This window comes from Hydrogenophaga sp. (assembly GCF_030656115.1).
In the GTDB taxonomy this organism is placed as follows: domain Bacteria; phylum Pseudomonadota; class Gammaproteobacteria; order Burkholderiales; family Burkholderiaceae_C; genus Hydrogenophaga.
In genome coordinates this window covers 1-56,183 of sequence record NZ_JAUSOO010000034.1, presented here as the reverse complement: position 1 = coordinate 56,183, position 56,183 = coordinate 1, and the positions used below count along the sequence as shown (strand labels likewise).

At 65.2% G+C, this 56,183-nt stretch carries 51 protein-coding genes; 17 read left to right on the top strand and 34 right to left on the bottom strand.

The window, feature by feature from the left end; translation table 11 throughout:
* Positions 1-14 precede the first annotated feature (14 nt).
* Together Q7J58_RS04120 and Q7J58_RS04115 are read right to left on the bottom strand one after the other, a co-directional pair.
* Positions 15-1,403, bottom strand: coding sequence for an ATP-binding protein (locus tag Q7J58_RS04120; protein ID WP_304823818.1), 1,389 nt, complete (start codon positions 1,401-1,403; stop codon positions 15-17).
* A 53-nt stretch (positions 1,404-1,456) separates the two neighbouring features.
* Positions 1,457-3,808, bottom strand: a complete 2,352-nt coding sequence (locus Q7J58_RS04115) for an ATP-dependent DNA helicase (RefSeq protein ID WP_304823815.1) — start codon at positions 3,806-3,808, stop codon at positions 1,457-1,459.
* Positions 3,809-3,857: 49 nt separating this feature from the next.
* On the opposite strand from Q7J58_RS04115, the gene Q7J58_RS04110 reads away from it, so the two are divergent.
* The 5 genes from Q7J58_RS04110 (at position 3,858) to Q7J58_RS04090 (ending at position 9,817) form a co-directional block, all read left to right on the top strand.
* On the top strand, positions 3,858-4,676 hold the full coding sequence (locus Q7J58_RS04110) for a hypothetical protein (RefSeq protein WP_304823812.1): 819 nt from the start codon (positions 3,858-3,860) through the stop codon (positions 4,674-4,676).
* Positions 4,677-4,862: 186 nt separating this feature from the next.
* Positions 4,863-6,119: an extracellular solute-binding protein gene (locus tag Q7J58_RS04105; RefSeq protein WP_304823810.1), complete on the top strand. Its 1,257-nt coding sequence runs from the start codon at positions 4,863-4,865 to the stop codon at positions 6,117-6,119.
* Between the two features lie 397 nt (positions 6,120-6,516).
* Entirely contained in the window at positions 6,517-7,410 is an 894-nt protein-coding gene (locus Q7J58_RS04100) for an MBL fold metallo-hydrolase (protein WP_304823807.1), read from the top strand.
* A gap of 48 nt (positions 7,411-7,458) precedes the next feature.
* Positions 7,459-9,189 (top strand): sulfate permease, encoded by a 1,731-nt coding sequence (gene sulP, locus Q7J58_RS04095; protein ID WP_304823804.1) that lies wholly within the window; start codon positions 7,459-7,461, stop codon positions 9,187-9,189.
* A gap of 214 nt (positions 9,190-9,403) precedes the next feature.
* On the top strand, positions 9,404-9,817 hold the full coding sequence (locus tag Q7J58_RS04090; protein WP_304823801.1) for a hypothetical protein: 414 nt from the start codon (positions 9,404-9,406) through the stop codon (positions 9,815-9,817).
* A 147-nt stretch (positions 9,818-9,964) separates the two neighbouring features.
* On the opposite strand, the gene Q7J58_RS04085 is transcribed toward Q7J58_RS04090, so the two are convergent.
* From Q7J58_RS04085 to Q7J58_RS04070, 4 genes are all read right to left on the bottom strand, one after another.
* The gene (locus Q7J58_RS04085; RefSeq protein WP_304823798.1) at positions 9,965-10,615 is read right to left on the bottom strand and encodes a Crp/Fnr family transcriptional regulator; all 651 of its coding nucleotides are present in this window, start codon (positions 10,613-10,615) and stop codon (positions 9,965-9,967) included.
* A 6-nt stretch (positions 10,616-10,621) separates the two neighbouring features.
* Positions 10,622-11,317, bottom strand: coding sequence for a LuxR family transcriptional regulator (locus Q7J58_RS04080; RefSeq protein WP_304823795.1), 696 nt, complete (start codon positions 11,315-11,317; stop codon positions 10,622-10,624).
* A 141-nt stretch (positions 11,318-11,458) separates the two neighbouring features.
* On the bottom strand, positions 11,459-13,165 hold the full coding sequence (locus Q7J58_RS04075) for a thiamine pyrophosphate-binding protein (RefSeq protein ID WP_304823792.1): 1,707 nt from the start codon (positions 13,163-13,165) through the stop codon (positions 11,459-11,461).
* A 27-nt stretch (positions 13,166-13,192) separates the two neighbouring features.
* On the bottom strand, positions 13,193-14,422 hold the full coding sequence (locus tag Q7J58_RS04070; protein WP_304823789.1) for an MFS transporter: 1,230 nt from the start codon (positions 14,420-14,422) through the stop codon (positions 13,193-13,195).
* A gap of 94 nt (positions 14,423-14,516) precedes the next feature.
* On the opposite strand from Q7J58_RS04070, the gene Q7J58_RS04065 reads away from it, so the two are divergent.
* On the top strand, positions 14,517-15,374 hold the full coding sequence (locus Q7J58_RS04065; RefSeq protein ID WP_304823786.1) for a helix-turn-helix transcriptional regulator: 858 nt from the start codon (positions 14,517-14,519) through the stop codon (positions 15,372-15,374).
* A 15-nt stretch (positions 15,375-15,389) separates the two neighbouring features.
* Here the strand turns inward: Q7J58_RS04065 and chrA are convergent, their stop codons facing one another.
* From chrA to petA, 7 genes are all read right to left on the bottom strand, one after another.
* Complete coding sequence (gene chrA, locus Q7J58_RS04060) at positions 15,390-16,652, bottom strand: chromate efflux transporter (protein WP_304823783.1); 1,263 nt, start codon at positions 16,650-16,652, stop codon at positions 15,390-15,392.
* 203 nt (positions 16,653-16,855) lie between these two features.
* Positions 16,856-17,320 carry a PaaI family thioesterase gene (locus Q7J58_RS04055; protein ID WP_304823780.1) on the bottom strand — a complete coding sequence of 155 codons (465 nt, stop codon included), beginning with the start codon at positions 17,318-17,320 and terminating at the stop codon, positions 16,856-16,858.
* A gap of 60 nt (positions 17,321-17,380) precedes the next feature.
* Positions 17,381-17,884, bottom strand: a complete 504-nt coding sequence (locus Q7J58_RS04050; RefSeq protein WP_304823777.1) for a hypothetical protein — start codon at positions 17,882-17,884, stop codon at positions 17,381-17,383.
* A gap of 18 nt (positions 17,885-17,902) precedes the next feature.
* Positions 17,903-18,340 carry a group II truncated hemoglobin gene (locus Q7J58_RS04045; RefSeq protein ID WP_304823774.1) on the bottom strand — a complete coding sequence of 146 codons (438 nt, stop codon included), beginning with the start codon at positions 18,338-18,340 and terminating at the stop codon, positions 17,903-17,905.
* Positions 18,337-19,473 (bottom strand): FAD-dependent oxidoreductase, encoded by a 1,137-nt coding sequence (locus tag Q7J58_RS04040; RefSeq protein WP_304823771.1) that lies wholly within the window; start codon positions 19,471-19,473, stop codon positions 18,337-18,339. The genes Q7J58_RS04045 and Q7J58_RS04040 overlap by 4 nt, the downstream gene beginning before the upstream one ends.
* Positions 19,474-19,486: 13 nt before the next feature.
* Positions 19,487-20,116 carry a hypothetical protein gene (locus Q7J58_RS04035; protein WP_304823768.1) on the bottom strand — a complete coding sequence of 210 codons (630 nt, stop codon included), beginning with the start codon at positions 20,114-20,116 and terminating at the stop codon, positions 19,487-19,489.
* Between the two features lie 19 nt (positions 20,117-20,135).
* Complete coding sequence (petA, locus tag Q7J58_RS04030; RefSeq protein ID WP_304823765.1) at positions 20,136-20,768, bottom strand: ubiquinol-cytochrome c reductase iron-sulfur subunit; 633 nt, start codon at positions 20,766-20,768, stop codon at positions 20,136-20,138.
* 220 nt (positions 20,769-20,988) lie between these two features.
* On the opposite strand from petA, the gene Q7J58_RS04025 reads away from it, so the two are divergent.
* Positions 20,989-22,329 carry a sigma 54-interacting transcriptional regulator gene (locus Q7J58_RS04025; RefSeq protein WP_304823762.1) on the top strand — a complete coding sequence of 447 codons (1,341 nt, stop codon included), beginning with the start codon at positions 20,989-20,991 and terminating at the stop codon, positions 22,327-22,329.
* Between the two features lie 247 nt (positions 22,330-22,576).
* On the opposite strand, the gene Q7J58_RS04020 is transcribed toward Q7J58_RS04025, so the two are convergent.
* The 10 genes from Q7J58_RS04020 to Q7J58_RS03975 all read right to left on the bottom strand — a co-directional run bounded on the left by Q7J58_RS04020 (position 22,577) and on the right by Q7J58_RS03975 (position 32,082).
* Positions 22,577-23,176, bottom strand: a complete 600-nt coding sequence (locus Q7J58_RS04020) for a class I SAM-dependent methyltransferase (protein ID WP_304823759.1) — start codon at positions 23,174-23,176, stop codon at positions 22,577-22,579.
* Positions 23,177-23,186: 10 nt separating this feature from the next.
* Positions 23,187-23,993, bottom strand: coding sequence for a c-type cytochrome (locus Q7J58_RS04015; protein WP_304823756.1), 807 nt, complete (start codon positions 23,991-23,993; stop codon positions 23,187-23,189).
* A gap of 146 nt (positions 23,994-24,139) precedes the next feature.
* A complete protein-coding gene (locus Q7J58_RS04010) occupies positions 24,140-25,495 on the bottom strand; it encodes an NAD(P)/FAD-dependent oxidoreductase (RefSeq protein ID WP_304823753.1) in 1,356 nt (451 codons plus the stop codon).
* Positions 25,495-25,962 (bottom strand): cytochrome c class I, encoded by a 468-nt coding sequence (locus Q7J58_RS04005; protein ID WP_304823751.1) that lies wholly within the window; start codon positions 25,960-25,962, stop codon positions 25,495-25,497. Before Q7J58_RS04005 ends, Q7J58_RS04010 begins: the two co-directional genes overlap by 1 nt.
* A 2-nt stretch (positions 25,963-25,964) precedes the next feature.
* Positions 25,965-27,188 (bottom strand): hypothetical protein, encoded by a 1,224-nt coding sequence (locus Q7J58_RS04000; RefSeq protein ID WP_304823748.1) that lies wholly within the window; start codon positions 27,186-27,188, stop codon positions 25,965-25,967.
* 4 nt (positions 27,189-27,192) lie between these two features.
* Positions 27,193-28,578, bottom strand: a complete 1,386-nt coding sequence (locus Q7J58_RS03995; protein WP_304823745.1) for a cytochrome c — start codon at positions 28,576-28,578, stop codon at positions 27,193-27,195.
* A 339-nt stretch (positions 28,579-28,917) separates the two neighbouring features.
* Complete coding sequence (locus Q7J58_RS03990) at positions 28,918-29,094, bottom strand: hypothetical protein (RefSeq protein WP_304823742.1); 177 nt, start codon at positions 29,092-29,094, stop codon at positions 28,918-28,920.
* A gap of 3 nt (positions 29,095-29,097) precedes the next feature.
* Positions 29,098-30,015 (bottom strand): DMT family transporter, encoded by a 918-nt coding sequence (locus tag Q7J58_RS03985; RefSeq protein WP_304823740.1) that lies wholly within the window; start codon positions 30,013-30,015, stop codon positions 29,098-29,100.
* 10 nt (positions 30,016-30,025) lie between these two features.
* Positions 30,026-30,538, bottom strand: coding sequence for a methylated-DNA--[protein]-cysteine S-methyltransferase (locus Q7J58_RS03980; RefSeq protein WP_304823737.1), 513 nt, complete (start codon positions 30,536-30,538; stop codon positions 30,026-30,028).
* Positions 30,535-32,082, bottom strand: coding sequence for an AlkA N-terminal domain-containing protein (locus Q7J58_RS03975; RefSeq protein ID WP_304823734.1), 1,548 nt, complete (start codon positions 32,080-32,082; stop codon positions 30,535-30,537). Before Q7J58_RS03975 ends, Q7J58_RS03980 begins: the two co-directional genes overlap by 4 nt.
* A 133-nt stretch (positions 32,083-32,215) precedes the next feature.
* Between Q7J58_RS03975 and Q7J58_RS03970 the strand changes: the two genes are divergently transcribed.
* Positions 32,216-33,598, top strand: a complete 1,383-nt coding sequence (locus Q7J58_RS03970) for a phosphomannomutase/phosphoglucomutase (RefSeq protein WP_304823732.1) — start codon at positions 32,216-32,218, stop codon at positions 33,596-33,598.
* A 94-nt stretch (positions 33,599-33,692) separates the two neighbouring features.
* On the opposite strand, the gene Q7J58_RS03965 is transcribed toward Q7J58_RS03970, so the two are convergent.
* Positions 33,693-34,946 carry a glycosyltransferase N-terminal domain-containing protein gene (locus tag Q7J58_RS03965; protein WP_304823730.1) on the bottom strand — a complete coding sequence of 418 codons (1,254 nt, stop codon included), beginning with the start codon at positions 34,944-34,946 and terminating at the stop codon, positions 33,693-33,695.
* A complete protein-coding gene (locus Q7J58_RS03960) occupies positions 34,943-36,337 on the bottom strand; it encodes a glycosyltransferase N-terminal domain-containing protein (protein WP_304823727.1) in 1,395 nt (464 codons plus the stop codon). Before Q7J58_RS03960 ends, Q7J58_RS03965 begins: the two co-directional genes overlap by 4 nt.
* A 96-nt stretch (positions 36,338-36,433) precedes the next feature.
* Here Q7J58_RS03960 and Q7J58_RS03955 point away from each other — a divergent pair, with 96 nt between their 5' ends.
* The 9 genes from Q7J58_RS03955 to Q7J58_RS03915 all read left to right on the top strand — a co-directional run bounded on the left by Q7J58_RS03955 (position 36,434) and on the right by Q7J58_RS03915 (position 44,482).
* Positions 36,434-37,411, top strand: a complete 978-nt coding sequence (locus Q7J58_RS03955) for a Gfo/Idh/MocA family oxidoreductase (protein ID WP_304823725.1) — start codon at positions 36,434-36,436, stop codon at positions 37,409-37,411.
* Positions 37,412-37,445: 34 nt separating this feature from the next.
* The gene (locus tag Q7J58_RS03950) at positions 37,446-38,144 is read left to right on the top strand and encodes an acylneuraminate cytidylyltransferase family protein (RefSeq protein WP_304823722.1); all 699 of its coding nucleotides are present in this window, start codon (positions 37,446-37,448) and stop codon (positions 38,142-38,144) included.
* 90 nt (positions 38,145-38,234) lie between these two features.
* Complete coding sequence (locus tag Q7J58_RS03945; protein WP_304823719.1) at positions 38,235-39,038, top strand: SDR family oxidoreductase; 804 nt, start codon at positions 38,235-38,237, stop codon at positions 39,036-39,038.
* Between the two features lie 15 nt (positions 39,039-39,053).
* Complete coding sequence (locus tag Q7J58_RS03940; protein ID WP_304823716.1) at positions 39,054-40,097, top strand: N-acetylneuraminate synthase family protein; 1,044 nt, start codon at positions 39,054-39,056, stop codon at positions 40,095-40,097.
* Between the two features lie 3 nt (positions 40,098-40,100).
* A complete protein-coding gene (neuC, locus tag Q7J58_RS03935; RefSeq protein WP_304823713.1) occupies positions 40,101-41,216 on the top strand; it encodes a UDP-N-acetylglucosamine 2-epimerase in 1,116 nt (371 codons plus the stop codon).
* A complete protein-coding gene (locus tag Q7J58_RS03930) occupies positions 41,213-42,004 on the top strand; it encodes a glycosyltransferase family 25 protein (protein ID WP_304823710.1) in 792 nt (263 codons plus the stop codon). Before neuC ends, Q7J58_RS03930 begins: the two co-directional genes overlap by 4 nt.
* 5 nt (positions 42,005-42,009) lie before the next feature.
* Positions 42,010-42,774, top strand: coding sequence for a glycosyltransferase (locus Q7J58_RS03925; protein WP_304823707.1), 765 nt, complete (start codon positions 42,010-42,012; stop codon positions 42,772-42,774).
* On the top strand, positions 42,771-43,580 hold the full coding sequence (locus Q7J58_RS03920; protein ID WP_304823705.1) for a hypothetical protein: 810 nt from the start codon (positions 42,771-42,773) through the stop codon (positions 43,578-43,580). Before Q7J58_RS03925 ends, Q7J58_RS03920 begins: the two co-directional genes overlap by 4 nt.
* On the top strand, positions 43,580-44,482 hold the full coding sequence (locus Q7J58_RS03915; RefSeq protein WP_304823702.1) for a glycosyltransferase family 2 protein: 903 nt from the start codon (positions 43,580-43,582) through the stop codon (positions 44,480-44,482). Before Q7J58_RS03920 ends, Q7J58_RS03915 begins: the two co-directional genes overlap by 1 nt.
* 49 nt (positions 44,483-44,531) lie before the next feature.
* Here the strand turns inward: Q7J58_RS03915 and Q7J58_RS03910 are convergent, their stop codons facing one another.
* The 9 genes from Q7J58_RS03910 to Q7J58_RS03870 all read right to left on the bottom strand — a co-directional run.
* Entirely contained in the window at positions 44,532-45,767 is a 1,236-nt protein-coding gene (locus Q7J58_RS03910) for an O-antigen ligase family protein (protein ID WP_304823700.1), read from the bottom strand.
* Between the two features lie 167 nt (positions 45,768-45,934).
* Complete coding sequence (locus tag Q7J58_RS03905; protein WP_304823698.1) at positions 45,935-47,290, bottom strand: TolC family outer membrane protein; 1,356 nt, start codon at positions 47,288-47,290, stop codon at positions 45,935-45,937.
* A 47-nt stretch (positions 47,291-47,337) separates the two neighbouring features.
* A complete protein-coding gene (locus tag Q7J58_RS03900) occupies positions 47,338-47,688 on the bottom strand; it encodes a rhodanese-like domain-containing protein (protein ID WP_304823695.1) in 351 nt (116 codons plus the stop codon).
* A gap of 10 nt (positions 47,689-47,698) precedes the next feature.
* Positions 47,699-48,376: a protein-L-isoaspartate O-methyltransferase gene (locus Q7J58_RS03895; RefSeq protein ID WP_304823827.1), complete on the bottom strand. Its 678-nt coding sequence runs from the start codon at positions 48,374-48,376 to the stop codon at positions 47,699-47,701.
* A gap of 75 nt (positions 48,377-48,451) precedes the next feature.
* Entirely contained in the window at positions 48,452-51,649 is a 3,198-nt protein-coding gene (locus Q7J58_RS03890) for an efflux RND transporter permease subunit (RefSeq protein ID WP_304823692.1), read from the bottom strand.
* A 10-nt stretch (positions 51,650-51,659) separates the two neighbouring features.
* Entirely contained in the window at positions 51,660-52,865 is a 1,206-nt protein-coding gene (locus Q7J58_RS03885) for an efflux RND transporter periplasmic adaptor subunit (RefSeq protein WP_304823690.1), read from the bottom strand.
* Between the two features lie 62 nt (positions 52,866-52,927).
* On the bottom strand, positions 52,928-53,608 hold the full coding sequence (locus tag Q7J58_RS03880) for a TetR/AcrR family transcriptional regulator (RefSeq protein WP_304823687.1): 681 nt from the start codon (positions 53,606-53,608) through the stop codon (positions 52,928-52,930).
* Positions 53,609-53,686: 78 nt separating this feature from the next.
* On the bottom strand, positions 53,687-55,165 hold the full coding sequence (locus Q7J58_RS03875; RefSeq protein ID WP_304823685.1) for a potassium/proton antiporter: 1,479 nt from the start codon (positions 55,163-55,165) through the stop codon (positions 53,687-53,689).
* A 451-nt stretch (positions 55,166-55,616) separates the two neighbouring features.
* Positions 55,617-56,183: sigma-70 family RNA polymerase sigma factor (locus Q7J58_RS03870; RefSeq protein ID WP_304823682.1), on the bottom strand; the 567-nt coding region annotated here is incomplete at its 5' end.

Genomic DNA, 56,183 nt, shown 5'->3' with positions numbered 1-56,183 from the left:
ATGCGGGGCGGTGCTTACTGAGATGGCGGCAACTGCATGGCTTTTCGTTGTCGCCAGGCTTGCCGAACAAACGGGTCTGCCACCGCATAAACGCCATGCGACTGGCGGTGCATGACGTTGGCGGTGATCATGCGGTCGACCATGTTTTGCACCTGGGGTGTGTCCACCGTGGTGCCGATCTGCTCTGCGTAACTGTTGATGGCATCCGCAGAGAACAGGCCTGACTCGCCTTGTTCGTTGCCATGCACCACGCGATCAAAGATGGCTGAAGCCAGCGTGCCCAACGTCTCAATGGTTGCGATTTCCACTTCTGCCGCCGCCGACGCCAGGCTTGAGCAAATGATGGGAAAGGCGACGTTGGCATCTTCAGGGCGCGACTGGAGCAGCACCAGTGCGTTTTGCAGTTCTTCGGGGCGCTGACCAAGCGCCAGAAATCCTTGGTACATCACATCGTGCGAAGGCAGTTTGATCCCTTTGATTTGTTTCAGTTGTGCTTCTTTCCAGCTCACGAAATCTGAGCCCAGAGGCTCATAGCCCGTGGATACGGCACCGGCGAATGGCTGCGACCGCCGAGTGGCCATGTCCGCAACCAGCGACTTGTGCGAGCCCGTGCCCAAGAAGAGCAAGTAGCCGGGTGTGCCAGGGCGGGTGTTGACGGCGTCTCGCGCAGCCTTCAAGGCAAACAGCAGATGGCCGCCCTCTTCGGTGCCCAAGGCCTGCTGTACCTCGTCAATGATGAGCACGACATCGGTCTTCACCTGGTCAACCAGTTCGGTAAACACAGCCGCCAACGTGGCGCCACCCGGCTTGCCCACGGCGTCGACCTGGAAGCCGAAAGAAAATCCGGCAGCACCCACATTCAAGCCTTTGAACCGGCTCAGCAGCTGGGTACCAGGAGCCGCCAAGGCGGACAGCGTGGCCTTGACTGCTTCGTGCACGAGCGAAGCCGGGCTTTTGCTGCGATCGGCCCAAAGGTCCACGTAGATCACCAGGGTGCCCATGGATTCCAGAGCCGGTACCAGGTCTTGCCGAAGAAAGGTGGTTTTTCCGATGCGGCGGATGCCAGACAGAAACACGCCCGAGCGCACCTGCACCTGCAACGCAGTGGGCTTCAACAGCTGTTGCGCCAGGTCAGCGGCGTACTGGGGGCGGTGGAAAACGGGTTTGGCTTGCATTGGGGTATCCGTATTTATCTGTTGCTGATAATTATCAGCAACAGATAATTTTATGTAAACACAGACAGGTTGAACAAGATGCTTCAAAGCTACCGTCGTCTGCGGTGTCCAGACCCCAACCACCAAACGGGTGCAGCGCGCCGAGTTTCGTCGCATGCGTCCGAGTTCGCGGGTCTGCGATGTCCCGCTTTGGTTGGGTGTCTGCATCGTCTTCGTGGTGGCGAACATGGTGCGCCAAGTGGGACGTGACCAAACACCCGGGGACCCGTTGCGCGTTGGCACTACACACCCGTGACACCCGGTGTTGCGCTCGGCGTGGTCCACCAACGGGGCAGCAGGCGCTGCACACCGGGCTGTGCAAAGCGGTCGTCCAGCAGCCACACGGTGCCATGGTCTTGCTCGGTGCGGATCACCCGGCCGGCGGCTTGCACCACTTTTTGCAGGCCGGGGTAGAGGTAGGCGTAGTCGTAACCCCGGCCAAACAGGGCTTGCAGGCGCGCGCGCATTTGCTCGTTCACCGGGTTCACCTGCGGCAGGCCCAGCGTGGCAATGAAGGCGCCAATGAGGCGCCGGCCGGGCAGGTCGATGCCTTCACCAAACGCGCCGCCCAGCACCGCAAAGCCAATGCCCTGGCCGCCTTCGGTGAAGCGGGCCACAAAGGCGTCGCGCTCGGGCTCGCCCATGCCGCGCGACTGCGCCCACACCGGCAGCTGCGGGTGGTGTTGCTGCAGCCGGTCCAGCGCTTGCTGCAGGTAGTCGAAGCTGCTGAAAAAGGCCAGGTAGTTGCCGGGCTCGGCGGCGTATTGCGCCGCCATCACCTCGGCCATGGGCGTGAGCGAGGCCTGGCGGTCGCTCCAGCGGGTGGAAATGTGGGGCGCCACGCGCACGGCCAGTTGCTCGGGCGCAAAGGGCGAGGGCACATCGACCCGCAGCGTGTCGGTGGGCAGACCGAGCATGTGGGCCACAAAGTCCATGGGCGCGAGCGTGGCTGAAAACAGCGTGGCGCTGTGGGCTGTGGCCCAGCGCGGCGCCAGCAGCGGGCCGGGCACCACGTTGCGAATGGCGAGCACGGGGTGTTTCACCCGCCCGGTGCCGGTGTCGCGCGTGAGGTCGCACAGCGAGTGCTCGCCAAACCCTTCGGCCACGCGCAACACGTGCAGCGCGTCAAACCACCAGCGCTGCAGCGGGCCGTCCACCGCGTCTTGTGGGTGCTGCGCGAAGTGGTCGCCGATGTCGCTGCACAGCTGTTGCAGCGCGGTGATGAAGTCACCCGGCAGCTCGGGCAGCACGTCGTGGTCTTGGGTCTGCGTTTTGGCCAGCGCGCTCCAGCGGCGCTGCAGTTTGTCCAGCGGCTTTTTCAGGGCGGCGGGCGCGGCTTGGCGCAGCGCCTGAAAAGCGGCGGGCTCCAGCGTGGCGCTGTGCATGAGGCGGGCGCGCTCGATCAGGTTGTGCGCTTCGTCCACCAGCAGGCCCACACGCCAGCCGTTGGCTTCGGTCAGCGTGTGCCAGGCGGCGCCGTGGTCAAAGTAGTGGTTGAAGTCGCCCACGGCCACGTCGGCCCAGCGCAGCATTTCCTGCCCCAGGTAGTAAGGGCACACGCGGTGTTCCAGCGCCACGCTGCGCAGCGCGGTTTTGCTCAGCCAGCGGGCCTGCGCGGCGGCTTGGCGGGCAGCGGGCAGGCGGTCGTAAAAGCCCTGCGCCAGCGGGCAGCTGTCGCCGTGGCAGGCTTTGTCGGGGTGCTCGCAGGCGGTGTCGCGGGCCACGCGTTCCAGCACCCGCAGCGGGATGGCTTGCGGGGTGTCGGCCTGGCTGAGCGTGTCCAGTGCGTCCAGCGCGAGCTGGCGGCCGGGGGTTTTGGCGGTGAGGTAAAACAGTTTGTCGGTGCCCGGGTCTTTCCCGTTGCCGGGCGCGGCTTTGAGCGCGGCAAACAGGGTGGCCATGGTTTTGCCAATGCCGGTGGGGGCTTGCGCCATCAGCACCCGGCCGTGGCGGTGGGTGCGGTAGACCGCCTCGGCCAGCGCGCGTTGCCCGGTGCGAAACGCCGGGAAGGGAAAAGCCAGCCCGCGCAAGGCCGCGTCGCGCGCCACGCGGTGCGCGCGCTCGGCCCGGGCCCACACCGCGTAGCGCGTGCACAGGGCTTCAAAGTGCGCGCGCAGTTCGGCCGCGCTGTGGTGTTGCACCAGCGGTGTTTCTTGGGCAGTGTCGATGTTGAAGTAAATGAGTGCCAGGTCCAGCCCGTCCAACGCCAGTTGCGTGCACAGCAGGTGGCCATACACGCGGGCCTGCGCCCAGTGCAGCGCGCGCTGGTTGGCGCCGATCAGGGCCGGGTCGCCGCGGTGGGTTTTGATCTCTTCCAGCCGCAGGGCCACGGTATCGAACCCATCGGCCCGGCCTTGCACGCGCAGCCCGCCCCACACCGCGCTCAGGGGCAGTTCGCGCTGGTAGCCCGCGCCCCGGCGTGCGGTGACTTCGCTGTGCCCGGCCACGCCTTCGCTGCCGCTGGGCGAGGGCGTGAAGCGCAGGTCCAGGTCGCCCGCGCGCGCCGCAAAGTCGCACAGCGCGCGCACCGCCACCACGCCCAATGGGGCGTCTTCAGCGGTTTCGGGTTCCAGGCGGGGTGGGGCGGTGTTCACGGTGTTCGGAGGTGGTTCGGTGGCATCGTACGGGACATATAGTCCGTTGATGAGTTCGTTTGTGCCCACCCTGACCCGCCGCCACCACCAGCGCCTGCGCGAGATTTACCGCTCGGCCGGCTGGCCCCGCCAAGATCTGTTGGAGGTGGAGCTGCTCGCTGCCGGTCAGGTGGAGCGGCGCGTGTCTGACCAAGGCCACGAGACGCTGCGGGTGACCGACGCCGGCATTGAAACCCTGGCGCGGGTGTTTGCCAGCAACAAGGCGGCGCGTTCCCCGCACGAGGCGCTGGTGGAACAGGTGGCGGTGGCCATGGGCCGCGCCGGGCGGCTGGCGTGGCGCGGCCTGGCGCTGCGCGTGCCCTTGCCGCGCACGCTGTTGCTGGGCGAACCGTTGGGGGATGGCTTGGCGCTTGCCGTGGCCGAACCGCCCGCGCAGTTGAGCGCGTTCGACGATGGCACCGATGCCGTGCCCGGCCAGCCCGAACACACCTGGTGCATGGCCTGCCCCGATGTGTTTTCCATTCGCCGCAGCTCGGTGGAGGCCTACCTGGAGCCGGTGGTGCACGAGATCAAGGTGAACCGCGCCGACCTGCTGGGTGACCTGAAAAAACCCGCCAAGCGCGCAGCTTACCTGGGGCTGGCCAGCGCCTGCTGGTATGTGCTGGGGCACGACGCCCGGGGCTGCCCGATTGGCGAGCCCGACGAGATTCCACCCGAATGCGGTGTGATGCTGGCCACGCCGCAGGGCCTGACGGTGGCCCGCGAGGCGCCGCGCCGCGCGCTGGAGCGGCTGCCGTTCCATGTGTGGATGGCGCTGGCCCAGGCCGGCCCGGTGGAGCGGGAAGAGCGGGTGCAGACGGGGTTCTGATACCGCTGGCCAGGACGGGTTGGGCGCGCAAGGCGGCCATGGATCTGGCATGGGGAATTCACCTAGAAGCAACGCCGGGCATCGGTCCTAAAATTTTATGAAATCGCTTTCAAGCCGAGAGCGTACAAAAAATTTTGCCAATTCATGCCAAAAACAAGCAAAAAGCGTCTCAAAGCGCACCGTTGGATGTGGTTGGGCATCGGTTTGCTGGTGGGGGTCTTTTCAGGTGCGAACGCACAGCAAACACTCACCATCGCCGCCTATCCGGCCGTGGACGAGATCGCCAAGGCCGCCATTCCCTTGTGGAAAAAGAAATATCCGTTGGTCGATATCCGCGTCGTGAGCCGCCCTTATGCGGACCACCACACGGCCATGGCCACGGCGCTGTCCAGCTCGACCGGGCTGCCCGATGTGATGGCCGTGGAATTTGGCCATCTCGGTCGTTTTGCCGAAGGGGGTGGGCTGGAGAACCTGGGCGATGAGCCTTACAGCATCCGGTCGCGCCAACTGCGTTTTGTCCCTTTCGCCTTTCGCCAGGCCGTCAACAGCTCGGGCGTCATTGTGGCGGTGCCCAGTGACATTGGCCCCGGCACCCTGTTGTACCGCGCGGACATTCTGAAAAAAGCCGGCGTGACAGAAGCGGAGTTGACCGAATCCTGGGATTCGTTCATTGCGGCAGGGGTCAAAATCAAGGCGCTCACCGGCGCCTACCTGATGGCCAATGCACGCGACATCAAAGACATCGTGATTCGGACCGACACCCGCTCGCCCGGCGCGGTTGCTTACTGGAAGCCCGGTGAGGGGCTGTACATCAGCAAAAGCGGCAAGATTCAGGTGGACAGCCCGCGTTTCGTGCGCGCCTTTGAACTGGCCAAAAAAGTGCGGGAGCTCAAGCTCGATGGGCAGATCAACACCTGGTCGCCCGAGTGGGTGGAGGGTTTCAAAAAGGGCACCGTGGCCACGCAGATGTCGGGCGCATGGCTGGCCGGGCACCTGAGCAACTGGATGGCGCCCGAAACCCGGGGTTTGTGGCGCGCCGCACAACTGCCCGAGAAGGCCTGGGGCTCCTGGGGCGGCAGCTTCTACGCCATTCCCCAAGGCGCCAAAAACAAGGCGATGGCCTGGGAGTTCATTCAGATGATGAGCCTGACCCCCGAGGTGCAGCTCGGCGCGTTCAAGTCGCACGATGCGTTTCCCGCCTTGGTGGCTGTGCACGACGATGCCTTCTTCAACCAGCCCATTGCGTTTCTGGGTGGACAACCGGCCCGGCTGTTGTGGCGCGAAGCGGCCAGCAAGGTCAGCCCGATCAATGTGCACAAGCTGGACACCGTGGCCGAGGAGATCGTCAACGCCGAGATGGATGCCGTTTTGAACAACGGCAAAAGCGTGGCGGCTGCGTTGGCGAACGCCAAAGAATTGCTCACGCAACGCGTGGGGCGCTGACCCAGACCTTCACACCGCGCAGGCAGGGTTGCGCAGGGGGCCCGCCCTGCGAGACACCCCCCCGCGTCCTTTGAGCGTGCTCTTCGGCCAGCGCTTGGCATGGGCGTTACTTGTCGCTTGCGTCCTTGAGCGCACGCCCGATATGGACGTTCCCGAGAAGCGCCCAGCCAAGGCTGTCCGTGCCCTGTCCGGTGCGTGGCGCACGCCTATCGGCTCGATGAACAAATGCAACCAGGCGGTTGATTTTTCTCAAACAGATAACTCCCCCGGGTATACATACTTTGTTCATGGATTGAAAAATTGTTTGATCCATGTTTTGGGTACCCAACCCAAAAGATCCGGATTGACGCCAAGCCGCAGGCCGTACGCAGGTACGGTAAGGCAAAACAACAACGCCATGAACACACCCCGTATGCACATCGAGTCGTCTTTTGACCCGGCCACATCCACGTTCAGCCACATCGTGTGGGACGCATCCACCGGGCAATGCGCCCTGATCGACAGCGTGCTCGACTACGACCCCAAGTCGGGTCGCACCGACACCGCCAGCGCGGACCGCCTGATCGCCCGGGTGGGCGAGCTGGCGCTGAGCGTGCAGTGGTTGCTGGAAACCCACGTACACGCCGACCACCTGTCAGCGGCCCCCTATTTGCAACAGCGTCTGGGTGGGCAAACCGCTATTGGTTCGCACATCACCACGGTGCAAAACGTCTTTGGCAAACTTTTCAATGCAGGCACCGAGTTCGCCCGCGACGGCAGCCAGTTTGACCGTCTGCTGGTCGATGGCGAAAGCTTCTCCATTGGCCACCTGCAGGCGCGAGCGCTGCACACACCCGGCCACACACCGGCTTGCATGACCTACGTGGTGCGAGACCACAGCGTGGACCCGATACGCACCGTGGCCTTTGTGGGCGACACGCTGTTCATGCCCGATTACGGCACCGCGCGCTGCGACTTCCCCGGCGGCAGTGCCAGCACGCTGTACCAATCGATCCAGAAGGTGCTCAGCCTGCCGAACGACACCGAGCTGTATTTGTGCCACGATTACCCGCCCACCGCGCGCGAACCGCAATGCCTGACCACCGTGGGTGCCCAGAAGGCGGCCAATGTGCACGTGCACCAAGGCGTGTCCGAGGCCGAGTTTGTGCAGATGCGCCAGCAGCGGGACGCCACCCTGGACATGCCGGTGCTGATCCTGCCGTCGGTGCAGGTCAATATGCGGGGCGGCCGGATGCCACCGGCGGAAGACAACGGCGTGACCTACCTGAAAATACCCATCAACGCGGTTTGAACGGGGCCACCCCGGCACGCAGCCAAGACCCCCATACCGACTCCATCCATGAAGCACCCCCTGGCCCATTGGTTCCCCATACTGCATTGGGGTCGAGGCTACAGCCGCGCGCATTTCAGCGCCGACGCGGTGGCGGCCGCCGTGGTCACGCTCATGCTGATTCCGCAGAGCCTGGCCTATGCCTTGCTCGCAGGTTTGCCGCCCGAAGCCGGGTTGTATGCCAGCATGGCACCGTTGGTGGTGTACGCTGTTTTGGGCACCAGCAGCACCCTGGCGGTGGGGCCGGCAGCGGTGACATCGCTCGTGACCGCTGCCGCGCTGGGCTCGGTGGCCGCAGCGGGCAGCCTGGGCTATGCCGCTGCTGCGGCCTTGCTGGCGCTGCTCAGCGGCTTCATGCTGTTGGCCATGGGTGTGCTGCGCCTGGGTTTTGTGGCCCATTTTTTGAGCCATCCGGTCATCTCGGGCTTTGTGTCGGCATCCGGCTTGCTGATTGCCGCCACGCAACTCAAACACCTCATGGGCGTTCCGTTGACCGGGCAGACCTTGCCCGAGCTCGTGCCCAGCCTGTGGCAGCACGCGGCGCAGGTGCACGTGCCCACGCTGGCCATTGGCTTGGGTGCGTTGGCCTTTCTGGTGTGGGTGCGCCGCTCGCTCAAGGCGCGTTTGCGTGCCTGGGGTCTGGGCCCGCTGGTGGCCGATGTGGTGACCAAAGCCGCGCCGGTGCTGGCGCTGGCGGTGACCACGCTGCTGGCCTGGGGCTTGCGGCTGGACGAAAGCGGCTTGCGGGTGGTGGGCACCGTGCCCGGGGGGCTGCCGCCGCTGACCATGCCGGCGCTGAACGCCGACCTGTGGCCACAGATCGAACAGCTGGCCCTGGCCGCGCTGCTGATCAGCCTGGTGGGTTTTGTGGAGTCGGTCTCGGTGGGGCAGTCGCTGGCGGCCAAACGGCGCGAGCGCATCGAACCCGACGCCGAACTGCGCGCCTTGGGTGCCAGCAACATCGCAGCCGGTCTTACTGGCGGTTTTCCGGTCACCGGGGGTTTTTCCCGCTCGGTGGTCAATTTTGATGCGGGTGCGCGCACGCCGGCTGCGGGTGTTTTTACCGCCTTCGCCTTGCTGCTGGCGGCCCTGTTGCTGACCCCCGCCCTGTATTACCTGCCGCAGGCCACGCTGGCCGCCACCATTGTGGTGGCCGTGCTCACGCTGGTCGATTTCGGTGCGTTCACCCGCACCTGGCGCTACGCCCGGGCCGACTTCACCGCCCTGGCCCTGACGTTTTCGCTCACGCTGCTGTGGGGCGTGGAAGCTGGGCTCACCGCGGGCGTGAGTGCGTCGCTGCTGCTGTACCTGTGGCGCACCAGCCGCCCGCACATTGCCACCGTGGGCCGGGTACCGGGCACCGAGCACTACCGCAACGTGTTGCGCCATGCGGTGCAGACGCATCCCCGCGTGCTCAGCTTGCGCGTGGACGAAAGCCTGTACTTTGCCAATGCGCGTTACCTGGAAGACCACATTGCCGCGCAGGTGGCCGCGCACCCCGCCATTGCCCATGTGGTGCTGCAGTGCACCGCCATCAACGCCATTGACGCCAGTGCACTGGAAAGCCTGGAGACCATCGTGCACCGGCTCAAGGATGCCGGCGTGCAGATGCACCTGAGCGAGGTCAAGGGCCCGGTGATGGACCGGCTGGAGCGCAGCGATTTTCTGCACCACCTGAGCGGGCGCGTGTTTCTCACGCACCACCAGGCTATTTCGGCCCTCACCGAAGAACAGCCGTGAAGCCGGCCGCCGTGGTGCAGCCGGTGCATGGGGGTCGCCTTGCTTTCGACGCCAACAGGCGGACGCCTGTTGGCGTTCATGACCCCGAAATTTGCAAGGACTTGCGATTTCTCATGGATACCCTGGTGAGTATGTGAAGAATGGGTCCTGCGCTGGCGATGGCCGGTGCACCGACCCGATTTCACGGTTATCCCTCATTTCAAGGAGTTTGCGCATGAAGAAGCTGATCACCCTGGGCGCCGCCGCCCTGTTGTTGTCCGGTGTGGCCCAGGCCCAGGAGCTGTTCGTCAATATTCACAGCGGCAACGCCATGGCACAGGGCGCAGGCTTGGTGCTTGCAGGCCAGGCGTTGGAGCAAAAGGCCAGTGTGCGCGTGCTGCTGTGCGACAAGGCGGGTGACATCGCTGTCGTGGGCCAAGAGCTGCCCAAGCTCAAGCCGCGCGACGTGACCACGCAGCAGATGCTTCAAGGTGTCATCAAGGCCGGTGCCAAAGTGGAGGTTTGCGCTCTGTACCTGCCCAATACCGGCCGCAAGCCGACCGACCTGATGGACGGCGTGACCCCGGCCAAGCCGGCCGATGTGGCGGCCCATTTGCTCAAGCCAGGCGTGAACACCTTGGCATTCTGATGGATTGGGGTTTGGCATGCAGCGCCCATTGCGGCGCTGCATGTGCGAAGGCGGCAAAACGGGCCTCGCTGGTGCCGATTTTCGCTCTCGGCGCTCCAAGTCCGCCGGGCGCCCAGGTCCGACGGTTTTGCGCAAGTCGTCTGGAAATCACCAGCGCGCAGGCAGCGGTTTGAGCAACCAGATCCAACGATCGCGTACCGCCACGTAGCCACCAGTTTCCAAATCTTTGAGCAGGCGGCTGACCATTTCGCGGGAGCAGGCCAAGTGCTGCGCCATGGCTTGGTGGGTGAGGCGTTCCTGTAAGACGCGTTCACCGTTGGCATTGCAATCACCCGCGATCTGGTTCAGCAAACGCACCAGACGACCGTACACATCGATCAGCGCAACACTGCGTGCGCTTTCGGTGGCCAGGCGCGCGCGTCGAATGACCCGAGCCAGGAGTTCCATCGAAAACTCGGGTTCGGCCGAGATGTAGGCCAACAGCGTGGCGCGGGAAACCACCGAGCACTGCGTGGCCTCAAGTGCTTCCACATTGGCGGAGCGGGGTCCACCGTCGAGCGACATTTCGCCCACGTAATCCAGTGGACCGTGCAGGCACAGCGTGAGTTCTTTGCCCGTGTTGTCGGCCAGAAACGAGCGCAAACGACCTCGTTGGACGATGAAGAGGTTGTCGCCAAAATCGCCTTCCTGGATCAGCAAAGTGCCTCGCCGGAAGTGGCGAGGTGTACCCAACGCCGCCAAGGCTTCGACATGGCGGCTGGGGAGAGGGGTATCCGGCGGGGCGGTATTGGGCGGCATCCAGTGTCACGGGTGGGCAAACTCCGTGGCATTGTGGCGCATGGGCTGGTTGATTCGCAAGGCAGGCACCACCGGTGGCAGGCTGCTGACTCTGCGCATGAGCTGGCGAACGCTGGTGGATGCGGTTTTTTCGCGCAGCGATTTCACCTGGCTGCGCACCGTGGAATGCGCAACCCCGTTGGACTGAGCGATTTCGGGCACCGAAAGACCAGCGCACAGACCGATCAGGACCGATTCCTCGCTGGAGCTGAGCCCGTGCGAGCGCGCAAACATGCGCACGGCCAGGTTGTCGCAGGTGTTTTGGCGCGACAGCAGCACCAACACCGTCGGCGAGTCGGTTTCCAGCGGGTGGCTCAGCGGTATGAACGCGGCGGACAGTTCGCGTCCTTCGATCGGGAGCAGCACCAGTCGCCGTTGCCCCCGGCAAGCGTGTGCAACCGCCAGTTCAATCTGTTCGGTGAGTTCCGTGGTGGCGCCCATCAGCATGCGCCCGTGCGAGAAGATGACGTTGCCGCTTGCCAGCTCGTGGCGGGCGAGGTGGTTGCTGTGCAGGATGTGGCCATCGGTGTTCACAACGAGGATGCCGTAGTCGATCTCGTCCAGCACCCGCAACAGGTGGCTCGAATTCAGTTCCGGTAAAAGGTGCTGGGACATGCTCGCCTGAGCACTGCTGTTCCATTCGATGGGGTTGACTGGCCACATGATCATCTCTCCTTCAAGGTGGATGTCAGTTTAGGCAGTAGGGCTGGCGAAAAGATGTGTCCGGGTGCCGCCAGGTTTGTGACTTATTGACCAACAAACTTTAGACAAGGGCTGAGAGGCGGAGAGGGGCGAGAGGGCCGATCAGGCCCGAGCTTGGAGCGCGTTGTCGCGAATGGCGCTCAGTGTGCCGCGGGTGGTGATGACCTCCGGGTCGAGCTGCACTTCAATGAGCGTGCCGGTGGGAGCGGCCAGAGCCCGCAGCAGGGCGGGTTCAAATTCGGCGCTGTGGGTGACGCACTCGGCCGCGTAGCCGTAGGCGCGCGCCAGGGCGCAAAAGTCGGGGTTGCGCAGGTGGGATCCGCTCACGTGCGTGGGGTATTCGCGTTCCTGGTGCATGCGGATGGTGCCGTAGCTGCCGTTGTTCAGCAGCAGGATGATGGTCTTGGCACCGTGCTGCACGGCGGTGGCCAGCTCCTGGCCGTTCATCAAAAAATCGCCGTCGCCGGTGATGGTGAAGGCGGTGCGGCCGGTGAGGATGGCTGCCGCAATGCCGGCCGGCACGCCGTAGCCCATGGCGCCGTTGGTGGGTGCCAGTTGGGTTTTCAGCCCTTTGGCCATGCCGTGGTATTTGAAGAACCGGTGCAGCCAGCTGGCGAAGTTGCCTGCGCCGTTGGTGAGCACCGCATCAAGGGGCAAATGGCGTTGCAGCGTGTGGATGAGGGCGGGCATGTCGATGGTGCCGGGCAGCACGGTGCCGCCGTTGGCCACGTCCACATTGGCCTCGTAGTCGGCATGGCAGGCCTGTGTCCACTGGCCCCAGGCCACGCCAGGTGGTGCGGTGAGCACTTCCAGGCTGCGCGCAGCCGCGTTCATGGTGGCGTTGATGGCCAGCGTGGCCTGGTACACGCGGTTCAGCTCCTCGGCGCTGGCGTGGATATGCACCAGCTTTTGCCTGGGGCAGGGCGCTTCGATCAGCGTGTAGCCAGCGGTGGTGGCTTCGCCCAAGCGTGGGCCGATGGCGATCAGCAGGTCGCTCTGGCGCACACGTGCGGCCAGCGCCGGGTTGATGCCCAGGCCCACATCGCCCGCGTACTGGGCGTGGTGGTTGTCAAAGCAGTCTTGAAAGCGAAACGTGTTGGCCACTGGCAGTTGCCAGTTTTCAGCAAAGCGCTGCAAGGCCGCCGCCGCCTGCGGTGTCCAGCCGCCACCGCCGGCCAATACCAGCGGACGCTCGGCCTGCAGCAGCAGTGCGCGCAGGGTGCGCAGCGCCCCCGGGTCGCTCCAGGCTTGCACCGGCTCTGCGCGCGGCAGCGGCGTGGCGTCCACAGTTTGGGTCAGCATGTCTTCGGGCAGCACCAGCACCACCGGGCCGGGCCGGCCGTTCAGGGCGGTGGCAAAGGCGCGGGCCACGTATTCCGGAATACGGCGGGCGTCGTCGATGCGTTCCACCCGCTTGGCCATGCCTTTGGTGCTGGGGCCGAAAAAGCTCAGGTAGTCCACCTCCTGAAAGGCCTCGCGGTCGCGCGCGTCGCTGGCCACGTCGCCCACAAACAGCACCAGGGGTGTGCTGTCTTGAAAGGCGGTGTGCAGGCCGATGGAGGCGTTGGTGGCACCCGGCCCTCGGGTCACGAAACACACGCCGGGGCGGCCGGTGAGTTTGCCCTGGGCTTCGGCCATGAAGGCTGCGCCACCTTCTTGCCGGTTGGTCACGAAACGGATGCGGTCGGTGTGCGCGTGAAAGCCGTCAAGCACGGCCAGGTAGCTTTCACCCGGCACGCCAAAAGCGTGGGTCACGCCTTGGGCGATCAGGCATTCAACGAGCAGGTGGCCAGCGGGTTTTTGTGTCATGGCTGCCATTGTGCAGCGGTACGGTCATCAGTTGGTTCTGCGCCCGACGCCCACGGCAGCGTAAACAGAAATGGCCAGCACCAGCGCTGCCCCGGCCAGGGTGAGCGCGTACCAACCCCGGTCCATGAAACCGCCGAACACCAGCGGCGAAATGGCAAAGCCCACGTCCAGCCCCGAATACACGGTGCCGTAGACGCGGCCGGTGGCGCCTTTGGGGGTGGCCTTCTTGATCATCATGTCGCGGCTGGGGCCGCCCACGCCCACCGCAAAGCCGGTGGCGGCAAGCGCCACCATGGTGCCCACGGCGCCCAGCCAGCCGGTGGCGCACAACAGCAGCAAGAGCGCGCCGATGGACATGGACACAGCCACCACGCGGTCGCTGGACCAGCGCAGGCTCTGTCCATAAGCGGCGACAAAACCCCCCACCAGCATGCCCACGGCACCGCACAGCATGTAAGCGCTGATGGTGAAGGTGGCCGCCTCCATGCTCACGCCGTGCACGGCTTTCAGGATGGAAGGGGCAAAACTCTGCACCACCGCCAGCGTCATGGTGGACAGCAGAAAAAACGCAAAGCACCACCACACCACGGGCAGCTTCAGGTAGGCCAGCTCAGCGCCTTTGGGCGCGTCGGCATGGCGCACCGCCACCTCGGTGCGCAGCTTGTCGCGCTGCCAATACAGCAGGCCCAGCACGCCCGCATACAGCAGCGCTGCCGCGTAATAGGCCACCCGCCAGTCGGCCAGTGCGGTGATGCCCACCAGAAACACCGGCGCCAGCGCCCAGCCCAGGTTGCCGGTGAGGCCGTGCGCGCTGAAGGCGTGACCCAGGCGCGCGGCTGAGACGCGCTGGTTCAGGATGGTGAAGTCGGCCGGATGAAACGGTGCGTTGCCCAGGCCCGCCAGTATGGCCACCAGCACCAGGCCGCCGTACCCAGTGGCCTGAGAGGCCGCCAGCGCCGCCAGCAGGAACAGGCCGACGGCCGAAAAGAGCACCGGACGGGCACCCAAGCGGTCCACCACAAAGCCGGCCATGGCCTGGCCCGAGCCCGAGATCACGAAAAAGATGCTCATGAGCAGACCCACATCGGAAAAGCTCAGCCCGAAGTCGCGCATGAACACGGGAAACAGCGGCGCCAGCAGCAGGTGGGAGAAGTGCGAGGTGCCGTGGGCCAAGCCCACCAGGCCAATGATGGCGGCGTCTTGTTTCAAGGGCACGGGATGGATGGGCACAGCGGCGTTCAGGGTGGCGGAGGTCATGCGGGCATGTTACGGGTGGTGCAGCGGGCTGAAATGCGCTAAAAAGACAAGCATTGTTGAATTTCAGCCAAACCCACGCCCTGGAGACGCCACCATGCAACGCCGACCGCCCCGCCGCGCCGTTCCCCTGGGCGACTCGAAGCACTTTCAGCCCAGCCCAGCGCAGCCGGTGCGCTGCCGCCCGCGTCTGCTGGAAAGCGAAAACCAGCTCGAACCCCACCACCACCCCTGGGGCCAGTTGGCCTACTGCGCCAGCGGCTTGCTGCGGGTCACCGTGCTGGCCAACGGCGCGGTGGGCACCGACCAGCACAGCCCGGAAACCACCACCATCGTGCCGCCTTCGCGCGCGCTGTGGATTCCCCCCGGCGCTGAGCATGCGGTGACCATCGTGGAGGCCGCCCAGTTGCTCACGCTCTATGTGGACGCCAGCGTGGTGCCGCCACACTGGACCCGCTCGCGCGTGCTGGTGGTGTCACCCTTGCTGCGCCAGCTGATTCTGGCCATGGACCAGCCCCATCTGAACCAGCCCGCCGCCCGCGCCCAGGCGGTGCACACGCTGCTGATCGCAGAAATGGACCACGCCGCCACGCAGCCGCTGGGTGTGCCCATGCCCAGCGCCCGACACGGCGACCGGCGCCTGCGTGCGCTGTGCGAGGCGGTCATGCAAAAGCCCACGCAACACGCCACACTGACCGAATGGGCGTCGTTCAGTGGCGCCAGCGAACGCACGCTGGCGCGCCTGTTTCGAGACGAGTTGGGCACCAGTTTCCAGCGCTGGCGCCAGCAGGTGGTGCTGGCCCACGCGCTGCCCATGCTGGCGCGCGGCATGCCCGTGAGCCGGGTTGCCGCCGCCAGCGGCTATGCGAGCGACAGCGCCTTCAGCGCCATGTTCAAAGCGGCCATGGGCCAGCCGCCCACCCGCGTGGGGGCACGCGCCCCAGACCTGAACTGAAAGGCTGGGCGTTTTTCAGGTCAGCGCCCACAAAGCCCCCGCCGCAGCGCAGCCCAGCACCACCCACAAGGGGGAAAGCCGCCAACGGATCAGTGCCAGCAGCGCCACCAGGGCCAGCGCAGCGTCGGCCGGGGCGTGAATGGCACTGGGCCACACCGGGTCTATCAGTGCGGCCACCAGCAGGCCCACCACGCCGGCGTTCACGCCCGTCATGGCGGTGCGCACGCCGGGGCGCTGGCGCAGCGCATCCCAAAACGGCAGCAGCCCCACCACCAGCAGCAAGGCCGGCGCAAACACCGCCAGCAGCAAAAGTGCACCGCCCTGCCAAGGCGCCAGCGGGTCCAGCACCGCCGGGTTCATCACGGCGCCCAGGTAGGCCGAAAAAGAAAACAGCGGCCCCGGCATGGCTTGGGCCGCACCGTAGCCGGCCAGAAAATCGGCCGCGCCCACCGCCCCGCTGGGCACCACGGACGCCTGCAACAGCGGCAGCACCACATGCCCACCACCAAAAACCAGCGCACCGGCGCGAAAGAAACCGTCCACCTGCGCCAGCAGCGCCGAACCGCTGCCCGCTGCCCACAGCGGCAAGCCCAACAGCGCAATGCCCAGCAGCAGCAACGCCGTCCAACCCGCCGCGCGGGGCAGGCCAAACCCCTGGTGCGTGTCAGCGCCCGGACCGGACGGCTGCTGGGGAAGCCAACGCGCACCCAACGCCACACCCGCGAGCGCGCACACCGCGATGGCGAGCAACTGGCCCCAGGCCAGGCCCACACCGGTCCACCACGGCACGCCCAGCGCCAGCGCTGTGGCCACCAAGGCCAACCCACGGCGTGCAGCATCCGGGCACAGGCTTCGGGCCATGCCCCACACCGCCTGCGCCACCACGGCCACAGCGGCCACCTTCAGGCCGTGCAAAGCGCCCAGCCAGAGCGGCGAAGCCTGGAGTGCCGCCAGCTGCGTCACGCCGTAGGCAAAGCCCACCATGAGCACCGCCGTCGGCAGCGTGAACCCCAGCCAGGCCGCCGCCAAACCGCCCCAACCGGCCCGTTGCCAACCCAGCACCATGCCCACCTGGCTGCTCGCCGGCCCCGGCAAAAACTGGCACAGCGCCACCAGGTCGGCGTAGCTGTGTTCGTCCAGCCAGCGCTGGCGCTCCACGAATTCGGTGCGAAAGAACGCCAGGTGCGCGACCGGGCCGCCAAACGAGGTGCAACCCAGGCGCAGGAAAACCAGGAAAACCTCAACAACCCGCCGCAGGCGGGAAGCTTCGTTACGCATGGACCACCGCGTGGCGGGGTTTGCTGCCGCGGGGGCTGTGGTACGGGGTGGTGGGTGAGGTCATGGCAGGAGCGGGGTCAAGGCGTGGGCTGGGCCGCCGTTTTGGTGGGGCCCAAAATGCCACCCGTGATTCAACCACAAGGCTTGGCCTGCAACAGGCCTGCCCTCTCAACCTGGCCTGTAGACCGCCCGCGCAGGCGCTTTCAGCCCTGCCCGAAACGGTCGGGCATTTGCACCGCCAACACGCTGCCGCGCGCAGTGACCACACCGCCTGCCATGACCGTGGTTTCCACCACCACTTTGCGGCCCTTGATTTCCTTGACCTGGCCGCGAATCTCCAGCGTGGCGTCCAGCGGCGTGGGCTTCAGAAAGTCCACGTGCAGCGAGCCGGTGACGAAACGAAACGGTGGCAGCGTGTCCATGTCGCGGCCTTCGCTGCGGTACATGGCAGCCGCCGCTGTGCCGGTGCTGTGGCAGTCGATCAGCGAAGCGATCAGTCCGCCGTAGGCGTAGCCCGGGACTGAGGTGTGAAACGGCTCGGGCTTGAAACGGGTCACAGTTTCATCCCCCTCCCAAAAGGTCTTGATCTGGTGGCCGTGGGGGTTGTGGCTGCCGCAGCCGTAGCAGTGCGACACGTTGTCGGGGTAGTGGTCTTGAAAGGCTTGCATGGGTGGGTTCCGGGGTGGGGTCGCAGACGAAAAAGGAGAAGGATTCAAGCCGTCAAACGGTCAAGGTACCAAGCCGAGGGCTGCGCGCAAGGACGCTTCGGTGCTGGCGTGGCTCACGGTGTTCACGCGGCCGTTTTGCAGCGTGATCAGCGCCACTGCGCCGTCTGGGCGGGGCCAGTCGGCCAGCAGCGCTTCGTCCAGCACCACGCCCACCACAAATGGCATCTCACGCAGCGCGGGCAGGGCAAAGGTGCGGGTCACGAAACCGGGCATGCTGCTCATGTCAGCCAGGTAGACGGCCTGGCGCGATGCCAGAAACCCCGCCGGCTGGCCGGTTAGCACGGTCTGCATCAGGTTGGAGGCTTTGCGGCCAGCGGCGAACAGCACCAGCTTGGTGTCACCGCTCACGGTCCAGGGCTGGTCGTGCTGGTCTTTCAGCGCCAACTCGGGCAAGGGTTGGCCGGGTTGCGGTGGCGCGGCCAGCGCCAGTGCAGACCCGCTCAGCAGCGCGGCCAACAACAAGGTGGTGGGGTTCAAAAAGCGTCGGATTTTTGGGTTGAGCATGTGGGTAGCCTGGTGGGGTCAGGTGGCGGCGGTGGCGTGGCTGCATGCGCTGGCGTTGCCGCCGGTGTTGACGAGGTGGTCGGCCATGGCGGCGAAGGTCTGGACCAGGGCTTCGCGCAGCGCCGCATCGGCGACCTGTTCGCTCAGGGCCTGGGTCATGCACAGCATCCACTCGTCGCGCTCGACGGTGCCGATGGCGTAGGCATGGTGGCGCATGCGCAGGCGGGGGTGGCCTTTTTTCTGGCTGTACAGGGGTGGGCCGCCGAACCAGCCAGAGAGAAATTCAAACAGGCTCTCGGCACTGCCCGCCAGGCTGTCGGGGTGCATGCGGCGCACGGTGTAGGCCTCGGGCAGCTCGTCCATGAGGTGGTAGAAGCGGTCCACCAGGCGCCGCACGGCCGGTGCGCCACCGAGGACCTCAAAGGGTGTTGTGTCGGTGTGTGGGCTTGTGTTCATCGGTATTTCCTCAGGTAGGCGCCCTCAAAAAAGCGTTTGGCCCAGTGAAACAGGCGGCTTGAGGGCAGGATGATCTGGCGCCGGGTGTTGCGAAACACCAGGGTGCCGTGGTCGATGGCGTCGATGATGCAGATGAGTTCCACCTTGAAGGTGGTGGTGGGCGTTTCGCCGCGCAGGCCTTTGAGCAGGTTGTCGGCGGCCGCGGCGGCCTGCAGGTCGGCCATGTGGGCTTGTTTGGGCATCCAGTCGGGGCCAGGGAAGCTGCCCGAATCGCCCACCACGTACACGTGTTGTGTGCCTTGCACGCGGCATTGCGCGTCGGCCTGGAGCAGCCCGCCAGGCGAACGCGCGAGCGCGGTCTGGTCAAACCAGGCGTTGCCGGTCATGCCGGGCATGAACAGAATCAGGTCGGCCGGGAACGAGCCGCCTTCGGTGACCACACGGTCGGCCTCAAAGCGCACCAGCTTGTGGCCCAGCCGGGTGCTGATGCCGCGGCGCGCCATCTCGGCCAGCAGGTGTTTCACCGCCTTCGGGCCCAGGCGGTTGCCCGGCTCGGCGGAGGGGTTGAAGAACACGATGTCGAACTGGTTGCGCCGGCCTTCGCGCTTGAGCTGCTCGTCAATGCCAAACAGGAATTCAAACATCGGCCCGCCGCGCACGGCGCTGGGCTCGTGGGGGTTGCCAGCAAAGCCCACGGCAATGGTGCCGCCGGTCATGGTGCGCAGCCGGTCGCGGATGCGTTCGGCCGCAGCGATGCCTTCGCAGGGCGTGATGGCGTGTTCAATACCCGGCAGCTTTTTGATGAAGCGCCCGCCGCTGGCGATCACCAGCGCGTCGTTGTGCAGCTCGCCGGCCGTGGTGAGCACCACGCGGCCACCGTCTCTTAGACCCGTGACCTCGGCGGCGACGTGTTGCACCTTCATGCGCGCGAAAAACGGGGCCAGGGGCACCACCAGTTGCTCGCGCGTGCGCAGGCCCGAGGGTATCCAGATGATGCCCGGCAGGTAATGCAGTTCGGCGCGCGGTGCCACCAGGGTGATGTGCGCGTGGGGGTCGCGCTGGCGGATTTCCCGCACGGTGGACAGGGCGCCGAAGCCGGCGCCAACGACGGTGATGTGGTGTGCTGCGGACATGGTGTGGGGCTCCTTAGGCGGCGCAGGGCGTGGTGGGGTGCAAGGCGGCTGCACGGGCCAAAAAATCGTCGCGTGAAAGGCCCGCAAACAGCGGGTGCCACAGGCGCTGTTCCAGCACCGTGCTCACGGCCCGGGCGCGGCGTTCGTGGCCGGCAAACAGCAGGGTCTCCAGCGGCAGCAGAAACACGCCTTGCGTCACGCTGTCCCACAGCGCCTCGGGCGCAGCGGGGTAGGGCTGGTGCGGGCAGGCGTCCACCGCCAGCAGGCCACCGCAGAACACGCGGTCGCGCCAGGCGAAGCTCAGGCAGCCCAGGGTGTGGCCGGGTGTGGCGAGCACACGCAGCGGTTCCTGGCCAAAGCACAGCACATCGCCATGGGCGGCGCACTGTGTGTCCGCTGCGCCGTCGCCCTGCACCAGCGGGGCGCCCAGGCGGGCCAGCAAAGCCCGTTCGCCACCGTTGGCGTCGTGGTGGTGGGTGCGCAGCACCCAGCGCAGCCGCAGCTTGCGTTCGTTCAGCAGCGCCTGCAGCACCGGCAGGTCGCGGCCATGGGGGTCCACCAACACGGCTTCCCGGGCTTCCAGGTCGGCCAGCAGGTAGCTCATTTCGCCGCTGTGGGCATCGTGCAGGATGTGGAAGTTCATCGCTGGGCGGGGGGGCGGTTTACGCTGCGCTGTCGTCCTCGCCAATCAGCAAGGTGTTGTCGGCCAGGTATTTGTGCGGCGGCACCAGCAGGTTGGTGGGGGCGGGTTTGTTCTTGAACACGCGGCCCGCAAAGTCGAAGGTGGAGCCGTGGCAGGGGCAAAAGAAGCCGCCTTTCCAGTCGGCGGGCACGCTGGGGTTGGTGGTGCCTTCGTTCAGGGTGACCGGCGAGCAGCCCAGATGGGTGCAAATACCCACGGTCACCAGCACCTCGGGCTTGATCGAGCGGTGGGTGTTGGTGGCGTAAGGGGGTTGTTGCTTTTTCTGCGAATCGGGGTCGGCCAGGTCGGTCATGCCGTCCAGGTGCGCCAGCATCTCGGGCGTGCGGCGCACCACCCACACCGGCTGGCCGCGCCATTCGACCACCTTGACCTCGCCCGGCGCGATGTCGCCAATCTCCACCTGCACGCTGGCGCCTTGCGCTTTGGCGCGCTCGCTGGGCGCAAAGCTGGCCACCAGCGGCAGCGCCACAGCGGCGGTGGCGGCACAGCCCATGGCCGTGGTGGCCAGCAGCCATTGGCGGCGCTCGGCGTCGTGGGTGGCAGCGTCGGGGCTCAGGGCCGGGAACGCAGGTGCGGTGAGCGGGTGTGCCATGGAAACCTCCAGTTGAAATCAGCGTGGGTCGCAAGGTACCCACGGCGTTCACTCCTCCAAGAAACGTGCCACCCACAGGCGTAGAAAAATGGCTTTGAAATCAACGGCATGCGGAGCGTCGCTTGTGCAAGCCCCCTGACACACCGGGTGATTTCTGCCAAAAATGGCAGCCCGTGGCAGTCTGACCCTACACTGAGCGCCCCAGCCCAGGAGCGCCCGAATGAAGCCCTTGCCCGAACTGACCGACTTTCTCGAAGGCCTGAGCGAGCCCCACATCCTGTTTGATGCGCAGTACCGCATCCTGGTGTCCAACGCGGCCTACCGCCGCGCCTTCAGCCCCGAACGCAGCGTGATTGGGCGCACCTGCTACGAGGTGTCGCACCACTTCCGGGTGCCCTGCGACCAGGCGGGCGAGTCGTGCCCGCTGGCCCAGGCGCGTGCCTCGGGCCAGCGCGAGCGTGTGCTGCACCTGCACCACACGCCCAAGGGCGAGGAATATGTGGACATTGAGCTCACGCCGTTGCGCGATGCGAGCGGCGAACAAGCCTTTTTTGTCGAAAAAATGGCGTCCTTGAAGGTGGCCCATGGCCGCTCGGTGGCGCGCGGCCTGATCGGGCGCAGCCCGGTGTTTCAGCACATGCTGGCGCTGGTGGCGCGCGTGGCGCCGTCCATGGCCACGGTGCTGCTGCTGGGCGAATCCGGCACGGGCAAAGAGCTGGTGGCGCAGGCGGTGCACGATGCCAGCCCGCGCGCGGCCAAACCCCTGGTGGTGGTGGACTGCTCCAGCCTGCCGGAGACCTTGTTCGAGTCCGAACTGTTTGGCCACGAGCGCGGCGCGTTCACCGGGGCCAACACCAGCAAGCCCGGCCTGGTGGAGGCCGCCAGCGGCGGCACCCTGTTTCTGGACGAGGTGGGCGACATTCCTTTGCCCATGCAGGTGAAGCTGCTGCGCCTGCTGGAGTCGGGCACCTACCGCCGGGTCGGCAGCACCGAGCTGCGCCATGCCGACATCCGCGTGGTGTCGGCCACGCACCGCGACCTGGAACGCATGGTGGCCGAGGGGCGTTTTCGCGAGGACCTCTACCACCGGCTGAGCACCTTCCCCATTGCGCTGCCACCGCTGCGCGAGCGGCGCGAAGACATTGCGCTGCTGACCCAGGCGCTGCTGGCGCGGGTGGCGCCCAAGCGCGCGTTCACGGTGGCCCCCCAAGCCTTGGCTTTGCTGGCCGAACAGCCGTTTACCGGCAATGTGCGCGAACTGCGCAACCTGCTGGAACGCACCACGCTGTTGTGCGACGGCGATCGCATCGAGGCCGAGCATGTGGCGCAGGCGCTGAATTCAGGGCGGCGCAGCGCTGGGCAGGCGCCTGTGTGGGCCCCTGCCAACGCCACCCAGACCCGCCAGAACGGGCCAGAACAGACCGCGCCGTCGCTGCAGGCGCTGGAGCTGGCCGCGCTGCGCGAGCGGGTGGCCGCGCACACGGGCAGCCGCGCGAAGCTGGCGGCGGAGCTGGGCATCAGCGAGCGCTCGCTTTACCGCAAGCTCAAAGCCCTGAACTGAGAGGCTGAGAGTCTTTCGTTCATGCCCGCTCGCCACCCCAAAACGCACCCGCTCGGCGTTGCAAATGCGCGCCATAGCCCTGCTATGGCTGTGCTTTGCGCCTTGATCGGGCACGTTTTGAGGCGTCGCTCGGATACGCCCGAAAAACTCTCAGCCTCTGAGAGGCTGAGCGTAGCCGGAGCTTCCAGCTCCAGAAGAACCTGACTTCCAGTGCCAGAAAATACCGGAGCTGGAAGCTCCGGCTGCTTCAGGGGTTGGCGCGGGCGACGAAGCGCGTCACATGCGCCAGGCCTTGGTGGCCCGGGCCTTCGTCCAGCGTCACCTCGCCGTGCCAGCACAGCAGCTCGTCAAGCCCGGCAAAGTCTTCGCGCAGCAGCGCCGGGGTGTAGAGCATGGCCGCGTCTTTGGGGCCGCCGCTGGTGTGTTGCAGCTGCTGCGGGTGAAAGCTCTCAAGAATGAGCAGGCCGCCGGGCCGCAGGCCTGCGGCCAGCCGCTGGTGCGCAGCCGCGCGGATGCTGGGCGGCAGGTGCACAAAGGTCAGCACCACGGCGTCCAAACGGGCGGGCGCGGGCGCCCAGTCGGCCAGGTCGCCCAGCACGGTGTGCAGGGTCACGCCGCGTTCGGCGGCCAAGGCCTGGGCTTTTTGCAAGCCCACGGCGGAACCGTCCATGGCGGTGACGCGGTGGCCCTGCTGCGCCAGCCAGACGCCGTTGCGCCCCTCGCCATCGCCGGGCACCAGCACGTCGCAGCCCGGTGTCAGGCGGTGCGCCTGCTCGACCAAAAACGCATTGGGCGCGGTGCCGTACTTGAAGCCGGCGACAGAAAAGTTGTGATCCCAGAAGTTCATGCAGCGCAGTTTACTTTTTGGACCGGGCCGGGTCGGCAGGCAGCTTGGCGGGCAGGTCGGCGTAATACGTGGCCAGGGCGTCAATTTCGCCGCGCGTGAGCTTCTTTGCAAAGGCGCGCATGCCTTGGGCGGCGTCGTTGGCGCGTGCGCCGCTTTGGTAGTGCAGCAGGGTGCGGGTGACGTACAGCGGGTTCTGCCCGGCCAGGGCCGAAGCTTCGAGCTTGCCGCCTTGGCCTTTGACGCCGTGGCAGCTGGCGCAGGGCGTGAGCAGGCGGGCCGGATCGCCTTGGCGCACCAGCTGTTCGGCGCTCACGTCTTTGGCCGCCACCGGGCGCGGCGTGCCGTCGTCGCGCGGCGCGGGCTGCACCGCGTAAAAAGCCGACACGTCGGCAATCTGCTGCGGCGTCAGCATCACCGCGATGTCGTGCATCAGCGCCGCGCCCTGGTTTTCGTGGCGCAGGCGGCTCTGGTAGTCGAGCAGCATCTTGGCGGTGTAGGCGGCTTTCTGGCCCGCCAGGTGTGGCCAGTTCTGGGTGGGGGCCACGCCGGTGTCGCCATGGCACGAGGCGCAGAACAGTTGCTGGTTCACCACCCGGCCGCGTTCGGCGTCGCCCGGGGGCAGGGCGGCCAGCGCGGTGCGCAAGCTGGCGGGCGTCCAGGCTTGGGCTGCGGGTACAGCGGCGTGGTCGGCGGCCAGCGCGTTGCCAGCGGTCAGGCCAATCAACACGCTGACAGCGGTCAGGGCCAGCGCCGTGGCGGCGCGGCGCAGCCAGCCATCGCTGGCCGCTGTGCGTTCTTGCAAATGGGTAGGGTACATAAACGGTCCTTCAAGGATGCATGTTGTCAGCGCGACGCGGCCGAAGCACGTGCCCCACCCCGCACACGCCGAAGATCCGGCTTTGCCGGTCCAAGGGCGTGGTCTTCCTGGGGGGACGACGCGAAGCGGCGCAGGGGGGCGCCATGTCAAGCGAAGCAGTCGGCGGTGAAGGTGCGCAACCAGGCCTGCTGGTAACGCGCCCCGAGCTTGATTTGCGCTGGCGTGGCGTTCAGCGGCAGGTAGCGGCCTTTGCCGTTGATGCGCGCGATCTTGCCGTCAACGATCTTGAACACGTCGGCCACGAACAGGCCGTAGTCCTTGCCCGCCAGCGCGTAGCAGGTGTTTTCCCACAGGGGCTCGGGCGCGGCGCGGCCGGCCAGTTCTTCGACGATGGCGCGTGCCACCACCTTGGCCTGGGTGTTGGCCGAAAACCCGCTCTTGGGCATGGCGTCGGCGATGCTGGCGTCGCCGATCACGTACACGTTCGGCTGCAGCGTGGAGGCAAAGGTGCGGCGGTTGACCGGGCAGAAGCCGCTGCTGTCGGCCAGGCCCAGGGTCATCGCGACCTGGCCGGCCTTCATGGGCGGGATGACGTTGATCACGTCGGCCTGAATCACCTCGGCCTCGGTTTCGATGCGCATCTGCTTGGCGTCGATTTTCAGCGTGCGGCCGCCGTCCTGGCCGCGCACCCAGCTGAGCATGCTGGTGCCGCTGTGCTGCTTCACGTCCACCTGGCTTTGCATCTTCTGGATGTAGTCGGCGGGCAGGTTGAAGTCGTACAGGCGGTTCCAGCCCAGCATCATGGTTTCGTCGGTGACGAAGCTGTCCTTCGGGTCCACGATGATGACCTTGGCGGTCGGGTTGTGTTTTTGGAACCACTCGGTCATGAGCGCGGCGCGCTCGTAGGGGCCGGGCGGGCAGCGGTAGGGGTTGGGCGGCGCGGCCAGCACAAAGGTGCCGCCGGGGCGCATGCCTTGCAATTGCTTGGCCAGCAAGGCGGTTTGTTCACCCGGAATCCAGCCCGAGGGAACCACCGTGCGGGCCACTTGTTCGCTGTAACCGGCGTAGGCGCTGTACACGAGCTGGATGCCGGGCGAGACGATCAGCTTGTCGCAGGCGATGGTTTGTTTGCCTGCGGTGCGGACCGTGCGCGTTACTGGGTCGAACCCGGTCACGGTGTCGAACACGAAACGGATGCCGTAGCGGGACTTGAGCGTGTCGTAGCTGACGTTCAGGTCGGCCATGGCGGCGTGCTGGTTGAGCACCTCGCTGGAGCCGTAGGGTTTCACATAAACCGGGTTTTTTTCGATCACCGTGACCTGCAGCGCCGGGTTGAACAGCTTCAAATACTTGGCCGCGGTCGCGCCGCCCACACCACCGCCGACGATGACGATGTGGGCGGTGTTTTGCGCGAAGGCGAGGCTGGGCGCGGCGGCCACCGACAGCAGGCCCAGGGCCTGGGCCAGCCATTCGCGGCGTGAAGGGTGTTGTGTGTGGTCCATCACTGGGCTCCTTTTGCTGCGACGGCGGCGGGTTTCACGGCAGCGAAGAATTCGCCCATGGCTTTCAGATCGGCGTCGGTGAAGCCCTTGGCCACATGGCCCATGAGCGTGGCCGCCCGCTTGCCTTCGCGGAAGTCGGTCATGGTGCGCACGAACTGCTGCACCGGCATGCCCGCCAGCGGCATGAAGTACTCGTCGCCCAGCTCGCCGTGGGTGCCGTGGCAGGCGGCGCAGCTGTGCGCCATGGTGGACGCCAGCACGGGCGCGGGGTTGGACGCCGGGCTGGGCGAGGGCGGCGTGGGGGCAGCGGCAGTAACCGCAGCGGCGGGCGCAACGGCCTTGGGCGCCGTCTGCGCGATGGCCTTGACGGCCAGCGACGTGGCCACGGTGGCCCCGATGGCAACCATCAGCGTCCAGCCCAGCACCTTGCGCAGGGGCGCGGTTTGAGAAGATGTGGTGTGTTTCATGTTCAGCGCGCCCACACAAAGAAGCCGACGGCGAAATACAGCACGGTCCAGCCGACCAGCAGGCCGACCGACCACTGGCCGATGCGGGTGACGGTGGCGCTCGGGGTGTACAGGCCCTTGCTCTGACCGGCCTGCCAGGCGACGGTGAGCAGGTAGGCCAGCGTCACGCCGCCGACCACGCCAAAGGTGGTGAAGAAGAGACCGGTGCTGTACCAGTCCATGTTGATCTTGTAGTCCATGGCGTCGTAGCCATGGCTGCCGAGCAGGGTGACGAAGCGCAGCATCTCGCGCGCCGCGCTCACCACGATCAGGCCCACCGCGCCGGCGCCGAAGATGGCGTAGCCCCAGACGCCGGTGTCGATGCGATCGCGCAGCACCAGCGGCAGGGCGACCACGGCGGCCAGCGCCACCACCGCCATCAGCAGCCAGACGGAGCTGGCGAACCAGGCCATCTTCTCGGGCAGCGTGGCCATCCACAGCGCGCCGATCAGCACCGCCACCACACCGCCGATGAGCATCAGGTTCTGCGCCAGGCCGCGCAGCCAGCCGAGGTAGGCGGCGTCGGCCTCTTGCGCGCCCTGCAGGTAGCGGCGGTAGCCGTAGAGCCACGCGCCCGTCACCGGGGCCGAGAGCGCGATGAAAAACAGGAAACGCGGCAGGTGCCAGTGGTGCAGCGAATGCCCGTCGGGGTTGACCACGCCCTGGGGCGCGTACCAGGCCATCCAGTGTTCGGGGAACAGCATCTGGTTGGTGAGGCTGTGCACGATGAAGCCCACCGCCAGCAGCAGCGCAATGGACAAGACCATCCAGATGCCGCCCCGGCCGCCGTCGGCCACGATGTCATGGTTCTTCCAGTAGAAGGCGTACATCGCGATGTAGCCCAGGATCAGCAGCACGATGAAGCCGATCACCCACCAGGCCGAGAGCACGTTGGACGTGTACCAGAACGGGTCGTACACCACCTGCACAAAGAGCAGGGGTGCCACGCCGATGACGATGGCGACCGACACCGCGATCTTGGCGGTGGTGATCATGGCGGCGGCCAGACGGCGCCAGTGCAGGCTGCCACTGAAGGCGCCACGCAGCGTGAGCGTGGCCGCGCCGAGCATGACCTGCACCGCCGCGATGTGCAGCGCAAAGGTGAGCACACCCAGCACCAGGAAGACCAGCGGGTGCGAGGGCACGCCAGCGGGGTCGCGCAGCGCGACAAGCATTTCGGGGGTCATGGTCTTACTCCTTCGCCACGGTGGCGGCGGCCTGCGCGGTGGCTGTCGCGGCTGTGGGTTGCAGCGTGAGGATGAAACTCGCGAGCGCGCGGGCTTCGTCGTCGTTGAACGGGATCTGCGGCATGTACAGCGTGGCGCCGCCCGAGAGCGCGGCCTGCAGGTAGGTGGCCACGTCGGCCTCGGTGTGGGTGCCGGGGAAGTAATTGCGCAGCGGGCGGATGCCGGTGCTGCTCAGCGAGTGGCAGTTGGAGCAGGTGTTGAGCGCGAGCAGGCGACCGGCTTCGACGCGGTTGCCGTCGTCGATGGTGCGCAATGCCTCGGGCACGAACACCAGCGTCTTCAGGAAGCCGTGCGCCTCGATGGTGGGGATCTCGGACTTCACGCCCATGCCCGGCACGTCGCGGCCGATCACCTGGTTGGAGTAGACGTACTGCCCGGCCACCCAGGGCTTGCGGATCGATTCGCGCGCCACCTCTTCGGGCCAGAGGCCGAACACCAGGATGGCCACCGTCATCACACCCGCCACGCCAGAGACCAGCGCACGCGGCTGCACCAGCGTGAGGACGAAGTAGGCCAGCGTGCCGGCCACCACCGTCATCAGCGCCATGGGAAAGTGCGCGGGCAGGCGGTTTTGCAACACCACGTCGGCCGTCTCGGGCAGCGTGGCCAGGTACCACTGCAGCATGGCCGCGCCCGCCAGCGTGGCCACAATGCCCAGCCAGGCCAGCTTGCCGGCGATGGCCTTCTTGAGCGCGAGGTCCTTGAACTGGCCCGCCACGATGCCGCCGACCACCGCCGTCATGGTGAACATGAAGGCCGTGCGCATGCCCAGCTGGGCGAAGGTGTTGGGGCCGTAGAAGGCGTTGAGCACGCCGCCGGTTTGTGCCCACTCGGCTTTGCCCGGCCACATCATGAAGCTCAGGATGCCCACGATCACCAGCATGGTGGTGTAGGAGGTGAGGCCGAAGATGACCGCGATGCGTGTGTGCGTCTTCACGTCCACCTTGCCAGCCAGGTAGACCAGCATGTAGACGCCCACCACCTCGATCACGAAGAACACCCACTCGGTGGCCCACATCCAGACGAAGCTGTGGATCAGCGCCGAGATGCCGCGCGGGCTGGCCACCGTGGTGGAGTACCAGATGCCCGGGCCGGTGATGGAGCCCAGCACGTAGCTGAACACCAGCAGGAACAGGCCGTAGCGGCGGATGAACTCCAGCAGCTCGGGTTTGTGGTGGCGGTGGGCGTGGTTGGCGAGCCAGGCGAAGAAGATCGCGGCGCCGACCGAGGTGTGGGAGAACAGCACGTGGATCGTGGCAATGAAGCCAACAATCCATCCGCTGCCCACCCCCGGCTCGAACCAGGTGGGGTACAGACCAATCATGTCCATGGGTTTTGTCGTCCTCTTTTCAGTCGTTGTGGGTCATCGTGTGGCCCACGTCAACTGGCCACCGAGAGCAACAGCTGTACAAGATGCATGCCAAGCCCTCTGCGCTGAAAAAGGCGAATCAAATCAAGGGCTTTGCGGTTTTATCGGCGCTCTGCTGGTGGTGGCTGACAGCGTCTGGCGCGGCATCTTTGGCAGAAAACTGCCAGTTTTGACAGCGGCCCCGCATGTCTGTTGGGCTGGCAGCCAACGCATTTTGAAAGCGGCGGCTCCATGGCGCATTCGTTGCGCAGGCCGTGCTCTATCCGCTGGAGATGTTTGTGAATGCTGAGGTTTTTAGGTTCAACCCCGGTCCAGGTCGTCACGGGCTGTTTTTTGCAGCGCCATTTTGTCGGCGCGGCGCTGGGCGGCGCTGCTTTTGCCGTGGGCACCGGCTTTGCGTTGCGCGGCAGGTGCCACCAGCGGGTTGCGTGGCTTGGGCCGTTTCAGGCTGATTTTTTTGTCGCGAGCGGAATGCATGGGTCACATGGAGGTGGTGCGTTCGAGCCAGCGCAGCCGCACCAGGCCGGTGGACAAGGCGGTGCCGCAGACGATCACGATCCCGCAGAGCACCATCCACGAGGTGATGTTTTCGCCCAGAAACAGCGCGCCGTACATGAGTGCAAACACCGGCACCAGAAAGGTCACCGTGAGGGCCCGGCTGGGGCCGGCTTTGGCAATGATGCGAAAAAACAGGATGTAAGCGATGGACGTGCACAACAGCGCCACCGCTGCCAATGCAGCCCAGGCGCCCAGGCTCACCGGCTGTGCCGGCCAGAGCCACAGCGTGGGAATGGCCAGACCGAGGGCCGCACCGATCTGGCTGCCGGTGGCGGTGGCCAGCGGGTGCGCGCCGGTGAGGTAGCGCTTGGTGAAGCTCGCCGCCAGGCCGTAGCACAGCGTGGCCAGCAGGCAGGCGGCCATGGCCAGCAGGGTGGTCCCGGTCGCGCCTGCGCCGGCCACGCCGGTGGCGCTGAAGCCCGACTTGCCCACCACCAGCAGCGCCACGCCCGCAAACCCGATCAGCAAACCGAGCATGCGCGAGCCGCTGGGCCGGTCTTTCAACCAGACCCAGGCCACCAGCGCACCCGACAGCGGCACCGTGGCGTTGAGGATCGACGTCAGGCCGGTGGTGATGTGCATCACCGCAAAGGCGAACAGGGCAAAGGGAATGCCCGAGTTGAGCAGGCCCACGAAGAGGATGGGTTTGGCGCGTTGCCGAAAGTCGGCCCAGACGCCTTTGACCAGAAACACCGGCAGCAAAAACAGCGCAGCCAGCGCCACACGGACACCGGCGGTGGGCAGGGCGCCCAATTCGGCAGCGCCCAGGCGCATGAACAAAAACGAAGAGCCCCACAGCGCGGCGAGCAAGAAAAATTCGGCAATCAGGGTGGGTGACATGGGGGTGGGTCTATAAAGGGCCGCTGCTTCGCTCTCGTTCGAGCAGGGCTGCCTTGCGGTCAAGCCCGCCAGCATAGCCGGTGAGCGAGCCGTCTGCTCCGACCACCCGGTGGCAGGGCACCACGATGCTCAAGGGGTTGCGCCCAATGGCCGCGCCCACGGCCCGCACGGCGGCAGGGCGTCCGATCTGGCTGGCCAGTTCGCCGTAGCGCCGCGTCTGGCCGGCGGGGATGCTGAGCAAGGCCTGCCAGACCGATTGCTGAAAGGGCGTGCCGCCAGAGAGGTCCAGCGGCAGGTCGAAGGCGTTCAAATTGCCAGCACAATAGCGGGTGAGCTGCTGCGCTGCGGCTTGCAGCACCGGGTGGCGGGCATCGGCGGGCCAGCTTTGGACAAGGCTGTCAGCCGGCAGGTGGCGCTGGTTGGTGAACCAGACACCGGCCAGCCCGTGGGCGCTGGCGGCCAGCAAGAGGGGGCCCAGCGGTGAATCCACCGTGGTTTTGACCCAGTTCAGGCCGTGTTTCATAGGGAGTCTTTCAGTGGATCGGTGGTGGACGGTGCCTGGTAGGTGCCGGCCCAGGCGCGCAGCACCGCGTAGCTGCGCCAGGGCTGCCAGGCACTGGCCAGGCGCTTGGCCTGGCGTTGGGTGGCGGTGCCCAGGCGGTGGTTCAGGCCCAGCGCCTGGTGCAGCGCCACGTCGCCCGTGGGCCAGGCGTCGGGCCAGCGCAGGGCACGCAAGGCAATGTATTGTGCTGTCCAGGGGCCTATGCCCGGCAGGGCCTGCAAGGCCTGCAGCGTTGACGGCAGATCGGCCTGGCCGTCCAGATTCAGCGCACCGTCGGCCACGGCGCGGGCCAGCGCCTGGATGGCGGCTTGGCGCTGGCGCACGATGCCCAGTTCGCCCAGCGCCTGGGGATCGGCGCTGGCCAGGGTGTGGGCCGACGGAAACAACCGGTGCAGGCTGGCAAACGGGGTGACAAGGGGTTCACCCCAGCGCTCCACCAGCCGCTGGGCCAGGGTGCGTGCCGCCGCCACCGTGACCTGCTGGCCCAGCACCGCGCGCACGGCCAGCTCAAAGCCGTCCAGCCCGCCCGGCACGCGCAAGCCGTCGCCGGTGGGAAAGTGGGGGTGCAGCACCGCGTTGATGGCCTGCGGGTCGGCGTCCAGGTCCAACAGCGCGCGCACCCGCCAGATCAGGCTGGGCAGCACCGTGTGCAGGCTGTCGCTGACGCGCAGCGCCAGCCGGTGGGCAGCGGGCTCGAATTGCGCCACCAACCAACCGCTGTGCGTTTCACCGCCCACCACCAGCCGCACGGTGCGGTGCAGGCGGAGCGCTTCGGGTTGCACCCATTCCACCCCGGGCAGTTGCCGCTGGGCCAGAAACGTGAGCATGGCGACAGCGTCGTAGGGCGGGCGCCACGACAGGTGCACCGTGGCGCCCGCGTGTTCGGCTTCACGGCCGCTGGGCGCTGACTGGCTGCGTCGCATTTGCGTGGGGCTGAGCCCGTAGCGGGCCTGAATGGCCCCGTTGAAGCGCCGCAAGCTGGCAAAACCGCTGGCCTGCGCCACCTGCGACACGGGCAAGCGGGTGTCGGCCAGCAATTGTTTGGCGCTGAGCAGTTTGCGGGTTTGCACATACCGCTGGGGTGACACCCCGATGTGGGCCTCAAAAATGCGGCGCAGGTGCCGGTCGCTCACGCCCAGGCGCTCTGACAGCCGGCGGATGGCGGTGCTATCGACCCAGGTGGTGCTCCAGCTTTGCGGGTCGTCCAGCAGGCGCATGGCCTGGCACGCCAGAATGGCACCGGCGTCTTCGGCGGACCAATGGCGGTCCAGTGGCGCCAGCTCGGGGCGGCAGCGCAGGCAAGGCCGAAACCCCGCTTGCTCGGCCTGCGCCGCATGGTTGAAAAAACGGCAGTTTTCACGCCGCGGCGTGCGCACGCGGCACACCGGGCGGCAGTAAATGCCGGTGGACGTGACGCCGACGAAAAAGCGGCCGTCAAAGCGCGCATCGTGCGAGCACAGCGCGCGGTAGCGGGCATCGTCGTCGAGGGGTGTGGCGCGGTTCATGGGGCTGATGGTATGTCGGTACGGCCACCCTGACTGGCCATTTCCGGACATGATCCCTGGGCTTTTCTGCCCAGGCACTGCAAGCTGTGCCGCCTACAATTCTTCAACTCAACGCTTTTAGGGAAACCCACACATGCAAGTCGCCGCATCCATCTTCAAAGCCTATGACATTCGCGGCATCGTGCCGAGCACGCTCACCGAAGCCGTGGCCGAGGCCCTGGGCCTGGCCTTTGGCACCGTGGCCATGCGCCAGGGCGAGCGCACCGTGGCGGTGGGGCGCGACGGTCGCCTGAGCGGCCCGGCCTTGTCGGCGGCCCTGATTCGCGGTCTGGTGGCCACGGGTGTGGAGGTGATTGATGTGGGGCTGGCCACCACGCCCATGACCTATTTCGCAGCCAACACGCTGTGCAGCAGCGGCATCCAGGTCACCGGCAGCCACAACCCCAAAGACTACAACGGCTTCAAGATGGTGCTGGGTGGCCGCGCCATTTACGGCGAAGACATCCAGGAACTGCGCCGCATCATCGAGGCCGAAAGCCACCAACTGGCCGACGGCGGCAGCGTGCGCCAGGTGGATGTGCTCCAGGCCTACACCGACCGCATCGTGGGCGATGTGAAGCTGGCCCGCCCCATGAAAATCGTGGTGGACTGCGGCAACGGCGTGGCCGGTGCCTCGGCCCCGGCGCTGTTCCGCGCCCTGGGTTGCGAGGTGATTGAGCTGTTCAGCGAAGTGGATGGCAACTTTCCCAACCACCACCCCGACCCCAGCAAGCCCGAAAACCTGCAAGACGTGATGCGCACCCTGCGCGAAACCGACGCCGAACTGGGCTTGGCTTTTGACGGCGACGGCGACCGCCTGGGCATTGTCACCAAAGAAGGCAACAACATTTACCCCGACCGCCAGATGATTCTGTTTGCGCAAGACGTGCTCTCGCGTGTGCCCGGCGGCAACATCATTTTTGACGTGAAGTGCTCGCAGCGCCTGGCCCCGGCCATTGAGGCTGCCGGCGGCGTGGCCCACATCTACAAGACCGGGCATTCGCTCATCAAAGCACGCATGAAAGAGCTCAACAGCCCGCTCGGCGGCGAAATGAGCGGCCACATTTTCTTCAAAGAGCGCTGGTTTGGTTTTGACGACGGCACCTACGCCGGTGCCCGTTTGCTGGAGATTCTGAGCCGCAGCCCCAACGCGAGCGATATGCTCAACGCCCTGCCCACCAGTTTCAGCACGCCCGAGCTGAACGTGGCCTGCGCCGAGGGCGAGCCCCACGCGGTGGTGGAGAAATTGGTGGCGCTGGCCCAGTTTGATGCGCCCGCTAAAATCTCCACCATCGACGGCGTGCGCGTGGACTGGCCCGACGGCTTTGGCCTGATCCGTGCGTCCAACACCACCCCCGTGCTGGTGCTGCGTTTTGAAGGCCACACGCCCGAGGCCCTGCACCGCATTGAGGCCGCCATGCTGGCGCTGCTGCTGCAGGCCAAGCCCGATGCGGTGGTGGGCGCCAGCGCGCACTGAACGCACAGCCCTGGCGCACAACACCCGCACGACCGACCCGGTGGTGCGGGTGTTGTGGTTTTGGGACGCCAACACACCGGCTGCGCCGGTGCGGTCAATTCAAATGGGCTTGCAATTGCGCCAGCATCGCGTCCACCTGCGCGTCGGCAGGGCGGCGGTCTTGTCGTGGTGTGGGCTCAGCCCAGGCGCGGGCCACCGCCGCCGCCAGTTGCTGCGCATCCGACACCGGTTGGCTCAGCCCCTGCACATCCAGGCTTTGGTAGCTCTCGGCAAAGTTCCACACGTTCGGCCCGTGCAACACGGCGCAGCCCAGCGCCAGCGGCTCAAACGGGTTGTGCCCGCCCACTGTTGCGATGGATCCGCCCACCAGCGCCACCGGTGCCAGCCGGTACCACAGGCCCATCTCGCCCACCGTGTCGGCCACATACACCCCGGCCGACGTGGGCAGGCGGGCGTTGGCGCTGCGCAGCGGTGTCTCGGGGCCGCACAGCGTGCGAACCTCCGTACCCCGCGTGGGTATGCGCGGCGCCACGATCAGCAAGGCATCTGGCTGTGCTTCTCGCAACCAGGCATGGGCTTGCAGCGCCAGGGCTTCTTCCCCCGGATGGCTGGAGGCCAGCAGCCACACCGGGCGTGACCCCAATGCTTGCTGCCATGCGCTCAACGTGTCCGCATCGCAAGCCAGCGCGGGCGACAGCGATTTGATGGTGCCGCTCACGCTGGTGCGCTCGCGCACAGCACCCAGGCTCACCAGCGCATCCACCGTGTCGGTGTTTTGCGAAAAAATGTGGCGAAACCCGGGCAGCAGCGCCTGGTAAATCCACCGGCCCCAGCGGCGTTTGGCCAGCGACGCGGCAGACAGCCGGGCGTTCACCAGCACACGCGGGATGTGGCGTTCGTCGGTGCCGTCCATCAGCGCGGGCCACAAATCCATTTCGCACCACACCGCCAGCACGGGTTGCCAGTGGTCCAGAAAGCGCGCTGTGGCCTCGGGCGTGTCCACCGGCGCAAACTGGTGCTGGCAACGCGGTGGCAGCCCGTTGCGGCGCAGCGCATCGCCCGAGGTGCGGGCGGTGGTGGTGATGAGGAAGTTCAGCTCGGGCCGCAGCGGTGCCAGCCGCGCAAACAAGCCCGCCAGCGCCATCGATTCGCCCACGCCCACGGCATGGCCCCACACCAGCGGCCCAGCCGGGCGCGCAGCCATGTGCAAGCCCAGTTTTTGCTGGATGCTGGCCTCGGTTTCTTTGCCGCGCTGCAAGCGCCGGCGCAGGCCCCAGCGCCACACCGGCGCCAGCGCACGCGCCAGCCCGCCATACACACGCAGGGCCAGGGGTTTGGGCTGTTTCATGTGCGCTCCAGCCACGGCACCAGCACCGCCATGTGCTTGGCTGTGGCGCCGCCATGTTCGGCGTAAAAAGCCTCGGCCCCGGCGATGGCGGTTGCGTACGCTGCGGGATCGGTGAGCACCTGCACCAGCGCTGCCGACAGGCTGTCAATGTCCATGTGCTGCTGCAGCACACCTGCGGCCAAGGCTTCCACGCCCGGGTATTCAATGCCCCAGATGCTCGGGCCCACCATCACCGGCTTCTTCAAGGCCAGCGGTTCGATGATGTTGTGCGCACCCGAGTCCACGAACGAGCCACCCACCACCACCACCTGCGACAGCGCCAGGTAAAAGTACATCTCGCCCAGCGAGTCGCCCAACAACACGTCGATGGTGCCCATATCGGGTCCGTCGGTGGTGGGCGACAGTCCCGCATCCAGCACGCGGCTGCGCCGTGCCACACGCAATCCCGCTGTTTCAAACAGCTGCGCCACGGCATCAAAGCGCTGCGGGCTGCGCGGCACATACACAAACAGCGGATCGGGTTTGCCAGCCTGCAGCAGCCCGGCCTTGACTTGGGCGAACGCCTGCAGAAACTGCTCATCTTCCCCCACGATGGCGCTGGCAAAACACACCACCGGCCGCCCACCAGGAACGCCTGTGGCCAGTTGCCATTGGGCCACCAGGCGCTGTGCCGCTTCCATTTGCTGTGGTGACACTGGCAAGTCAAACCGGGTTTCACCGGCAATCACCACCCGCTGGCAGCCCACCGCGCGAAAGCGCTGCGCGTGCGTTTCGGACTTGCACAACACCAACGGGTAGGCCTGAAACAGGCCCGCGCGAAAACCGCCCCAGCCGGGGTCACGTTCAAAGCTTTTTTTCGGGTATTGCGCGTTGGCCATGGCCAGTGGCACACCCTGGCGGCGAATGGTCGCCAGCAGCACCGGCCAGGTGTCAATCTCGGTCATCAGCGCTGCGCGCGGACGCACCTGCCGAATGAACCGGCGCACCGCCCAGCCCAGCTCAAACGGCACATAAGCCACCTGCGCACGTCCCTCGGCCATGGCAGCGGCAAACAGGCTGTGCGCGGCGGTGCGCCCGGCGGGCGTGAGCGTGGTCAACAGCACCGGATAGCCCGCGTCCAGCAAGGCCCGCACCAAGGGTGCCGCGCCGCGCATTTCACCCATCGACGCCGAATGCACCCACAGCGGACGGTCCAGCGCTGTGCGCGTGCGGCCCCAGCGTTCGCTCCAGAACTGGCGGTACAGCGGCTCGCGCTTTCCCCTGCGCCACAAAAACAGCAACACCAGTGGCATCAGCAGATGCCAGAGCAGTTCGTAGAGTGTGATCAGCAGCGACAGCTTCCCGCTGGGCGGGAAGGTCGGGGGGCTGGCAGAGGAAGCGTGGCGAGGCATCGGCGGTGCGGGTGGCGGTGACAAGTATAGTAACGGGCTCAGTTGCGCCATCGGGGCATGCGCAGACCGTAGCCGCCCCATCTCTCCACACCACCCATGAAAATTCTTGTCGTCGGCACGGGCTCCATTGGCAAACGTCACATTGGCAACCTGCTGGCACTCGGTGCCGAGGTGCTGACCTACAGCTACCGGCAACAGGCTGCGCCCGAGCTGGCCGCCGCCTTGGCCAGCGACATTGACGCCGTGGTGGTGGCCAACCGCACCGATCAGCACATGGCGGTGGCCTTGATGGCCGCGCAGCACGGCAAACACCTGTTCCTCGAAAAACCCCTGGCCGTGTCGCTGGACCACAGCGCCGAACTGCTGCGCCTGGTGCGCGAGCAGGCGCTGGTGGTCGAGGCCGGCTTCATGCTGCGTTTTCACCCCAACCTGCAATGGCTGCATGCCTACCTGCAAAGCGGTGAGCTCGGCGAGATCATGCACGCGCGCGCCTCGGTGGGTCAGTGGCTGCCCGACTGGCGGCCTGGCACCGACCACCGCCTGGGCTACGGCGCCTTCCGCGCCACCGGCGGCGGTGTGATTTTTGACCTCATTCACGAACTGGATCTGGTGAACTGGCTGCTCGGTCCCGTGGCTGATGTGACCGCCATGACCCGCACCGTGCCCGCGCTGGAGATTGAAACCGAGGCCGTGGCCCAGATCGGCCTGCGCATGGCCTCGGGCGTGCTGGCCCAGGTGCATCTGGACTATGTGCGCCCCGGCTATGGCCGCGACATGGAACTGGTGGGCCGCCACGGCGTGCTGATATGGGACTACGTGAAAGGCAGCGTTTGGCTCGAACGCGCGGGCACCGCACCGGCGCTGGTGCACCAAGTGCCCGAAGGTTTTGAGCGCAACACCATGTTCCGCCAGCACATGGCGCACTTTTTGGAACGCATCCAACATCCCACGCTGCCCGCCGCCTCGCCCCTGCCGGATGCCATCGACGTGCTGCGCCTGGCCCTGGCCAGCCACATCGCCTCCGACGAGCGCCGCCATGTGGACCCGCGCAGTTTGTCCCCGGCTGCGTATTGACGTCTGAACATTCCCCAACCCCACACATACACCCATGAACACCACCTGCGTGATCGGTGCCCGAGGCGGCTCCAAAGGCGTCGCCAACAAAAACATCCGGCCCTTGCTGGGCAAGCCGTTGATTGCCTGGACCATCGAACAAGCCCTGGCCTGCCCCGAGATTGACCGCCTTGTCATCTCCACCGACAGCCCGGCCATTGCCGAAGTGGCCCGCGCCTACGGCGCCGAAGTCCCCTTCATGCGCCCCGCTGAACTCGCCAGCGACACCGCCGGCAAATGGGAGGTCTGGCAGCACGCCCTGGCCGCGTGCGAAGCCCATTACGGCGAAACCATCGACCTGTTTGTGGATATGGATTGCACCTCGCCACTGCGTGATGTGGACGATATTTCAAAAGCCATTGCGCAGTTCCGCGCTTCCGACGTGGACGCTGTGTTTTCGGTCTGCGAAGCCCGCAAAAACCCCTACTTCAACATGCTCGAAGTGGTGGACGGCGTCCAGCGCATCTGCAAGCAGCTCCCCAAACCCATCGTGCGCCGCCAGGACGCCCCCAAGGTTTTTGAGCACGTCGCCTCCATCTACGTGCTCTCGCCCGACTACCTGCGGCGCGGCACCGGCCTGCTCTCGGGCCGTACCCACGGCTACGACATCGGCACCGCCAAAAGCCCCGATATCGACAGCGAATTCGACTTTGAACTGGTCGAATACCTGATGAAAAAGCGCCTGAGCCTTTGAGCCTTTGAGCCTTTGAGCCTTTGATTTTTCGATCGGTTAATCGGCGAATTCGCAGAGCAACCAAGCACCCCTATTTTTGAGGAACACAAGATGACACAACGTTTCGATTTGACCGGCAAAGTCGTGGTGGTCACCGGCGGCACCGGCTTGCTGGGCTCGGCCTATTGCCAGGGGCTGGCGGAGCATGGTGCCCAAGTCGTCATGGCCGACCTCGCCGCTGCCGATCCGGTGGGCAAAGCCCGGCTGGTGAAAACGCCCGATGGCCGCGAAGCCTTCGGCGTGAACTGCGACGTGGGTGTGGAGGCTGACGTGGTCAACCTGTTTGAACAGGTCATGGCCCGCTTCGGCCAAGTCAACGTGGTGCTGAACAACGCCGCCGCCACCGGCGAACACCTCATGCGCCAGGGCGCGGTGTTCACCTCGTTTGAAGACTCCACGCTGGCGGTCTGGGAATCGGCCATCCGCGTCAACCTCACAGGCGTCTATCTGGTCGCCCGCGAAGGCGGCAAAGCCATGCTCAAAAGCGGCGGTGGCAGCATGGTCAACGTCTCCAGCACCTACGGCGTGGTCGGCCCCGACCACCGCATCTACGAGGGCATGAAATTCAACTCCCTGCCCAGCTACGCCGCAGCCAAAGCCGGTGTGCATGGCCTTACCCGCTGGCTCGCCACCTACTGGGGCGACAAAGGCATTCGTGTCAACACCCTGGTGCCCGGCGGCGTGCAAAACAACCACGATCCCGAATTCGTGCGCCGCTACACCGAGCGCGTACCGCTGGGGCGCATGGCCCGGCGCGAAGACATGGTCGGCATGATGGTCTACCTCGCCTCCGACGCTTCGGCCTATTCCACCGGCCAGCAGTTTTTTGTGGATGGCGGCTGGACAGCCGTCTGACCTCAGGAGCAACCCATGAAAATCGCCCACCGCGAAATCTCCCCCAGCCAGCCCCCGCTGGTCATCGCCGAAATCGGTATCAACCACGGCGGCAGTCTCGACGTCGCCAAGGCCATGGTCAGCGCCGCGCACCGTGCGGGCTGCGAAATGGTCAAGCACCAGACCCACTTCGTCGAAGACGAAATGACCGATGAAGCCAAAGGCATTTTTCCGCCCAACGCCGATGTATCCATCTGGGAGGTCATGGCCCGCTGTGCCCTGTCCAAAGACGATGAAATCGCCCTGAAAAAACACGCCGAAGACCTTGGCCTCATCTACATTTCCACGCCGTTTTCGCGCGCCGCCGCCGACTTTTTGAACGATATCGGCGTGCCTGGCTTCAAAATTGGCTCGGGTGAAGCCAACCACGTGCCGCTCATCCGCCACATCGCCAGCTTTGGCAAGCCCGTCATTCTGAGCACCGGCATGCAGACCATCGACTCGCTGCGCCCCTCGGTGCAGGCACTGGACGATGCGGGCATCGAATACGCCCTGCTCGAATGCACGAACCTCTACCCATCGCCGCCTGAAATCGTCAGCCTGCAAGGCATCACCGAACTGCGCAACGCCTTCCCGCGCGCTGTCATCGGTTTTTCCGACCACAGCATCGGCCCCGAAATGGCCCTGTCTGCCGTGGCCCTGGGCGCCTGCATTCTGGAGCGCCATTTCACCGACACCCGCTACCGCAAAGGCCCCGACATTCCCTGCTCCATGGACCCGGCCGAATTGCGCTTTTTGATCGACCGCTCGCGCGAAATCCAGATCGCACTGAACAACCCCAAGGTGCGCACCGCGCCCGAAGAAGACGTGTACCGCTTCGCCCGGGGCTCGGTGGTGGCCGACAAAGACCTGCCCGCTGGCCATGTGGTGGCCGCGTCCGACATCTGGGCGCGCCGCCCCGGCTCGGGTGAAATCTCCGTGCAGCACTTCGACCGCCTCATCGGTGCGCGCCTCACGCGCGCCGTCCAGCGCAACCAGCAGCTGCTGTGGAGCGACCTGGACGGTGTGCAGCCCGAATAAACAATGAGCAAAAGGCTTCTCTTCGTCACCGGCACACGGGCCGACTACGGCAAGCTCGAACCGCTGGCCCATGCGGCCCAGCAAGCGGGTTTTGCTATCAGCTTCTTCATCACCGGCATGCACATGATGCGCCGCTACGGTGAAACCCGGCTGGAGGTGAAGCGTTTTCCCGAGGCTGATTTTTTTGAGCTTGTCAACCAGCGTGAAGGCGATGCGCTCGACTTCATCCTGTCCAAAACCATCCTCGGTTTCTCCGATTTCGTGCACGAGCACCGGCCCGATCTGGTCATCATCCATGGCGATCGCGTGGAGGCCCTGGCCGCAAGCATCGTCTGCGCCATGAAATACATCCCCTCGGCCCACATCGAAGGCGGCGAAGTCTCCGGCACCATCGACGAAAGCATTCGCCACTGCAACACCAAACTCTGCGCCACCCATTTCGTCAGCTCCGAAGCAGCCCGCGCCCGTGTGTTGGCGCTGGGCGAATCGCCCGACAGTGTTTACAACATTGGATCTCCCGAGCTCGATACCCACGCCCGCCCCTCGGGTGTGACCATCGAAGAAGTCAAGAAGCGTTACGCGATACCGTTCGACGAATACGGCATCGCCGTCTTCCATCCGGTGACATCGGAGGCCGACACCATCGGCGCTCAGGCCGCTTCGCTGTTCGGCCGGCTTGAGGCCAGTGGCAGGTGCTTCGTCGTCATTGCGCCCAACAACGACCCTGGGACCGAGGACATCTTTGCCGTGCTCGAAACCCTGTCCAAAGAACGCTTTAGGCTCATCCCCTCGATGCGTTTCAACTATTTCAGCGAATTGATGAAGCACGCTGCGGTGATGGTGGGCAATAGCAGCGCCGGGGTGCGCGAGGCGCCGTTTCTGGGGTTGCCGAGTCTGGATATCGGTACGCGCCAGACCAACCGAGCCCATTCACCTTCCATTCAGGCCAGCACAGCCTTTGAAATCGATGCGATTGATTGCTTTTTGGCCGAGCGTTGGGCACAACGCCTGCCCATGGACGCGTCTTTTGGTGCAGGCGACGCGGCAACGCGCTTTGCCGATATTCTCCAGAGCGCAGACTACTGGAGCCGTCCCGCGCAAAAGGTCTTTACCTCATGAGCCCAGCGTTGCGGTTGCCGGAACTGATGGTGCTGCTGATCAACCTGCCTCGCTCGACCGACCGCCGCGCGCGCATGGAGCGGCGAATGGCGGCGCTGGGGCTCGATTACGAGCTGATGCCCGCCGTCGACGGGCGCAACCGGCTTGAAGAGCTGCTGCCCAGTGTGGACGTGGCTGCCTTCGAGCGGCACGTCGGGCGCGATGTGCTGCCGGGTGAGATCGGCTGCTACCACTCGCACCTGCGGGCCTGGCGGCACTTTCTGGCTTCGGATGCGCAGGTGCTGCTGGTGCTGGAAGACGACATGGTCTTTCACGACGACTTTGCCGACGCGCTGCGCACAGCCCTGCGTGGTCGCGCGCACTGGGACATGCTCAAGCTGTCCAAGATCCGGGCCAAACAACCGGTTTGCCAAGGCCTGCTGGGTCCCTATCGACTGAACGCCTATATCGGCGCTGCCACCGGCTTCGGTGCCTATCTGGTACAGCGTGAAACGGCGCAGCGCCTGCTGCCACGGCTGCTGCCGATTCGCGCACCAATCGACCGAGAACTGGAACAGGTGCAGCGCCACGACATCAGGCACTTTGGCCTGGAGCCCTTTCCCAGCCACCCGCAGGATGAAGGGCAGAGCACCATCACGGGCTCAAACTTTGGCGCCGTCAAGCGCTACTCCCTGAGCCGGCGCTGGACCAAATACGCCGAACAAACAACCCACCTTATGGCGCGTGTCGCCTATCTGGCCCGAAAAGGCCGGCTCCAGCCCCGCCACGCAGCCCTGCCACTGGAATGAACCACATGAAACCACCGCGCGTCGTGCTCTGCATGAAGTGGGGCACGTTGTACCCCGCCGAATACGTCAATGTGTTGCATCAGGCCTGCCGGAGGGCTATCACTGGAAACTTCCGTTTCGTCTGTCTGACCAACGAGGCTGATGGCATCGAAACGGGTGTGGAAGTGTTCCCAATCCCCGACATCGGTCTGGACGAATGGCACTACTACAACGGGGCCTGGCCCAAGCTGGCGGTTTTCCTGTCCGATCTGTACGGTCTGACGGGCCGCGCCTTGTTCATTGACCTAGATACCGTGCTGCTGGGTAAGATTGATGCGTTCTTCGAGGCCCAGGGTCCGTTGGTGGCTATCGACTCCCGGCCCTGGCGACACAAGACTGGCGCTCCCCGCACCATGTCATCCATCTTCGCGTTCGACCTCGGTTCGCTGGGCTTCGTGGTCGACCGTATCAAGGCCGAGCGCGATGCCATGGTGGCCACCTACAAGATCGAACAAGACTACCTGCATGGCGTGGTTCCCGGCATCGCCTACTGGCCGCAAGACTGGATCGTCAGCTTCAAGTACCACGTGCGCCAGCCCCTGTTGATCGACCGCTTCCGCAAGCCGCAGCGCCCCGCTGAACTGGCCCGGGTGCTGGTGTTCCACGGCAAGCCACGCCCGGTGGATCTGGTGCGCCCGCCACCGGGCAACTGGGACCGTTTTCCTCACCACGGCTCGGGTGCCGTGGACTGGATGCAGTCCTACTGGAAAGACAACGGCGGGCAGGTATGAAACTGGTTCTTTCTCTCACGGCCATTCCGCCGCGCTTCCCCTATCTGGGTGAAACCCTTCGCTCGCTGCTCGCCCAGAGCGCGTCGGTCCATGCGGTCAACCTGTACTTGCCCAGAAAGTACCGCCGGTTCGAGTTCGACCCGGCCCAGCTGCCCACTGTGCCAGCCGGGGTGAACATCTGTCTGGTCGATACGGACTACGGGCCTGCGACCAAGGCATTGCCCGCTGTGGAGCAGTACAAAAGTCAGGATGTTGCCATCCTGTTTTGCGATGACGACAAGGTGTACGACCCCAGCTGGGCACAACGCTTTCTGGACGCGAGCCGTGCGCATCCGGATTGCTGCATCGTGGAAGAAGGCGGCGATGTGGCGGATTACTCGTCGCATAGCTTCCGGGGCGAGTGCCAGCCGCGCTCTTCCCGGCGTCCCAAGGACTGGGCGTACCGGCTGCGGCGCGCGCTTTCGCTGGGCACCTGGAAGCCCCGCAAGAATGTGGGCAGTGGCTATGTCGACATGCTTGAAGGATGGGGTGGTGTGCTGGTGAAGCCCCGGTTCTTCACCGATGCCGCCTTCGACATTCCAGAGATCCTGTGGATGGTGGACGACATCTGGCTCTCGGGTCAGCTCGCCCTGAACGGTGTTCCGATCTGGCTCAACGGCGAAGGACATCACCGCGCCCAGGGTAACACCAACGAGGTGAAAGAAGCATCACTGCGTAAGCTGGTGCACGAAGGGCATGGCCGCGTGGCAGCCAACCAGGCCTGTGTGGATTACTTCAGGGACACACACCACATCTGGGGCGGCTGATGCGCTGCTGCACCATCGTCATTCCCACCCACAACCGGGATACGCTGCTGGAGCGCGCAGTGCGCTCGGCCCTGACCGCTTGCCCGGTAGACGGCGAGGTGCTGGTGGTCGATGACAAGTCCGACATACCGGCTGCACAGGTTATCCGACGACTGGACGATCCTCGACTGAGGGTGACGGTCAATCCCGGCCCTTCAGGGGCTTCCAGTGCTCGAAACTGGGGTGTGTTACAAGCGGCGGGTGAGATCGTCTTCTTTCTGGACGATGATGATGAAATGCTTGCAGACTATTGCACCCGGGTGCTTCAGACGGTGCTGAGATCCAGTGCTGCGGTATGGGGCTTTGCCAGCACCGTAGAACGTTCGGGATCCGATATTTGCATGGATCGTTCTCGGCAGCGACGCCGTCTCCGGCGGGGTATTGTTCCAGAGACCAGCCCGCTGAAGGACCGTATCGCGGCCGTCAGCGATGGCCTCTGGATTCGACGCGATACCTTTGTGCAGCTCGGTGGCTTCACGGTGGAGCAAGTTATCGATGAAGACACCGACCTTTGCCTACAACTTATCGCCTGTGGGCAACAGCCATGGTACGAAGTCGAGCCCGGTACCATCGTCTACCGGGGATATGTGCCGACCAGTGAGAAGGCTGCACAACTCACGGTCTCGACAGCGTCCTTGATTGGATTGGAATGCTACCGGCGCACGCACGACCGAAATGCCAACAGCTTTCCAGCTTATAGCCGGGAGCGCTGGTTCCTGTGCACCCGTTTCCTGCGGCGGGCGGCCAAACAGGGCCAGCGTGAGAGGGCTTGGATCTTTGTCAGAGGCCTGTCACCGACACCGTTGCGGTACGCGGCGGCGGTTTTTCTGGCAATCAAGGTGTTGGCTCGCGGTGCCTATTGACCGGCTGCGTCCTCCTTCCGGATCGCGGATGTCATGTCGGTAGATTTTCTCAGGCGACCGTCTCTTCCGTACATATTGGTCCTGAAGCCAGCAGGCCCAGTACCGGTATGAAGAAATAGGCCTGTGCACGGATCAGTAGGCCGCTGTCCGACAGACAGGTTAAGCCCAGGATGACAACATAGACAGGCAACAACGGGTTGCGATCAGGCATCTGCAGCCATGCCACCAGCACACTGGCGAGCAACGCGCAAAAGGCCAGTACACCCAGCAAACCGGTCTCGACGCCGAACAGCAGGAACTGGTTGTGTGGCTGGGCGCAACCGATGCTGCACATATGTTCGTCCGCAAAGGCTTTTTCCACTAACGGGGTGTATGATCCCGCGCCGTGACCCAAGAGGGGTTTTTCCCGGATCAGGCCAAGGGAGATGTTCCACATCTGCAGGCGTGCACCCACCGAGGAATAGTCGTTCTTGAATTGGAACTGGGTCACCTCCTCGTAGGCTTGCTGGAACCTGCTCTGCAGACTGCTTGACGAAAGACCCAGTAACAGTGCCACCAGCACGAAGCCTCCGAGGGAAGGGAGCACCCACCTTCGCGGCACAGACACCATCAACAGCGTCAGCAGAGCCACCATCAGTGCCACCTGTCCGGTGCGTGCGATGCTGAGGTGGGTGATGCTGAGTGCCGCAAGCGTCGATAGAGCTATCCATAACACGCGGTATCCTGTCAATTGGCTGCGACGTGCGCGGTGGAGGCAGAATGCAGCGAAGAAGGCCATCACCACCGTCTGCGCGATGTGGTGTTGAAATACACCGGTGTCGCCATTTAGATCAGTCTGGTAAGTGCGCGTCCAAGGCATGTCGAACCAGATGTCTGCGTAGGCGTGGGCCAGCGTGACGATCATGCCCGCCGCAAAACCATTCCAGCAGCGATACCGCCATTGTGGTGTGTCTATCAGCGACACGATGATCGGAATGAACAGCAATTTACTGTAGGCTTGGACGCTGATCAGCATCCGCTGCAAATCGGCTTCGCTGTAGAGAGTGCTGATTGCGATGATCAAAAACAGTCCGATAGAGGCCGCTGTCACAGGGCTTCGCCGCATAAGGCTCAGTTTGTGGGGAAAGTCGCCCGACAGCAGCCAGCCTGCGATCATCAAAGTGGAAGATATATTGAATAGCGCCTTCGAAAATGAGATGGAAAACAAGAGTCCAATCACACCCCATCGTGCCAAGGTCAGCATTCGGTCTTGAAACGAGTTCATGTTGTGTGCGATGTACTCCATGGGACCGCAGCGGGGAGATTGGAAAACATTTTCCATGAGGCCGCTCTATTGGCCCACTGGACATCAGTACTTTGTTGTGAGTCGGGGAGAGGCGCCTGCTAGGAAGCGCTGAGCGCAGGTACTCACATATGCGCCGTTGCACCCCAGCAATGTGATGCCCGTTGGCCTTACTTCTGAAGCAACCCATTCACCACCAACAAATCCTGCGCCGCCAGCTGCCCACTGGCCTGCTTCAACCGCAGGCCACCCAGCAACACGTTGTAGCGCGCCACGGCCAGATCGCGTTTGGTCTGGAACAGCTGGCTTTGGGCGTTGAGTACGTCGATGTTGATGCGCACACCCACCTGGTAACCCAATTTGTTCGCGTCCAGGGCGCTTTGGCTGGATGCTTCGGCGGCTTCCAGGGCTTTCACCTGGCCTTGGCCTGAGAGCACGCCGAAGTAGGCAGCGCGGGTGGCCTGGCTCACGCCACGCTGGGCGGCTTGCAGGTCGGTGCGGGCTTTGTCTTCCAGCGCCAGGGTTTCCTTGATGCGGTTTTGCACCGCGCCGCCGGTGTACAGCGGCATGTTGAACTGCAGGCCCACGCTGGCGGTGTTGGTTCGCACGTTGTTCGGGAATCCAGTGGTGGGCGCCCGTGCAATCTGGTATTGGCCCACCAGGTCCAGCGTGGGCTGGTGGCCGGTTTCGGCTTTGCGGGTTTCCAGCTGCGCCATTTCAAGGCCTTTGGTGGCTTGCAGCACGGCGGGGTGGCGGGTTTCGGCCTGGGCCACCCAGGCTTGCGGGTCGGCGGGTGTCAGGGCGGGCAGCGCCACGGGAGCCGCCAGGGGCTTGGGCGCCACGCCGGCCTTGCCCACCAGTTGGTCGAGCGCCAGTTTCTTGACGCGCAAGTCGTTTTCAGCAGCAATTTCTTGCGCCAGCACCAGGTCAAACCGGGCCTGCGCTTCGCGCGAGTCGGTCACGGTGGTGGTGCCCACCTCAAAGTTGCGTTTGGCCGCGGCCAGTTGCTCCGATACAGCCGTTTTTTGCGCCTTGACGAAGGTGAGCGTGTCTTCGGCGGCCAGCACGTCAAAGTAGGCCTGCGTGGTGCGCACGATCAGGTCTTGTTCGGCGGTGTCCAGTTGGGCTTTGGCGACGTCGATGCTGAGCTGCGCCTGGTCGTTGACCAACTGGTTGGCGGGACGGTAGAGCGGGTGGCTGGCCGATAGCGCCACGCTTTGGCTGTTGCTGGTGCCTTCCAGGGCGGCGGCCGAGCTGTCGCGGCGGGCCCAGTTGGCGGCGGCAGCCAGGCCCGCCTGCGGCAGCAAGCCAGCGCGGGCTTGGGCGGCTTTGGCTTGGCTGGCATCAAACTGGGAGAGCGCCGACAGGTAGGTGGCGTCAAAGCCCCGTGCCGCTTCGTAGAGTTCCACCAGGCTTTGGGCCTGCGCACCGCTGGCGCCGCCCAGCGCCAACAAAGCGCCGATGGCCAAGCGGCTGAGCGCCAAGGGGCGCTGGGTGTGGGACGGGCGGTTGGAATGGGCGTTCATGGAATTTCCTTTGAGACGGAGCGGTGGGGCAGCAAGGCGCGGTGGGCTCAGTAGACCGGAACCGTGGGGTCGAGTTCGTGAGACCAGGCGTGGATGCCGCCGTGGATGTTGACGATGTGGGCGAAGCCCTGGTTTGTCAGAAAGTGGGCCACCTGCGCGCTGCGGGCGCCATGGTGGCACAGGCAGGCAATCGGCTGGTTGCGGTCCAGCTCCAGGTAGCGGGCGGGCACGCTGCGCATGGGCATGTGCAGCAGCTGGAAACCATTGGCCTTGACCGATGCGGTTTGCAGTTCCCAGGGCTCGCGCACGTCCAGCACAACGGGCAAGGCGCCTGGTGGCGTCTGGGTCTCGGCGGCTTTCAGCCAGTCCTGGAGTTGGGCGGGGTGGATCGAGATCATGGCGTGCAACTCAGAACTGAAAGCGCGAGGGTTCGGGGAAGTTCTGCAGCCGAGGCGCCACGGTGTCCCAGGGCTGAGCGGTCTGGAACGATGCGTCGCCCACGCGGGTGACCACCGTGGCGCGCATCACGGGTTCTTGGCCCACGATGGCGACCAGCCGGCCACCGGGCGCCAGCAGGGCCAGCAGCGCTGGCGGGACCTCGGCCACCGAGCCGCTGAGCACGATGGCGTCAAAAGGGCCTTCGGCGGTGCAGGCCGCAAACTGGTTGGCGGCGGCATCGGCGGTGCGCACGTCGGCGTTGGTGATGCCGGCATTTTGCAGGTTCTCCCGGGCGTTGCGGGCCAGGTTGGGATCGATTTCAATCGACACCACGCGTTGCGCCAGGCTGGCCAGCAGTGCGGCCATGTAGCCGCTGCCGGTGCCCACTTCCAGCACCTTGTCGGTCGGTTTGAGCTGCAGGTCTTGCAGCTGACGGGCTTCCACCTTGGGCGCCAGCAGGCACTGGCCTTCCACGGCCGGGTGGGTCAGGGGCAGTTCCATGTCGGCAAAAGCGAGCGCCTGGTGCGCTGCGGGCACAAATGCCTCGCGGTGCACGCGGCTCAGCAGCTCCAGCACGTTGGCGTCCAACACTTCCCACGGCCGGATTTGCTGTTCGATCATGTTGAATCGGGCTTGGTCGAGGCTCATGGGCTTGGCGGTGGTGGCGGTCTGAGAGGTCATGTTTGATACTCCGGTGGGTATGTTAGCCGATGTTGGTTCATTTTACTGAGCGCTGGCCGGTGCGACCCTGACATCGGTGCTGGCAAGGGCTGCGGCTGGCCCGCCAAACTTGCGGCGCAGCCACTGCGCCAGGTCGTCCATGTAGCAGTACACCACGGGGACCACCACCAGCGTGAGCAGCGACGAGGTGATGACGCCGCCAATGACCGCTTGCCCCATGGGTGCGCGCTGTTCGGAACCTTCGGTGAGCGCAAACGCCAGCGGCACCATGCCAAACACCATGGCCAGCGTGGTCATGAGAATCGGGCGCAGCCGCACCTGGGCCGCCAGCAGCAAGGCGCTTTCGCGGTCCAGCGGCGCAGCGCCATCCAGCCCGTGGCGGGCGCGTATGGCAAAGTCCACCAGCAAAATGGCATTTTTGGTCACCAAGCCCATCAGAAGCACGATGCCGATGACCGAGAACATGCTCATGGTGGAACCGAACAGCAGCAGCGTGACCACCACGCCAATGAGCGTGAGCGGCAGCGAGGTCATGAGTGCCAGCGGCTGCAAGAAGCTCTGGAACTGGCTGGCCAGGATCATGTAGATGAAGATAACGGCCAGCGCGAGCGCCGACACCGCGTAGCCAAACGATTCCTGCATGTTTTTCGTGGAGCCGCCGAACTCGTAGCGGTAGCCGGGCGGGAAGGGTGTGCTGTCGAGCACGCGCCGGATGTCGGCCGACACATCGCCCGCCGAGCGGCCGTACACGTTGGCATTGATCGCCACTTCGCGGTTCAGGTTGCGCCGGTTGATCTGGTTGGGCCCGGTCGATTCGACCACCTGTGCCACCTGGCCCAGGCGCACCACGCGGGCGGCGCCGTCGGCGCCGGTGCCCACCACAAAGGGCAGTTGCTCCAGGTCGCTGGTGCGTTGGCGCAGTTCGGGCGCCAGGCGCACGTTCACGTCGTAGCTCTCGCCGTCCACCGCGCGCCAGTTGCCCACGGTTTGCCCGGCCACCAGGGTGCGCAGGCTGCTGGCCACAGCCGCCGCGCTCAGCCCGGCGTCGGAAGCGATTTCGCGCCGCATCACCACGTCCACCGTGGGTTTGTCGGGTTTCACGCTGGCGTCCAGGTCCACCAGACCCACGATGGGGCGGATGCGCTCCATCACCTGGGCGGTCAGGCGTTCCAGCTCGGCCAGGTCGTCGCCCTGCAGCGAAAACTCCACCTGTTTGTTGCCGCCCACCGGGTCGAGCAGGCCGGCATGCGTCACGGTGATGCCGGGCACGCTGCGCAAGCGTTCGCGCAGTTTGGCCGACATGGCGTCGGCGCTCAGCGTGCGGTCTTTGCGGTCCACCAGGCGCACATACACGCTCGCGTACATGGTGCCCACCGCGTTGCCGGTGTTCAGCGTGGCCAGGGTGTATTTCACTTCCGGGAACTCGCGCAGCACCGCTTCCACCTGCCGGGTTTTGGCTTCGGTAGCGGCCAGCGACGAGCCCACCGGGGTATGGAAGCTCAGCGAGGTTTCAGAAAAGTCGGCTTTGGGTACGAATTCGGTACCCAACAGCGGCACCATGAAAATGCTGCCCACAAATGTGGCCAGCGCCAGGCCCAGTGTGGCGAGCTTGTGTGCGAGCGACCAGCGCAACGCGCCCTGGTAAGACGCGGTCATGCTGTCCTGCAGGCGGTCAAACCAGCCGGTGACGCGGCCAATGGTTTTGTCGTAAAGGGTGCGTGGGGCTTCGTGTTTCCCGTGTTTTTCAATTTCCGGGTCGTGCCACACGCTGGAGAGCATGGGGTCGAGCGTGAAGCTGACGAACATGGAAATGAGCACGGCGGCCACCATGGTGATGCCGAATTCGTGGAAAAACTTGCCGATGATGCCGCCCATGAAACCGATGGGCAGAAACACCGCCACGATGGACAGCGTGGTGGCCAGCACCGCCAGCCCAATCTCTTGCGTGCCGTCCATCGCTGCGTTGAAGGGCGTTTTGCCCATCTGCACATGGCGCACGATGTTCTCGCGCACCACGATGGCATCGTCGATCAGCAAACCCACCGACAGCGTGAGCGCCATCAGCGTGATCATGTTGATGGTGAAGCCAAACAGGTTCATGAAAAAGAAGGTGCCGATGAGCGCAATGGGCAGCGTCAGGCCGGTGATGACGGTGGAGCGCCACGAGTTCAGAAACAAAAACACGATCAGCACCGTGAGCAGTGCGCCTTCAATCAGCGTGCGGCGCACGTTGTCCACCGACACGCGAATCGGCCGAGAGCCGTCGGTGATCTGCTCCAGCCGCATGCCGGGTGGTACCTCGGCCTGCAGCGCTTGCACCGCCGCCTTCAGGCCGTCGGTGACGGCGATGGTGTTTTCGTCTTGTGCTTTTTGTACCTGCAGCAGCAGCGTGCGCTGGCCGTTGTACAGCGCCAGGCTTTCCACCTCTTCGGTGCTGTCACTCACCCGCGCCACCTGCGACAAATAGACGGGCGAGCCGCCGCGCCGGGCCACGATGATGGATTCAAAGTCCTTCGGGTTTTTCAGGCGGGACAGCACCTGCACCACGCGCTCGCGCTCAGCGGTTTTGAGCGTGCCCACCGGCAGGTCCTGGTTTTCGTTGCGCACGGCGCTGGTGATCTGCTCGGCCGTGATGCCCAGTGCCTCCATGGCCTTGGGGTTCAGGTCGATGTTGACCGCACGCTGCGTGCCGCCCACGAGCGTGACCGAGCCCACACCGCGCACGTTTTCCAGTCGCTTTTTCAGGGTTTGTTCGGCCCAGGTGGTGACCTCGACCGCCGAGGGTTTGTTGCCGTCCGTACCCTCAGGAATGACCGCCAGCGACCAGATGGAGCGCGCCGCCGGGTCAAAGCGCAGCACGCGCGGCTCTTTCACCTCGGTGCGCAGGGTGGGCCGCAGAATCGCGATCTTCTCGCGCACGTCTTCTGCCGCCTTGCGGCCGTCCACCGTCAGCTGAAATTCAATGATGACGACCGATTGGCCCTCGTAGCTGCGCGAGCTCAAGGTGTTCACGCCCGCGATGGCGTTCACCGCTTCTTCGACCTTTTTGGTCAGTTCCGACTCGACAATCTCGGGCGACGCACCGGGGTATTCGGTGGTCACCACCACCACCGGAAAGTCGATGTTGGGGAACTGGTCGATCTGCAGCCGCTGGAATGAAAACAGTCCCAGCACCACAAAGGCGACCATCACCATCGTGGCAAACACCGGGTTGCGCAACGAGACTTGGGTGAACCACATGGTGCGGTGCTCAGTGGGTGGTGGTGGCGGGGGCGGGGGCGGGGGCGGGGTTGGCGCTGGGTGCTGTGCTGTGGGGCTCAGCGGCTGGCAGGCGCACCGCCGTGCCTTCGCGTATCAGCCCAGCCTGCGCCCGCAGCAGCTGGGTACCGGCGGGTATACCCTCCAGCGCCACCATGGGTTCGCCGTCCAGCAGACCGCGCGCGCCGGGCACCACGGTTTGGTGTTGCACACGGCCATCGCGCAGCAGCTGCACGTAGGGCTGCGGTTTGTCGTTGCGCACCGCCGAGAGCGGCACCGCCAGCGCTTTCACCTGCCCGGTCACGATGTGCCCCTGGGCAAACAGCCCCTGGCGCATGCCCGTACCCGCCGGCACCCGCAGGTACACCAGCACGCTGCGGCTGCCCGCTTGCACGCTGGGGTTGATGCGCGCCACGGTGGCCTGCACCGGTTGCGCCAGGCCCTCCACCGCCAGGCTCACCTGCTGGCCGGGCAGCACAGCCACCGCGTCCGTGGGGGCCAGCGCGGCTTCCAGCTCAAAGCCCGCCAGGTCCACCACCTCCAGCAGGCGGGCGTCCAGCGCCACCCGCTCGCCGTTTTGCACCAGCCGGGCCGACACCTGGCCGTTCAGGGGCGAGCGCAGGGTGGTGTCGGCCAGCGTTTTGCGGGCGATGTCGCGTGCGGCCAGCGCTGCCTGGTGGTTCGCCTCGGCGGCGGCCAGGTTGGCGCTGGCGGTTTCCAGCGCCGTGGCCGAAATGAAGCCCTGGCGCACCAGGGCCTGGTTGTTCTCCAGCGTGCGCCGGGCAATGCTCACCTGTGCCAGGGCCGCCTCGGCTTGTTGGCTGGCCTGGCGCAGCCGGGCTTGCGCCTCGGTGCTGTCGATGCGCGCCACCACTTCGCCGGCCCGCACCGTGTCGCCTTCGCGCTTGCCAAGGCCTTGCACCTCGCCGGCCACGCGGGCCTTGATAACCGCTGTTTGCAAGGCCTTGAGCGAGCCCGAAATGCCCACGGTTTGCGTCAGCGTCAGCGGCAGCACCGCCACCACGTCTTGTGCCGTCAGCGCGTACACCGGGGCCTGCTGCAGGGCGGTGGCGGCCTGGTTGGCGGCTTCGCGTTGTGCGGTGCGTTTGTTCAGGGCGCGCACCAAGCCCAGCGCAATGGCCAGTACCAGCAAAGCCAGCAACAACCATTGAATCCAGGGGCGACGTGGGGTGTTCATGGGTGCAATAAAAAGTTAAGGATTTGGACGGTGGTTTGGTCGTGGTGGGCGAGCGCTCGGTCTCAACCAGAGGCCAGCATGCCACCGAGCAGCAGGCTGACCTGGCTGTCGATAAAACTCACGGGGTCGATCTGCTGCGACGCTGGGCAGCACGGTGCCATGGAATGTTTCCACATCAGCAGAAAAATCATGGGGGCGATCAGGCTGTACACCGCGTATTCCAGCTGCAGCGGTCGAAATTCGCCGCTGTCCATGCCGCGTTGCAGCACCCGGCGCAGCAGGTTGTAGCCGGGGCCCACCACCTCTTGTTGGTAAAAAGCGGCAATCTCAGGAAACATGCCCGCTTCGCTCATCACCAGCTTGGTGATGCCCGAGGCCGCCGTCATGCCGATGCGCTCCCACCAGCTGTGCATGCAATAGCGCACCAACTCGGCATTGCTGCCGTCAAAGCGGTCCAGTTCTTCGTTCCATTCGGTGAAACGCCCGGCAATGGTCTCGCGCACCACCGCCTTGAACAGCTCTTCTTTGCTGGGGAAGTACAGAAACAGCGTGCCTTTGGAGACACCCGCCCGCGCGGCGACTTCTTCAACCCGCGTGGCTGCAAACCCTTTTTCAACAAACAAGGCCAGCGCGGCATCCACCAGCTCCCCGGGACGTGCTTCCTTGCGGCGCGCACGGCGATGCGGCGGCGCGGCATCGGTGGCAGCGTCGTCCAAGGGATCGTTGTCGGGAGCAGAGGACACAGGTGGGTGAATTTTAATGACCGGTGGGTTATTAATATACCCCATACCGCTCAGCGGTCCGACCGCCTTTTGAGGCGTTCAACCCAGCTTGATCCCCACATGCCCGATGCGCTTGCCTTTCATGTCGCGCACGCTGATCTCTGCCGTGCCCAGCAGCACGCTGTCGCCTGGCACCGGCGGGCGGTTCAGCTCGGCTTGCAGCCAGTCGCCTATGGCCTGGGTTGGCTCGTTGGGCACAGGCAGTCCATAAAAACCGCAAATGTCTTCCATGGGTGTGCTGGCGTCCATGACAAAGTCGCCCAGCACCAGCCGGGAGTGCGCGGTGTCGTCGGGGTCTGGGATCGTCACGCCCAGTCGGTTGGCGCTCCAGGCGATGGTGGAGCCCTGCAGCAGCAGCGACGTGATCACCACCACAAACGCCACATTGAAGAAAGTCTGCGCCCCCGGCAAGCCTGCCATGACCGGAAACACCGCCAGCACAATCGGCACCGCACCGCGCAGTCCCACCCACGAAATGAAGGTGATCTCACGCGGTTTGAAGTGCAGCGGCGCCAGACACAGCCACACCGACAGGGGCCGTGCCACCAGCATCAGCACCAGCGAGACGCCCAGCGCGGGCCACAGCGTGCGCAGCAGGTCAGAGGGTGTCACCAGCAGCCCGAGCAGCAAGAACATACCGGCCTGGGACAGCCAGGCGTAGCCATCCATGGCCGACAGCGAGGTCCGCACTTGTCGGCGCGCCCGGTTGCCTACCACCACGCCCATGATGTAGACCGCCAAAAAACCCGAGCCACCAAACCAGGTGGTGAACGCAAACACCGCCAGACCGCCCGATACCACCAGCAGCGCCCGAATACCACCGCCACCGTCTTCCCCCCGGCCGAGCCGCTTGAGCAGTTCGGCCAGTGCCCAGCCGCAACCGAGCCCCAGCACGGTGCCCCAGCCAAACTGCTGCAGCAGCGACAGCAACACATTCCAGGCACTTAACGCTCCCGCACCGCCGCTGGCCACAGCCAAGGCAATGCCAATAAAAGTCAGCGTCAGGTACACCGCCATCGGGTCGTTCATGCCCGACTCAATCTCCAGCGTGGCCGCCACCCGCTCGTTCAGGTGCACGCCCGACGACTTGAGCAGCGAAAACACCGCCGCCGCATCGGTTGACCCCACGATCGCGCCCACCAGCAAGGCCAGTGGCCAAGACAAATCCAGCAACCAGTACGCCGCCGCACCCGTGATGGCGGTGCACAGCACCACGCCCACCGTGGCCAGCAGCAGCGAAGGCCGCAAACCGGTGCGAAACGTGCTCAAGTTGGTGCGCAAGCCACCGTCCAGCAAGATCACCGCCAGCGCCACGTTGCCCACCCAGAAACTCAGCCGAAAGTCGTTGAACACCAGGCCGCCAGGCCCGTCCACGCCAGCCAGCGTGCCCACCACCAGAAACACCAGCAGAAAAGAAAAACCGATGCGCGCTGAAAACACCCCCGCCAGCACGCTGATGAAGACGAGCGCAGCAGCAGCCAGCAGGGGCAGGGTGAGGAAATCGAGGGAAAGAGCCATGCGTGGAAACTAACAGAAAGCGTGCCAACAAAAGTGACAATGCGCCACCGCGCCCGCTTGTGGGGCCGGATATTGCTGTGTGGCAAACGTCGGTTGGCGTACCGACGCGTCCACCCTGTGGCGCTGCCACCGCGGGTATGGGCTTGGTGCCGTCCACCCCGCCTGAAGGCACTGCGTCAGGTCTGTTGGGGTGGCGGACCCGGCTGTACGGTCGCTCCAGCGGGGACCGGGCCGCACCAGGGCTGAAAATCCCGTACGGCCCTTGCGTATCGCGCCCGCTCAAGCGAAGAAACTATGCCAAATGCCGTCGGCTTCCGTGAATGGCTGTGGTGAAGGCTTGTTGCACGAACAACTTCACCGCAGCTTCACAGTAGATCGGATGGTGTCCCTGATTCCAAACCACCAAGACACTGAGCGGTGCGCTTTGTCCCCACCCGCAAGGATGGGGCGTTTACATCGTGTCGATGAAGCTGCGCAGCTTGTCTGAGCGGCTCGGGTGCTTGAGCTTGCGCACCGCCTTCGACTCGATCTGACGGATGCGCTCGCGTGTCACGTCGAACTGCTTGCCCACTTCTTCCAGCGTGTGGTCGGTCGACATCTCGATGCCAAAACGCATGCGCAACACCTTGGCTTCGCGCGGCGTCAGACTGTCCAGAATTTCCTTGACCACCTCGCGCAGACCGGCCTGCATGGCGGCCTCGATGGGCGCGGTGTTGGCCTGGTCTTCGATGAAATCGCCCAGGTGCGAATCGTCGTCGTCGCCGATGGGGGTTTCCATCGAGATCGGCTCTTTCGCGATCTTCATGATCTTGCGGATCTTGTCTTCCGGCATTTCCATCTTCAGTGCCAGCGTGGCCGGATCGGGCTCGATGCCGGTTTCCTGCAGGATCTGGCGGCTGATGCGGTTCATCTTGTTGATGGTTTCGATCATGTGCACCGGGATGCGGATGGTGCGCGCTTGGTCGGCGATCGAGCGCGTGATGGCCTGCCGTATCCACCACGTGGCGTAGGTGGAAAA

Excerpts from the sequence above, each read along its gene's own strand:
- Q7J58_RS04000 (WP_304823748.1), bottom strand. The coding sequence starts at position 27,188 with ATGACCCCCGAAATGCTTGTCGCGCTGCGCGACCCCGCTGGCGTGCCC.
- Q7J58_RS03990 (WP_304823742.1), bottom strand. The coding sequence starts at position 29,094 with ATGCATTCCGCTCGCGACAAAAAAATCAGCCTGAAACGGCCCAAGCCA.
- Q7J58_RS04045 (WP_304823774.1), bottom strand. The coding sequence starts at position 18,340 with ATGAACACAAGCCCACACACCGACACAACACCCTTTGAGGTCCTCGGT.
- Q7J58_RS04120 (WP_304823818.1), bottom strand. The coding sequence starts at position 1,403 with ATGTTCGCCACCACGAAGACGATGCAGACACCCAACCAAAGCGGGACA.
- Q7J58_RS04065 (WP_304823786.1), top strand. The coding sequence starts at position 14,517 with ATGCAACGCCGACCGCCCCGCCGCGCCGTTCCCCTGGGCGACTCGAAG.
- Q7J58_RS03940 (WP_304823716.1), top strand. The coding sequence starts at position 39,054 with ATGAAAATCGCCCACCGCGAAATCTCCCCCAGCCAGCCCCCGCTGGTC.
- Q7J58_RS04070 (WP_304823789.1), bottom strand. The coding sequence starts at position 14,422 with ATGACCTCCGCCACCCTGAACGCCGCTGTGCCCATCCATCCCGTGCCC.
- sulP (WP_304823804.1), top strand. The coding sequence starts at position 7,459 with ATGAAGCACCCCCTGGCCCATTGGTTCCCCATACTGCATTGGGGTCGA.
- Q7J58_RS04105 (WP_304823810.1), top strand. The coding sequence starts at position 4,863 with ATGTGGTTGGGCATCGGTTTGCTGGTGGGGGTCTTTTCAGGTGCGAAC.
- Q7J58_RS03945 (WP_304823719.1), top strand. The coding sequence starts at position 38,235 with ATGACACAACGTTTCGATTTGACCGGCAAAGTCGTGGTGGTCACCGGC.
- Q7J58_RS03965 (WP_304823730.1), bottom strand. The coding sequence starts at position 34,946 with ATGAAACAGCCCAAACCCCTGGCCCTGCGTGTGTATGGCGGGCTGGCG.
- Q7J58_RS04025 (WP_304823762.1), top strand. The coding sequence starts at position 20,989 with ATGAAGCCCTTGCCCGAACTGACCGACTTTCTCGAAGGCCTGAGCGAG.
- petA (WP_304823765.1), bottom strand. The coding sequence starts at position 20,768 with ATGGCACACCCGCTCACCGCACCTGCGTTCCCGGCCCTGAGCCCCGAC.
- Q7J58_RS04015 (WP_304823756.1), bottom strand. The coding sequence starts at position 23,993 with ATGTACCCTACCCATTTGCAAGAACGCACAGCGGCCAGCGATGGCTGG.
- Q7J58_RS03885 (WP_304823690.1), bottom strand. The coding sequence starts at position 52,865 with ATGAACACCCCACGTCGCCCCTGGATTCAATGGTTGTTGCTGGCTTTG.
- Q7J58_RS04090 (WP_304823801.1), top strand. The coding sequence starts at position 9,404 with ATGAAGAAGCTGATCACCCTGGGCGCCGCCGCCCTGTTGTTGTCCGGT.
- Q7J58_RS03950 (WP_304823722.1), top strand. The coding sequence starts at position 37,446 with ATGAACACCACCTGCGTGATCGGTGCCCGAGGCGGCTCCAAAGGCGTC.
- Q7J58_RS03925 (WP_304823707.1), top strand. The coding sequence starts at position 42,010 with ATGAAACCACCGCGCGTCGTGCTCTGCATGAAGTGGGGCACGTTGTAC.
- Q7J58_RS03960 (WP_304823727.1), bottom strand. The coding sequence starts at position 36,337 with ATGCCTCGCCACGCTTCCTCTGCCAGCCCCCCGACCTTCCCGCCCAGC.
- chrA (WP_304823783.1), bottom strand. The coding sequence starts at position 16,652 with ATGCGTAACGAAGCTTCCCGCCTGCGGCGGGTTGTTGAGGTTTTCCTG.
- Q7J58_RS03985 (WP_304823740.1), bottom strand. The coding sequence starts at position 30,015 with ATGTCACCCACCCTGATTGCCGAATTTTTCTTGCTCGCCGCGCTGTGG.
- Q7J58_RS03900 (WP_304823695.1), bottom strand. The coding sequence starts at position 47,688 with ATGATCTCGATCCACCCCGCCCAACTCCAGGACTGGCTGAAAGCCGCC.
- Q7J58_RS03915 (WP_304823702.1), top strand. The coding sequence starts at position 43,580 with ATGCGCTGCTGCACCATCGTCATTCCCACCCACAACCGGGATACGCTG.
- Q7J58_RS03910 (WP_304823700.1), bottom strand. The coding sequence starts at position 45,767 with ATGGAGTACATCGCACACAACATGAACTCGTTTCAAGACCGAATGCTG.
- Q7J58_RS03970 (WP_304823732.1), top strand. The coding sequence starts at position 32,216 with ATGCAAGTCGCCGCATCCATCTTCAAAGCCTATGACATTCGCGGCATC.
- Q7J58_RS03975 (WP_304823734.1), bottom strand. The coding sequence starts at position 32,082 with ATGAACCGCGCCACACCCCTCGACGACGATGCCCGCTACCGCGCGCTG.
- Q7J58_RS04035 (WP_304823768.1), bottom strand. The coding sequence starts at position 20,116 with ATGAACTTCCACATCCTGCACGATGCCCACAGCGGCGAAATGAGCTAC.
- Q7J58_RS03995 (WP_304823745.1), bottom strand. The coding sequence starts at position 28,578 with ATGGACATGATTGGTCTGTACCCCACCTGGTTCGAGCCGGGGGTGGGC.
- Q7J58_RS04110 (WP_304823812.1), top strand. The coding sequence starts at position 3,858 with ATGAGTTCGTTTGTGCCCACCCTGACCCGCCGCCACCACCAGCGCCTG.
- neuC (WP_304823713.1), top strand. The coding sequence starts at position 40,101 with ATGAGCAAAAGGCTTCTCTTCGTCACCGGCACACGGGCCGACTACGGC.
- Q7J58_RS03875 (WP_304823685.1), bottom strand. The coding sequence starts at position 55,165 with ATGGCTCTTTCCCTCGATTTCCTCACCCTGCCCCTGCTGGCTGCTGCT.
- Q7J58_RS04010 (WP_304823753.1), bottom strand. The coding sequence starts at position 25,495 with ATGGACCACACACAACACCCTTCACGCCGCGAATGGCTGGCCCAGGCC.
- Q7J58_RS04040 (WP_304823771.1), bottom strand. The coding sequence starts at position 19,473 with ATGTCCGCAGCACACCACATCACCGTCGTTGGCGCCGGCTTCGGCGCC.
- Q7J58_RS03930 (WP_304823710.1), top strand. The coding sequence starts at position 41,213 with ATGAGCCCAGCGTTGCGGTTGCCGGAACTGATGGTGCTGCTGATCAAC.
- Q7J58_RS03890 (WP_304823692.1), bottom strand. The coding sequence starts at position 51,649 with ATGTGGTTCACCCAAGTCTCGTTGCGCAACCCGGTGTTTGCCACGATG.
- Q7J58_RS04005 (WP_304823751.1), bottom strand. The coding sequence starts at position 25,962 with ATGAAACACACCACATCTTCTCAAACCGCGCCCCTGCGCAAGGTGCTG.
- Q7J58_RS03955 (WP_304823725.1), top strand. The coding sequence starts at position 36,434 with ATGAAAATTCTTGTCGTCGGCACGGGCTCCATTGGCAAACGTCACATT.
- Q7J58_RS03895 (WP_304823827.1), bottom strand. The coding sequence starts at position 48,376 with ATGAGCCTCGACCAAGCCCGATTCAACATGATCGAACAGCAAATCCGG.
- Q7J58_RS04085 (WP_304823798.1), bottom strand. The coding sequence starts at position 10,615 with ATGCCGCCCAATACCGCCCCGCCGGATACCCCTCTCCCCAGCCGCCAT.
- Q7J58_RS04050 (WP_304823777.1), bottom strand. The coding sequence starts at position 17,884 with ATGCTCAACCCAAAAATCCGACGCTTTTTGAACCCCACCACCTTGTTG.
- Q7J58_RS03920 (WP_304823705.1), top strand. The coding sequence starts at position 42,771 with ATGAAACTGGTTCTTTCTCTCACGGCCATTCCGCCGCGCTTCCCCTAT.
- Q7J58_RS04075 (WP_304823792.1), bottom strand. The coding sequence starts at position 13,165 with ATGACACAAAAACCCGCTGGCCACCTGCTCGTTGAATGCCTGATCGCC.
- Q7J58_RS04080 (WP_304823795.1), bottom strand. The coding sequence starts at position 11,317 with ATGTGGCCAGTCAACCCCATCGAATGGAACAGCAGTGCTCAGGCGAGC.
- Q7J58_RS03980 (WP_304823737.1), bottom strand. The coding sequence starts at position 30,538 with ATGAAACACGGCCTGAACTGGGTCAAAACCACGGTGGATTCACCGCTG.
- Q7J58_RS04100 (WP_304823807.1), top strand. The coding sequence starts at position 6,517 with ATGAACACACCCCGTATGCACATCGAGTCGTCTTTTGACCCGGCCACA.
- Q7J58_RS03905 (WP_304823698.1), bottom strand. The coding sequence starts at position 47,290 with ATGAACGCCCATTCCAACCGCCCGTCCCACACCCAGCGCCCCTTGGCG.
- Q7J58_RS04020 (WP_304823759.1), bottom strand. The coding sequence starts at position 23,176 with ATGAACTTCTGGGATCACAACTTTTCTGTCGCCGGCTTCAAGTACGGC.
- Q7J58_RS04055 (WP_304823780.1), bottom strand. The coding sequence starts at position 17,320 with ATGCAAGCCTTTCAAGACCACTACCCCGACAACGTGTCGCACTGCTAC.